51 protein-coding genes and 1 other RNA gene (2 of these 52 cut by a window edge) are annotated in these 57,053 nt (G+C 64.5%); 20 read left to right on the plus strand and 32 right to left on the minus strand.

All coding sequences use genetic code 11. The features are described from left to right. The 3 genes in view from C0Z18_RS13655 to C0Z18_RS13665 are tightly spaced (at most 14 nt apart) and all read left to right on the plus strand, a layout consistent with a single transcriptional unit that may run on beyond the window. Nucleotides 1-63: the end of an acyl-CoA dehydrogenase family protein gene (locus C0Z18_RS13655; protein ID WP_102645958.1), read on the plus strand. The gene continues 1,146 nt to the left of window position 1, outside the view; 63 of the gene's 1,209 nt are visible here — the last part of the coding sequence; the start codon falls outside the window, past its left edge; it ends in the stop codon at nt 61-63. An 11-nt stretch (nt 64-74) separates the two neighbouring features. Then, nucleotides 75-1,244 (plus strand): acyl-CoA dehydrogenase family protein, encoded by a 1,170-nt coding sequence (locus C0Z18_RS13660; protein WP_102645959.1) that lies wholly within the window; start codon nt 75-77, stop codon nt 1,242-1,244. A 14-nt stretch (nt 1,245-1,258) separates the two neighbouring features. Then, nucleotides 1,259-2,479, plus strand: a complete 1,221-nt coding sequence (locus C0Z18_RS13665) for a CaiB/BaiF CoA transferase family protein (protein WP_102645960.1) — start codon at nt 1,259-1,261, stop codon at nt 2,477-2,479. Nucleotides 2,480-2,483: 4 nt separating this feature from the next. On the opposite strand, the gene C0Z18_RS13670 is transcribed toward C0Z18_RS13665, so the two are convergent. Both C0Z18_RS13670 and C0Z18_RS13675 read right to left on the minus strand, forming a co-directional pair. Further along, entirely contained in the window at nt 2,484-3,335 is an 852-nt protein-coding gene (locus tag C0Z18_RS13670) for a helix-turn-helix domain-containing protein (protein ID WP_233217308.1), read from the minus strand. 275 nt (nt 3,336-3,610) lie between these two features. Continuing rightward, nucleotides 3,611-4,099, minus strand: a complete 489-nt coding sequence (locus C0Z18_RS13675) for an Lrp/AsnC ligand binding domain-containing protein (RefSeq protein ID WP_102645962.1) — start codon at nt 4,097-4,099, stop codon at nt 3,611-3,613. Between the two features lie 99 nt (nt 4,100-4,198). On the opposite strand from C0Z18_RS13675, the gene C0Z18_RS13680 reads away from it, so the two are divergent. After that, the gene (locus tag C0Z18_RS13680) at nt 4,199-5,485 is read left to right on the plus strand and encodes a D-amino acid dehydrogenase (RefSeq protein WP_102645963.1); all 1,287 of its coding nucleotides are present in this window, start codon (nt 4,199-4,201) and stop codon (nt 5,483-5,485) included. 195 nt (nt 5,486-5,680) lie between these two features. Here the strand turns inward: C0Z18_RS13680 and C0Z18_RS13685 are convergent, their stop codons facing one another. The 4 genes from C0Z18_RS13685 to C0Z18_RS13700 form a co-directional block, all read right to left on the minus strand. Next, nucleotides 5,681-6,616, minus strand: coding sequence for an electron transfer flavoprotein subunit alpha/FixB family protein (locus C0Z18_RS13685; RefSeq protein WP_102645964.1), 936 nt, complete (start codon nt 6,614-6,616; stop codon nt 5,681-5,683). 14 nt (nt 6,617-6,630) lie between these two features. Next, nucleotides 6,631-7,380, minus strand: coding sequence for an electron transfer flavoprotein subunit beta/FixA family protein (locus C0Z18_RS13690; RefSeq protein WP_102645965.1), 750 nt, complete (start codon nt 7,378-7,380; stop codon nt 6,631-6,633). A 251-nt stretch (nt 7,381-7,631) separates the two neighbouring features. Continuing rightward, entirely contained in the window at nt 7,632-8,285 is a 654-nt protein-coding gene (locus C0Z18_RS13695; protein WP_102645966.1) for a methionine ABC transporter permease, read from the minus strand. Continuing rightward, nucleotides 8,275-9,309, minus strand: a complete 1,035-nt coding sequence (locus tag C0Z18_RS13700) for a methionine ABC transporter ATP-binding protein (protein ID WP_102646080.1) — start codon at nt 9,307-9,309, stop codon at nt 8,275-8,277. The genes C0Z18_RS13695 and C0Z18_RS13700 overlap by 11 nt, the downstream gene beginning before the upstream one ends. Nucleotides 9,310-9,560: 251 nt before the next feature. Between C0Z18_RS13700 and C0Z18_RS13705 the strand changes: the two genes are divergently transcribed. Then, nucleotides 9,561-10,484, plus strand: a complete 924-nt coding sequence (locus C0Z18_RS13705) for an alpha/beta hydrolase (protein WP_102645967.1) — start codon at nt 9,561-9,563, stop codon at nt 10,482-10,484. A 57-nt stretch (nt 10,485-10,541) separates the two neighbouring features. Here C0Z18_RS13705 and C0Z18_RS13710 read toward each other — a convergent pair whose 3' ends face one another. Further along, nucleotides 10,542-11,372 (minus strand): enoyl-CoA hydratase, encoded by an 831-nt coding sequence (locus C0Z18_RS13710; protein WP_102645968.1) that lies wholly within the window; start codon nt 11,370-11,372, stop codon nt 10,542-10,544. Between the two features lie 95 nt (nt 11,373-11,467). Continuing rightward, nucleotides 11,468-12,391: a histone deacetylase family protein gene (locus tag C0Z18_RS13715; RefSeq protein ID WP_102645969.1), complete on the minus strand. Its 924-nt coding sequence runs from the start codon at nt 12,389-12,391 to the stop codon at nt 11,468-11,470. Nucleotides 12,392-12,666: 275 nt separating this feature from the next. On the opposite strand from C0Z18_RS13715, the gene mltB reads away from it, so the two are divergent. Beyond that, nucleotides 12,667-14,010 (plus strand): lytic murein transglycosylase B, encoded by a 1,344-nt coding sequence (gene mltB / locus C0Z18_RS13720; RefSeq protein WP_233217309.1) that lies wholly within the window; start codon nt 12,667-12,669, stop codon nt 14,008-14,010. 90 nt (nt 14,011-14,100) lie between these two features. Here mltB and C0Z18_RS13725 read toward each other — a convergent pair whose 3' ends face one another. The 18 genes from C0Z18_RS13725 to gyrA all read right to left on the minus strand — a co-directional run bounded on the left by C0Z18_RS13725 (nt 14,101) and on the right by gyrA (nt 34,631). Beyond that, on the minus strand, nt 14,101-15,144 hold the full coding sequence (locus C0Z18_RS13725; protein ID WP_102645970.1) for a hypothetical protein: 1,044 nt from the start codon (nt 15,142-15,144) through the stop codon (nt 14,101-14,103). A gap of 200 nt (nt 15,145-15,344) precedes the next feature. Then, complete coding sequence (gene cysM / locus C0Z18_RS13730) at nt 15,345-16,247, minus strand: cysteine synthase CysM (protein ID WP_102645971.1); 903 nt, start codon at nt 16,245-16,247, stop codon at nt 15,345-15,347. Nucleotides 16,248-16,492: 245 nt separating this feature from the next. Beyond that, on the minus strand, nt 16,493-16,837 hold the full coding sequence (locus tag C0Z18_RS13735) for a ComEA family DNA-binding protein (RefSeq protein ID WP_408647000.1): 345 nt from the start codon (nt 16,835-16,837) through the stop codon (nt 16,493-16,495). Nucleotides 16,838-16,922: 85 nt separating this feature from the next. Further along, nucleotides 16,923-17,915: an ADP-glyceromanno-heptose 6-epimerase gene (gene rfaD, locus C0Z18_RS13740; protein ID WP_102645973.1), complete on the minus strand. Its 993-nt coding sequence runs from the start codon at nt 17,913-17,915 to the stop codon at nt 16,923-16,925. Nucleotides 17,916-17,965: 50 nt separating this feature from the next. Further along, nucleotides 17,966-18,919 (minus strand): D-glycero-beta-D-manno-heptose-7-phosphate kinase, encoded by a 954-nt coding sequence (gene rfaE1 / locus C0Z18_RS13745; protein WP_199189452.1) that lies wholly within the window; start codon nt 18,917-18,919, stop codon nt 17,966-17,968. A gap of 46 nt (nt 18,920-18,965) precedes the next feature. After that, nucleotides 18,966-20,372 (minus strand): UDP-glucose dehydrogenase family protein, encoded by a 1,407-nt coding sequence (locus C0Z18_RS13750; RefSeq protein WP_102645975.1) that lies wholly within the window; start codon nt 20,370-20,372, stop codon nt 18,966-18,968. Nucleotides 20,373-20,523: 151 nt separating this feature from the next. Next, nucleotides 20,524-21,702 (minus strand): lipopolysaccharide assembly protein LapB, encoded by a 1,179-nt coding sequence (gene lapB / locus C0Z18_RS13755; protein WP_102645976.1) that lies wholly within the window; start codon nt 21,700-21,702, stop codon nt 20,524-20,526. Nucleotides 21,703-21,747: 45 nt separating this feature from the next. Continuing rightward, nucleotides 21,748-22,041 carry a LapA family protein gene (locus C0Z18_RS13760; protein WP_102645977.1) on the minus strand — a complete coding sequence of 98 codons (294 nt, stop codon included), beginning with the start codon at nt 22,039-22,041 and terminating at the stop codon, nt 21,748-21,750. 302 nt (nt 22,042-22,343) lie between these two features. Then, on the minus strand, nt 22,344-22,667 hold the full coding sequence (locus C0Z18_RS13765) for an integration host factor subunit beta (protein ID WP_102645978.1): 324 nt from the start codon (nt 22,665-22,667) through the stop codon (nt 22,344-22,346). A 23-nt stretch (nt 22,668-22,690) separates the two neighbouring features. Then, complete coding sequence (gene rpsA, locus C0Z18_RS13770; protein WP_102645979.1) at nt 22,691-24,403, minus strand: 30S ribosomal protein S1; 1,713 nt, start codon at nt 24,401-24,403, stop codon at nt 22,691-22,693. A gap of 138 nt (nt 24,404-24,541) precedes the next feature. Beyond that, complete coding sequence (gene cmk, locus C0Z18_RS13775) at nt 24,542-25,216, minus strand: (d)CMP kinase (protein WP_102645980.1); 675 nt, start codon at nt 25,214-25,216, stop codon at nt 24,542-24,544. A gap of 19 nt (nt 25,217-25,235) precedes the next feature. Next, nucleotides 25,236-26,540, minus strand: a complete 1,305-nt coding sequence (aroA, locus tag C0Z18_RS13780) for a 3-phosphoshikimate 1-carboxyvinyltransferase (protein ID WP_102645981.1) — start codon at nt 26,538-26,540, stop codon at nt 25,236-25,238. Between the two features lie 13 nt (nt 26,541-26,553). Further along, on the minus strand, nt 26,554-27,483 hold the full coding sequence (locus C0Z18_RS13785) for a prephenate dehydrogenase (RefSeq protein WP_102646082.1): 930 nt from the start codon (nt 27,481-27,483) through the stop codon (nt 26,554-26,556). 63 nt (nt 27,484-27,546) lie between these two features. Continuing rightward, complete coding sequence (gene hisC, locus C0Z18_RS13790) at nt 27,547-28,659, minus strand: histidinol-phosphate transaminase (RefSeq protein WP_102646083.1); 1,113 nt, start codon at nt 28,657-28,659, stop codon at nt 27,547-27,549. 112 nt (nt 28,660-28,771) lie between these two features. Beyond that, complete coding sequence (gene pheA, locus C0Z18_RS13795; RefSeq protein ID WP_102646084.1) at nt 28,772-29,854, minus strand: prephenate dehydratase; 1,083 nt, start codon at nt 29,852-29,854, stop codon at nt 28,772-28,774. Nucleotides 29,855-29,912: 58 nt separating this feature from the next. Then, entirely contained in the window at nt 29,913-30,995 is a 1,083-nt protein-coding gene (serC, locus tag C0Z18_RS13800; RefSeq protein WP_102645982.1) for a 3-phosphoserine/phosphohydroxythreonine transaminase, read from the minus strand. A gap of 231 nt (nt 30,996-31,226) precedes the next feature. Beyond that, nucleotides 31,227-31,838 (minus strand): DUF2059 domain-containing protein, encoded by a 612-nt coding sequence (locus tag C0Z18_RS13805; RefSeq protein WP_102646085.1) that lies wholly within the window; start codon nt 31,836-31,838, stop codon nt 31,227-31,229. A 165-nt stretch (nt 31,839-32,003) separates the two neighbouring features. Beyond that, nucleotides 32,004-34,631 carry a DNA gyrase subunit A gene (gene gyrA, locus C0Z18_RS13810; protein ID WP_102645983.1) on the minus strand — a complete coding sequence of 876 codons (2,628 nt, stop codon included), beginning with the start codon at nt 34,629-34,631 and terminating at the stop codon, nt 32,004-32,006. Nucleotides 34,632-34,729: 98 nt separating this feature from the next. Here gyrA and C0Z18_RS13815 point away from each other — a divergent pair, with 98 nt between their 5' ends. The 6 genes from C0Z18_RS13815 to C0Z18_RS13840 all read left to right on the plus strand — a co-directional run bounded on the left by C0Z18_RS13815 (nt 34,730) and on the right by C0Z18_RS13840 (nt 38,320). Next, nucleotides 34,730-34,957 carry a hypothetical protein gene (locus C0Z18_RS13815; protein WP_102645984.1) on the plus strand — a complete coding sequence of 76 codons (228 nt, stop codon included), beginning with the start codon at nt 34,730-34,732 and terminating at the stop codon, nt 34,955-34,957. A gap of 175 nt (nt 34,958-35,132) precedes the next feature. Then, nucleotides 35,133-35,786 carry an outer membrane protein OmpA gene (ompA, locus tag C0Z18_RS13820; protein ID WP_102645985.1) on the plus strand — a complete coding sequence of 218 codons (654 nt, stop codon included), beginning with the start codon at nt 35,133-35,135 and terminating at the stop codon, nt 35,784-35,786. 146 nt (nt 35,787-35,932) lie between these two features. Beyond that, entirely contained in the window at nt 35,933-36,631 is a 699-nt protein-coding gene (ubiG, locus tag C0Z18_RS13825) for a bifunctional 2-polyprenyl-6-hydroxyphenol methylase/3-demethylubiquinol 3-O-methyltransferase UbiG (protein WP_102645986.1), read from the plus strand. A 54-nt stretch (nt 36,632-36,685) separates the two neighbouring features. Beyond that, nucleotides 36,686-37,399, plus strand: a complete 714-nt coding sequence (locus C0Z18_RS13830) for an HAD-IA family hydrolase (RefSeq protein WP_102645987.1) — start codon at nt 36,686-36,688, stop codon at nt 37,397-37,399. A gap of 131 nt (nt 37,400-37,530) precedes the next feature. Next, nucleotides 37,531-37,900: a transfer-messenger RNA gene (gene ssrA, locus C0Z18_RS13835) on the plus strand. Between the two features lie 126 nt (nt 37,901-38,026). Next, nucleotides 38,027-38,320, plus strand: a complete 294-nt coding sequence (locus tag C0Z18_RS13840; protein ID WP_102645988.1) for a type II toxin-antitoxin system TacA family antitoxin — start codon at nt 38,027-38,029, stop codon at nt 38,318-38,320. 36 nt (nt 38,321-38,356) lie between these two features. Here the strand turns inward: C0Z18_RS13840 and C0Z18_RS13845 are convergent, their stop codons facing one another. Both C0Z18_RS13845 and C0Z18_RS13850 read right to left on the minus strand, forming a co-directional pair. After that, nucleotides 38,357-38,623: a hypothetical protein gene (locus tag C0Z18_RS13845; RefSeq protein WP_102646086.1), complete on the minus strand. Its 267-nt coding sequence runs from the start codon at nt 38,621-38,623 to the stop codon at nt 38,357-38,359. A gap of 159 nt (nt 38,624-38,782) precedes the next feature. After that, nucleotides 38,783-39,886: a substrate-binding domain-containing protein gene (locus tag C0Z18_RS13850; protein ID WP_102645989.1), complete on the minus strand. Its 1,104-nt coding sequence runs from the start codon at nt 39,884-39,886 to the stop codon at nt 38,783-38,785. Between the two features lie 133 nt (nt 39,887-40,019). Between C0Z18_RS13850 and C0Z18_RS13855 the strand changes: the two genes are divergently transcribed. From C0Z18_RS13855 to C0Z18_RS13870, 4 genes are read left to right on the plus strand one after another with little or no spacing between them, the layout of a single operon-like run. Further along, nucleotides 40,020-40,559: an NAD(P)H-dependent oxidoreductase subunit E gene (locus tag C0Z18_RS13855; protein WP_102645990.1), complete on the plus strand. Its 540-nt coding sequence runs from the start codon at nt 40,020-40,022 to the stop codon at nt 40,557-40,559. Further along, nucleotides 40,556-42,118 (plus strand): formate dehydrogenase beta subunit, encoded by a 1,563-nt coding sequence (locus C0Z18_RS13860; RefSeq protein ID WP_102645991.1) that lies wholly within the window; start codon nt 40,556-40,558, stop codon nt 42,116-42,118. Before C0Z18_RS13855 ends, C0Z18_RS13860 begins: the two co-directional genes overlap by 4 nt. Nucleotides 42,119-42,133: 15 nt before the next feature. Further along, complete coding sequence (fdhF, locus tag C0Z18_RS13865; protein ID WP_233217310.1) at nt 42,134-45,082, plus strand: formate dehydrogenase subunit alpha; 2,949 nt, start codon at nt 42,134-42,136, stop codon at nt 45,080-45,082. A 46-nt stretch (nt 45,083-45,128) separates the two neighbouring features. Beyond that, complete coding sequence (locus C0Z18_RS13870; RefSeq protein WP_102645993.1) at nt 45,129-45,371, plus strand: formate dehydrogenase subunit delta; 243 nt, start codon at nt 45,129-45,131, stop codon at nt 45,369-45,371. 47 nt (nt 45,372-45,418) lie between these two features. Here C0Z18_RS13870 and C0Z18_RS13875 read toward each other — a convergent pair whose 3' ends face one another. After that, nucleotides 45,419-47,107, minus strand: a complete 1,689-nt coding sequence (locus C0Z18_RS13875) for an FAD-dependent monooxygenase (RefSeq protein WP_102645994.1) — start codon at nt 47,105-47,107, stop codon at nt 45,419-45,421. A 165-nt stretch (nt 47,108-47,272) separates the two neighbouring features. Between C0Z18_RS13875 and C0Z18_RS13880 the strand changes: the two genes are divergently transcribed. Next, nucleotides 47,273-49,153, plus strand: a complete 1,881-nt coding sequence (locus C0Z18_RS13880; protein WP_102645995.1) for a tetratricopeptide repeat protein — start codon at nt 47,273-47,275, stop codon at nt 49,151-49,153. 17 nt (nt 49,154-49,170) lie between these two features. Here C0Z18_RS13880 and tcuC read toward each other — a convergent pair whose 3' ends face one another. The 3 genes from tcuC to uvrC all read right to left on the minus strand — a co-directional run bounded on the left by tcuC (nt 49,171) and on the right by uvrC (nt 53,457). Further along, complete coding sequence (gene tcuC, locus C0Z18_RS13885; RefSeq protein WP_102646087.1) at nt 49,171-50,466, minus strand: MFS transporter; 1,296 nt, start codon at nt 50,464-50,466, stop codon at nt 49,171-49,173. Nucleotides 50,467-50,728: 262 nt separating this feature from the next. After that, complete coding sequence (gene pgsA / locus C0Z18_RS13890) at nt 50,729-51,322, minus strand: CDP-diacylglycerol--glycerol-3-phosphate 3-phosphatidyltransferase (protein ID WP_102645996.1); 594 nt, start codon at nt 51,320-51,322, stop codon at nt 50,729-50,731. Between the two features lie 110 nt (nt 51,323-51,432). After that, complete coding sequence (gene uvrC / locus C0Z18_RS13895; protein ID WP_102645997.1) at nt 51,433-53,457, minus strand: excinuclease ABC subunit UvrC; 2,025 nt, start codon at nt 53,455-53,457, stop codon at nt 51,433-51,435. Between the two features lie 213 nt (nt 53,458-53,670). Between uvrC and earP the strand changes: the two genes are divergently transcribed. The 3 genes from earP to C0Z18_RS13910 all read left to right on the plus strand — a co-directional run. Beyond that, nucleotides 53,671-54,861, plus strand: coding sequence for an elongation factor P maturation arginine rhamnosyltransferase EarP (earP, locus tag C0Z18_RS13900; RefSeq protein WP_102645998.1), 1,191 nt, complete (start codon nt 53,671-53,673; stop codon nt 54,859-54,861). Between the two features lie 146 nt (nt 54,862-55,007). After that, nucleotides 55,008-55,565, plus strand: coding sequence for an elongation factor P (gene efp, locus C0Z18_RS13905; RefSeq protein WP_102645999.1), 558 nt, complete (start codon nt 55,008-55,010; stop codon nt 55,563-55,565). Between the two features lie 328 nt (nt 55,566-55,893). Further along, nucleotides 55,894-57,053, plus strand: the 5' portion of a protein-coding gene (locus C0Z18_RS13910; protein WP_102646000.1) for a sigma-54-dependent transcriptional regulator. The gene runs 220 nt beyond the window's last position; only the first 1,160 of its 1,380 coding nucleotides appear in the window; its start codon is at nt 55,894-55,896; its stop codon lies beyond the right edge, outside the window.

The raw sequence follows: 57,053 nt of genomic DNA on the forward strand, positions 1-57,053 counted from the left end.
ATCTTCGGCGGATCGAACGAGATTCAGAAGAACATCATCGCGAAAGCGATTCTTGAACTCTGAGAGGGCCGACGATGAACTTCGAGTTGACCGACGAGCAACGGATGCTCGCAGACACGCTCTCGCGCTTCGTCGCCGAGCAATACCCATTCGCCACGCGCGAGCGGATCGCGTCCTCGCCCGAGGGCTTCGATCGCGCGATGTGGCGGCGCTTCGGCGAACTGGGGGCGATCGGCGCCCTCTTCGCACCGGAGCACGGCGGTTTCGGCGGCAGCGGCGATGACATTGCCGTCGTTTGCGAGCACCTCGGGCGAGGCCTCGTGCTCGAACCGTTCCTCGGCGCGCTCGTTGCCGGACATGCGATCGAGCTTGCGGGCAACGACGCGCAACGCGCATGGCTGCAACGGCTGATCGAGGGCGACGCCGTGGCCGCGTTCGCGCACGGCGAACCCGATTCGCGCTACGAACTCGCCCGCATCACGACGGCGGCCACGCGCACGAACGAGGGCTTCAGGCTCGACGGCACGAAAGCGGTCGTGCAATTGGGCGAAGCAGCCGATTGCGTGCTCGTCTCCGCGCGCACGAGCGGCGCCGTCGATAGCGAGCACGGGATTTCGCTTTTCTGGGTGCCGCGCGAAACGCCCGGCCTCGTATGGCGCGGCTATCCGTTGATCGACGGGGGCCGCGGCGCCGAGTTGTTCCTGCGCGATGCGCTCGTGCCGGCGGATGCGCTCGTCGGTCCGCAAGACGAAGGCTTTTCCACGCTCGAAGCCGCCGTCGGCCGAGGCGTGCTCGCGCTATCGGCGCAGGGCTTGGGCGCGATGGAAACCGCCTTTGCCGCGACGCTCGAGTATCTGCGCACGCGTCGTCAGTTCGGCGTGCCGATCGGCAGCTTCCAAGCGTTGCAACACCGGATGGCCGATCTCGCGATCGACCTCGAACAGTCGCGCTCGGCCGTCATCAACGCGGCCGCCGCGCTCGACGGCCCCCGCGTTGCGCGCGAGCGTGCGCTGTCGGCCGCCAAGTACACGATCGGGCAAATCGGCTCGCGCGTGTCACGCGAGGCCGTGCAATTGCATGGCGGCATCGGCATGACCTGGGAGTTGCCGCTCGCGCACTACGCGAAGCGGCTCGTCATGATCGATCATGAGCTCGGCGACGAGGATCATCATCTCGCGCGCTATATCGCGCTCGGTCGATCGCCGTGCGACGGCGCGCAAGCGGACGCAACCTCGAAACGCTAACCGGCGGACGGGCAATGACCGAATCGATCCAAGGCGAGGCGCGTGCCTTGCCGCTTACCGGCATCCGCGTGCTCGATCTCTCGCGCGTGCTCGCCGGTCCTTCGTGCGCGATGGTGCTGGCCGATCTCGGCGCCGAGGTCATCAAGGTGGAACATCCGCTGCGTGGCGACGATACGCGCGATTGGGGCTCGCGCATCGGACGAACGGAGACGTGCTACTACAACAGCGTGAACCGCAACAAGCGCTCGTTGACGCTCGATCTACAGACCGAACAAGGCGCGCGGCTCGCCCGCGACTTGGCGCTCAAAAGCGATGTGGTCATCGAGAACTTCAAACTCGGCGGCACGCGCAAGTTCGGCCTCGACTACGAGACGCTGAGCCGAGCGCACCCTTCGCTCGTGTACTGCTCGATCTCGGGCTACGGCAGCGGCGGCCCGGAAGCGGCACGGCCCGGCTACGACCTCGTCATCCAGGGCGAATCCGGCTTGATGGCACTAAACGGCGAAGCGACGCAGCCGCCATTGAAATTCGGCGTGGCCGTCGTCGATTTGGTCACCGGCATGTATGCGACGCAAGCGGTGCTCGCGGCGTTGTTCGATCGGCAGCGCAGCGGCCAAGGCCGTCACGTCGAGATGGCGCTATTCGATTGCGGCGTGGCGATTACATCGTATTACGGGCTCGAAGCGTTGCTCGCGGGGGAAGATCCGCCGCGCTACGGCAACGCGCATCCGTCGATCATTCCGTACGGCGTCTTCGATGCACAGGACGGACCGATCGTCGTCACGGTCGGCACGAATGCGCAGTTCGAACGCTTTTGCCGCGACGTCATCGAGCGGCCAGACTTGGCCGGCGACGATCGTTTCCGCACGAACGTCTTGCGCGGCAAGCACCGCGACGTGCTGATCGCGCAACTCACGGGCGAATTGGCGAAGCGCCCGCGCGCGGTGCTGCTGGAACGGCTGGCCGCGGCCGGTATTCCTTGCGGCGAAGTGATGGGACTGCACGAGGCATTGACTTCACCGCGCGCGGTCGCCGCCCAGCTCGTGACCGAGCAACCGCATCCGTTTGCGAAAACGGAGCACGTCCTCGCCCCGCCCTATCGGCTCGACGGCGAGCGCCTACCGGTTCGACGCGCGCCGCCGGTGCTCGGCGAAGGCACCGAAGACGTGCTGCGCTCGGTGCTCGGTCTCGATGGTGACGCGATCGACCGGCTCAAAGCGGACGGCATCGTCTAGCGTGTTACGACGACGCGGCATCGTAAGCGCGCAACGCTTGCGCGGTTGCCGTGTCGGCAGGAAAGAACGCCTCGATCGCGAGCTCCGATAGGGTTACGTCGACCGGCGAGCCGAATACGGTCGTCGTGCTGAAGAACGACAAGACGCCGATATCGGTGCGAAGGCTAAACGGCACGACGACGTCCGCCAACGGCGCCGGCTCACCGCTCGGTTCGAGGTCGGCGCCGGGCGGCGCGCGATAGGCGGCGAGTTCTTCGACGAGGGCCGCGAGCGTCGCATCGCCGCTCGCTTGCGCCTGCCGTTCCACGCGTTGCAGCGCGTGCGCGCGCCAACCGGCCCAATCGACGATATGAGGGGCGAGTCCCTCGGGATGCAACGAAAGCCGCAAGACGTTGACGGGCGCCTCGAGCAAGCGAGGTGCGGCGCGTGCGACGAGCGGTGCGAGCGCCCGGTTGGCGGCCACCATGGTCCAGTGCCGGTCGATCGCGAGCGCCGGGTAAGGCTCGTGCCCGCGCAGGACGAGCTCGACCGCTTCGCGCGCCGCCTCGAGTTGCGGGTCGTTCAAACCGCGTTCGGCGTAAAGCGGCGCGTAACCCGCGGCCATGAAGAGCGCGTTGCGTGCCCTGAGCGGTATGTCCAGTTGCTCCGCTAAGTGCATCAGCATCTCGCGGCTGGGCTGAGCCCGCCCCGACTCGACGAAGCTCAAGTGGCGCGTGGAAATCCGCGCCTCGGTGGCCAGCACGAGTTGGCTCATGCGCCGCCGCTGGCGCCATTCACGCAGCAAATCGCCCACCGGGCGATTCGGACGTTGTGCAACGGGGCGCGAAGCGCGCGTCGGGATAAAGGTCTGGTCCATGACGGCGATCATAGCCAAACGGCGGAGGCGGTTCCATTACCTGGCGGGTAATCATCGTCACATACACCTAGCGGCGCGATGCTTTGCACGATCCTCATCACGCGCAGTGGAATTCAAAGCATAAAGCCTTGGTTTCGCAACGGCAGGGCTGCCGCCGAAGGCATTGCCTCGTTCGCCGAGCGCTTGTTTCCGGCCCCGTACTCGGCTCCACGCTCGCTGCGCGGCGAAGCGGATGCGAGGGTCGCCGCCTGAGCGGCAGCGCTGCCGCCCCGCCATCAATCGCCCACCGCGATCGTGAGCGTCTCCTTGATCTCTTCCATGACGACATAGCTTTTCGACTGCACGGCGCCGGGAAGCTGCAACAAGATATCGCCGAGCAGTTTGCGGTAATCGGCCATCTCGCCGATGCGCGCTTTGATCAGATAGTCGAATTCCCCCGAAACCAGATGACATTCGAGCACCTCGGGGATCTTGTTCACCTCGCGGCGGAACTGATCGAACATGTTGCCGCTCTTGTTGCCGAGCGTGATCTCCACGAACACGAGCAGCGCCGCGCCCAACTGCGCGGGGTCCACGCGTGCGTAGTAACCCGTGATGACGCGGTCGCGCTCCATGCGCTTCACGCGTTCGATGCAGGGCGTAACGGTCAGTCCAACCCGCTCCGCCAGGTCCTTCATGGCGATGCGCCCATCCTCCTGCAGCAACTTCAGAATCTTGCGATCGAGCTTGTCGAGCTTACGGATCGGCTGACGTTCCGTTCTCATGATTTTTCCACCAAAAATTCAAAAACAACAGAAACAAAAACTGCTTTTGTCGCAATAGTATAGCGGCATCAACTGGACTGATCGGTATTTGGAGTAGCCATGCGAGTCGTCATCTTAGGTAGTGGCGTAGTCGGCGTAACGAGCGCCTATTATCTGGCGCGAGCCGGCCACGAAGTCACGGTGGTCGACCGCGAAGCGGGACCGGCGCTCGATACGAGCTTCGCGAACGCAGGGCAGATCTCGCCCGGCTATGCCGCGCCATGGGCCGCGCCCGGCGTACCGCTCAAAGCAGTGAAATGGATGTTCCAGAAGCACGCGCCTCTCGCAATCCGTCTGGACGGCACGCAGTTCCAATTGCGCTGGATGTGGCAGATGCTGCAAAACTGCACCGCCGAGCGCTATGCCGTCAATAAAGGCCGGATGGTGCGCCTCGCCGAATACAGCCGCGACTGTTTGCAGGCGTTGCGCGCCGATACCGGCATCGAATACGAAGGCCGCACGGGCGGCACGCTGCAAGTGTTCCGCACGCAGCAGCAACTCGACGGCGCACAAAAAGACATCGCCGTGCTGAAGGACGCCAACGTGCCGTACGAGCTCTTGAGCCCCACCGAGCTCGCACGCGCCGAACCGGCGCTTGCCGCCGTCTCGCATAAGCTCACAGGCGGCCTGCGGTTGCCTGGCGACGAAACGGGCGACTGCCAACTGTTCACCACGCGTTTGGCCGCACTTGCCGAATCGCTCGGCGTGAAGTTCCGGTTCAACACGCCGATCGATGCGCTGGAAATGGCGGGTGGCCGCATCGCGGGCGTCCGTTGCGGCGGCGAAACGCTGCGCGCCGACGCCTACGTGGTCGCCCTCGGCTCGTACTCCACTCGGTTCCTGTCGGGCATCGTGAAGATCCCGGTTTACCCGCTCAAGGGCTACTCGATCACGGCACCGATCGTCGATGCCGCCAAGGCCCCCGTATCCACGGTGCTCGACGAGACGTACAAGATCGCCATTACCCGCTTCGACGATCGTATTCGCGTCGGCGGGATGGCTGAAATCGTCGGCTTCGACAAGAAGCTGCGTCAAGCGCGCCGCGATACGCTCGAAATGTGCGTGAACGATCTGTTCCCCGGCGGCGGCGATACGGCACAAGCATCGTTCTGGACGGGCCTGCGCCCGATGACGCCGGACGGCACCCCGGTCGTCGGCCGCACGCCGGTATCGAATCTGTTCTTGAACACGGGACATGGCACGCTGGGTTGGACGATGTCGTGCGGTTCGGGCCAGTTGCTCGCCGATCTCATCTCGGGACGCAGGCCGGCCATTCAATCGGACGACCTCTCCGTTCATCGCTATCTCGGCGAGCTCGGAGCCACCCCGCAACCCGCTTACGCGTAACGGCTCGCGCATACCCTCAGTAGCCGGAAGCACCACGAGCGGCGCCCCAACCGGGCGCCGTTTGTTTTTGGTGGCGTTTTCGGCAGCATCGGAACTGCTTCCGATAACGCGAAGAAGCACGAAAAAAGGGGCGCCGCTCACGCGCGCCCCCTTTTGCTTCCATCGTCGGGCGCCTGCTTTCGCGGCGCCGCTCGCTTAGCCCAAGGCGTTCACGAGTTCCGGCACGACCGTGAACAAGTCGCCCACGAGACCGTAATCGGCCACGCTGAAAATCGGCGCTTCCGGATCCTTGTTAATCGCCACGATCACCTTCGAATCCTTCATCCCGGCCAAGTGCTGGATCGCACCCGAGATACCCACGGCCACGTACAGTTGCGGCGCAACGATCTTACCCGTCTGCCCCACCTGATAGTCGTTCGGCACGTAGCCGGCGTCCACCGCTGCGCGCGAGGCGCCCAGCGCCGCGCCGAGCTTGTCCGCCAGCGGCTCGAGCACCTTCGTGTAGTTCTCGCCGCTGCCGAGACCGCGGCCGCCCGAGACGATGATGTTCGCGCTCGTGAGCTCCGGACGATCGAGCTTCGTGACTTCGCGATTCACGAACTGCGAGACGCCGCGATCGGCTGCCGCTTCGATCTTCTGGACCGATGCGCTACCGCCTTCGCTGGCGACGGCGTCGAAGCCCGTTGCACGCACGGTGACCACCTTGATCGGATCGGTCGATTGCACCGTCGCGATCGCGTTGCCCGCGTAGATCGGGCGCTCGAACGTATCGGCCGATACGACCGCCGTGATTTCGCTGATCTGCGCCACGTCTAGCTTGGCCGCCACGCGCGGCGCCACGTTCTTGCCGTAGGCGGTGGCGGGCGCCACGATGTGCGAGTAGTCCTTCGCGATGTTCAGCACGGTGGCTTCGACGTTTTCGGCCAAGCCTTCGGCCAGTTGCGGCGCGTCGGCCAGCAGCACCTTCGCCACGCCGGCGATCTTCGCCGCGGCGTCGGCAGCGGCTTGAGCGTTGTGGCCCGCCACCAGCACGTGCACGTCGCCGCCGATCTTTTGGGCGGCGGCAACGGTGTTCAGCGTCGCACCCTTGATGGACGCGTTGTCGTGTTCAGCAATAACCAGAATCGTCATGTCTCTCGCTCCCCTCACAGCACCTTGGCTTCGGTCTTCAGCTTCTCGACCAGCGTCTGCACGTCCGGCACCATCACACCGGCGCTACGCTTGGGCGGCTCGGTCACCTTCAGCGTCTTCAAGCGAGGCGCGACGTCCACGCCGAGGTCTTCGGGCTTGATCGTTTCCAACGGCTTTTTCTTCGCCTTCATGATGTTGGGCAGCGTCACGTAGCGCGGCTCGTTCAGGCGCAGATCCGTCGTCACGACAGCGGGCAGGCTCAAAGTCAGCGTTTCCGCGCCGCCGTCCACTTCGCGGGCAACCGTTGCACGGCCGTCCGCTACCGTGACCTTCGAGGCGAACGTCGCTTGCGGCAGGCCAGCCAACGCAGCGAGCATCTGACCCGTTTGGTTCGAGTCGTCGTCGATCGCTTGCTTGCCCAAAATCACGAGCTGCGGCTGTTCCTTGTCGACGAGCGCCTTGAGCAGCTTGGCCACCGCCAGCGGCTGCAGGTCTTCGTTCGATTCGATGAGGATCGCCCGATCGGCACCAATCGCCAGCGCCGTGCGCAGCGTCTCTTGCGCTTGCGCCACGCCGGCCGACACCGCCACCACTTCCGTGGCCACGCCCGCTTCCTTCAGACGCACCGCCTCTTCAACGGCGATCTCGTCGAACGGGTTCATCGACATCTTCACATTCGCAATGTCGACCCCCGTGCCGTCCGACTTCACCCGGACCTTGACGTTGTAGTCGACCACGCGCTTGACAGGCACCAAAATTTTCATGCACACGCTCCAAAGTTACGAATACGTCAACCCAGCGGCCATTATAGCGACAGCGCCCGCCGCGACCGCACTAACCGACGGTTCGGCAAAGCCCCAATGGGCAAACCGGCCGGCCCATGTCGGGCCGGCCCGTGGGACTGGCCCACAGCAGGCTGAGCCGCTTCACAATTACGAACGATCGTTTTATTTTAATAAGGAAGCGCCCGAGGCGCCAGGTCCCGTTTCGACCATGGCCTCTAACGCTCCTTGACTCACCGATGACTCAACCGGCGCACCACCCAATCGCCGAACGATTGCACGAGCTGCACGAAAACGATCAGGATCACGACGACCACCACCATCACTTCGGGCAAGAACCGCTGATAACCGTACCGGATGCCCAAATCACCCAACCCGCCGCCGCCGATCGCGCCCGCCATCGCCGAATAGCCGACGAGCGAGACAAAGGTGATCGTGAGCCCGGCGACGATGCCGGGCAACGCTTCGGGCAACAAGACCTTGAAGACGATTTGACGCGTCGTGGCGCCGAGCGCCTCGGCGGTCTCGATCAGGCCGCGATCGACTTCGCGCAGCGCCGTTTCGACGAGCCGCGCGAAGAACGGCGCGCACGCGATCGTGAGCGGCACGACGGCGGCCGCCGTGCCGATCGACGTGCCGACGACGAGCCGCGTGAACGGAATCACCGCAACGAGCAAGATGATGAACGGGGTCGAGCGCACCGCGTTCACGGTCAGGCCCATCACGCGATTGGCCGTCACGCTTTGCAACACGCCGCCGCGATCGGTCAGGAACAACAGCACGCCGAGCGGCAAGCCGACGAGCGCGCCGACGGCGCCGGAGATGCCCACCATGATCAGCGTCTCCCAGAACGACTGGACGAACATCGAAGACATTTCACTGAACATGCGAGAGCTCCTCCACGACGACGCCTTGCTCACGCAAGAAATGAAGCGCCGCGCTCAATTGCTCCGGCTCGCCCCCGGCGAGCACGGCAAGCGAACCGAATGCCCGTCCTTGAATCTCGTCGACCTGCCCGTGCAGGATGTTGAAATCGAGCGAGTAGCGACGGATCGTTTCCGATAGGATCGGCCGATCCACGCCCGCGCCGGCGAATGCCAGGCGCAGCAATCGCCCATCGCCGGCTTGCAGTTGCGACGCGACGCGCGCCTTCACGGCGCTCGGCAGTTCATGCGCGATGACGTCGCCGAGCAACGCCCGCGTGACGGCGTGACGGGGCTTGAGAAATACGTCGATGACGTCGCCCTCTTCCACCACGCGCCCGGCATCGAGCACGGCCACGCGATCGCACACGTCCTTGATCACCTCCATCTGGTGCGTGATGAGCACGATGGTCAGGTTCAACTCGCGGTTGATGCGTCTGAGCAGTTCGAGAATCGAGCGCGTCGTCTCGGGATCGAGTGCCGAGGTGGCCTCGTCCGAGAGCAGCACCTTCGGCCGGCTCGCCAACGCGCGAGCAATGCCGACGCGCTGCTTTTGTCCGCCGCTGATGCGCGCGGGATAGCGATCCTTGAGCGCGGCGAGCCCGACGAGATCGAGCAGCGGCAACACCGCCGCTTCGATCTCGGTGCGCTTCATGCCCGCGAGCTCGAGCGGCAACGCGACGTTCTCGAAGACCGTTCGCGAACTGAGCAAATTGAAGTGCTGAAACACCATGCCGATTTCGCGGCGCGCCTCGCGCAACTGCGGCGCGGTAAGCGTGTTCAACCGCTTTCCGTCGACCACGACGTCGCCGGCACTGGGCCGCGTAAGCAGATTGATCGTGCGCACGAGCGTGCTCTTGCCCGCACCGCTACGGCCGATGATGCCGAAGATCTGTCCCGCCGGAATACTCAAATTGATGTCGTGCAGCGCATCGATCCAACCGTTCGGGCCGGCGAAACGCTGCGAGAGATGGCGTAGTTCGATCATGAAAAAGCAAAACGGCGGGCACCCGTGCCGACCGGAGCTTTTCCGATCGACCCGCTCGGCCGCCGTTTGAACATTGAGAAAAAGGAAGACGACGTGCGATTTTATCGCGCCGCACAAATAGCGTTTAATAATTAATTTCCACGCCTTCATGACTGAACGCTATTAGAGGCGAACGCCGTTGCCTCGAGGGCATGGTGGCCGTGTCGAACGGCTATGATCCAGCGCACAACACACACCAACGGAGACGCGCCATGTCGACGACGGCCTCGCCACACGATCCAACCACGACACCCGCGACATCCGCGACCAAGAGCCGCATAGCCGCCGCGCCGTCGCCGGCCGGCTTCGTTCGCACGGCCGACGGCATCGAACTCGCACTCTATCGGTGGCCCAGTGCCGGGCCGGTGAGAGCGACGGTGGCGTTGTTGCATGGGCTAGCCGAACATGCCGGCCGCTATGCCGCGCTCGCGGAGCGGCTCGGCGCAGCCGGGATCGAACTGGTCGCGATCGACTTGCGCGGCCACGGACGCTCGCCCGGCGAGCGAACCTGGGTCACCCATTTCGATGCCTATCTGGACGACGCCCGGGCACTGCTCGAAGCGGCGGCACGTGCCGGCACGCCGCTCTTTTTGATGGGCCACAGCATGGGAGGCACGATCGCGACGCTGTTCGCGATCGACCGGCTGCGAGCCTTCGCCGACGAGCGGCATCCCGTGGCGGGACTGATTCTCTCGAGCCCCGCGCTCGCGCCCGGCAAGGATGTGCCGCGCTGGATGCTGGCTGCGAGCCGCATCGTCAGCCGCGTGTGGCCTCGCTACAAGGCGATGCGGATCGAGCCCGCGCTGCTCTCGCGCGATCCGCTCATGGTCGAAGCGAACCGCACCGATCCGCTCGTCCATCATGGCGCCGTGCCCGCCCGGACAGGCGAGCAGATCCTCGCTGCGATGGCGCGGATCGAGCAGGGACGCGCTTCCCTGCGGCTACCGGTGTTGGTTTATCACGGGACCGCCGACAAGCTCACCGAGCCCGAAGGCAGCCGCGCGTTCGCCGCGCAGGTGGGCAGCGCGGACCGAACGTTGACGCTTTACGAAGGCGCCTACCACGAGACGATGAACGATCTCGATCGCGACCGGGTGATCGATGCGTTGATCGAGTGGATATCGGCCCATGCCTGAGCGCGGGGAGGCGGGAACGCTAACCTCAGCGCGAACGCCGGCGCATCGAACACCGCGTCATTCCTTCCAGTTCGGACGGCGCTTTTCGACGAAGGCTTGCATACCTTCTTGCGCTGCTGGGTCGATCGCGTTGCAGGCAATCGTCTGCCCCGCCGCCTGGTACGCTGCCTCGATCCCCATTTCCAGTTGCCGATAGAAAAGCGACTTGCCCATGCGCACGGCGGCAGCCGGCTTCTCGCAGATTCGCTTGGCGAGCGCAGCCACGTCGGCATCGAGCGCGTCGAGCGGCGTCATGTGGTTAATGAGACCCAATTCGCGCGCCTTGGCCGCATCGATGAAATCGCCGGTCATGAGCATCTCGAACGCGGCTTTGCGCGGAATATTGCGCGAAAGCGGCACGGCGGGCGTGGCGCAGAACAAGCCGTAGTGAATGCCCGAAGTGGCGAAGCGCGCCGTATCGGCCGCCACGGCCAAGTCGCACATGGCGACGAGCTGGCAGCCTGCCGCCGTCGCCACCCCTTGCACGCGTGCGATGACAGGCTGCGGCATGCGCTGGATCGTCATCATCAGCGAAGAGCAGCGCGCGAACAGCGCCCGATAGAAATCGAGCGATGGGCTTGCCTGCAACTCCTTGAGATCGTGCCCCGCGCAGTACGCCCGCCCTTCGGCCGCCAGGACGACGACACGCGCGTCCGACCGAGCGATATCCGAGAGCGTCGCTTGCAATTCGTCGATCGCTTGCACCGACAGCGCATTGAACGCGTCGGGCCGATCGAGCGTCACGCGCACGACACCGGGCAGCCCGTATGCCGCAGGTTCGACCCGCAGTGTGGAGGAAGACGGAGAAGGAGAATCGGAGGGAGAAGCCGACGACACTGACTGATTCATGATGTTCCACTACCTATAGCGATAAACAACGGCATTCGTCCGAATGCGCGAACCGGCGCGGGGCGGCGTACGAGCGATCAGCTCGCTGCCCCGCGTCAAATTCCGGCCAACGCACGGACGTGCGCCACCACGCTGCGTCCAAGCGCCGATAAGTTATAGCCGCCTTCGAGGCAACTCACGATGCGTCCGCGCGCGTGGCGTTCGGCGATGGCGCGCAGCTGCTGGGTGATCCACGTATAGTCGTTTTCGACGAGGCCCATGTTGCCGAGATCGTCCTCGCGATGCGCGTCGAATCCCGCGGAAACGAAGATCATCTCGGGCTTGAACGCCTCGAGCCGCGGCAGCCAGATCATATCGATCGCTTCGCGCACGGCGCTACCGGGCGAGCGCGCCGGCATCGGCAAATTGACCATGTTCGGCGCTTGATTGTCGGCGCCGCTGAACGGATAGAACGGATGCTGGAAGAAGCTGCACATCAGCACGCGTTCGTCGCCCGCGAATGCGGCCTCCGTCCCGTTACCGTGGTGGACGTCGAAATCGACGATCGCGACGCGCGCGAGACCATGCACTTCGAGCGCATGACGAGCGGCAATCGCCACGTTGTTGAAAAAGCAAAATCCCATGGCGCGCGCCGGCTCGGCGTGATGACCGGGCGGCCGTACGCTGCAAAACGCATTCTCGTAGCGCCCTTCGATGACGGCATCGGTCGCCGCGACCGCAGCTCCGGCCGCGCGCAGCGCCGCCTGCCACGTATGCGGATTCATGGCCGTGTCGGGATCGATCCACGCATACCCTTCGCGCGGCGCGCTGCGCTCGATGAACTCGATGTGCGCGCGCGTATGAACGCGGGCGAGATCGGCAACGTCGGCTAGCGGCGCGCTTTCGCGCTCGATCAGTTCGGCGATGCGACTCGAGATCAATTGATCCTCGATGGCGGTCAGTCGCTCCGGGCATTCCGGATGCCCCGGCCCCATCTCATGCAACAGGCAATCGGGGTGTGAATAGAAGGCGGTCGCCATGATCGTTAGTGTGCCGCGCGGCGCGGCCTGTCTCCTGAGTTGCCTGAGTTGTTCGAGTTGCTCGACCCGCCCTCGATTCGGCCGGTGATCGGGCTACGTTACCACAGCCTGCCCCGCGCATCGTCTTGCGCCGCACTCAACGATCGTTGCGCGGCATCGAAGGTGGGGCCGCGCATGTCCGGCATGTAGGGCGAAAGCCACCGATTCGCCGCGCGGCGGTTCCGCGTGCGGCGACCGTTCGTTATACTGCGCCGAACCCTTGCCCTTGCTCTCCTATGACCGGTCAATACGCTTCACCCGCAGCAAAACGGCGACGCCTCGCCGTATTCGTCGCCCTGGCGCTCGGCGCCGCGATTTCCTGGCAGAGCGCCCTCGCCCAAAGCACGTCGCCCGCCCGAGCCAAGCACGCAGCCGCCGTCGCTCAAAACCAGGCGCCGGAAGGCGCATCGTCCGGCTCGGGCTTCGAGGAGGAAATCGTTCCGCAACGCTACGCCGATAACGCCGACGTCAACGCGTTCATCGACGACATGGTGGCACGCTACGACTTCGACCCTGCCGCGCTCCATGCCCTGTTCGCCGGCGTCAGCTACTCCGCGACGGCCGTCAAGCTCGTGACCCCGTCGCCGAAGCCGTTCCCCAAGAACTGGCGCGTGTACCAGGCTCGCTTTCTCGATCCCGTCCGGATCAACGCCGGCGTGAAATTCTGGCGGCAAAACCGCGCGACGCTGCAACGCGCGTACGAACAATTCGGCGTGCCGCCGGAGATGGTCGTCGGCATCATCGGCGTGGAGACGATGTACGGCCACTACATGGGCAACTTCCGCGTGCTCGACGCATTGACGACGCTCGCGTTCGACTACCCGAACACGCCAAACCGCGCGGAACGCGAGATGACGTTCCGTAAGAACCTCGAGGACTATCTCGTCTGGACTCGCGACGCCCAGCTCGATCCGACCACTGTGCTCGGCTCGTACACCGGCGCGATCGGCATCCCGCAGTTCCTGCCGAGCAGCATCGTCAAGTACGCGGTCGACTACGAGGGCAACCATCACATCGATTTGCGCGCCAGCGAGGCCGATGCAATCGGCAGCGTGGCGAATTACCTCGCGCAAAACGGCTGGGAGAACGGGCGTCCCGTGGTGTGGCGCATTGCATCCGATGCGGGCAGCCTCGGTATCGCGCAGGCGGCCGCCGACGGACAACCCGAGCCGCATTGGCCGCTTGCGCAGATGCTGCGCGCGGGCATGAGGCTGGACGAGCCGACGCTGGACTTCGCATCGGAAGACAGCACGCCCGTGACGGTGATCGACTTGCCGACGCCCGCTCAACCGACCCAGTACATGCTGGGGCTGCAAAACTTTTATGTGCTTACCCGCTACAACCGCAGCTTCTTTTACGCGCTGGCGGTGTACGAACTCGGTGAACGCGTGAAGGCGCGCATCGAGGCCGAAGACGGCGTGACGCAAACCTCGGCGCCGGTCACCACGCCGCCCGGCATGCCCGCTGCCGCTGCGGCGAGGGCGCCATCTCCCGCGGTGCCTGGTCAACCGGCGAGCGAGAACGCCGCGCCGGCACCGCGGCTGCAACAAACCCCGCTCCAGCCGTCACAACCGCAATGAGCATGATGGGCCGGCGCCGCGCCGGCCCGTCCATAACCCGCCGATGAACCCGGGGCGGGCGCGCATGCTTCGCGCGGCGCATCGTTGCGCCTAGAACGTCAAACTGGCGCTCGCCGGGGCGATCGTCACGCCGTAATTGCAAGCCGGCGCGCTGTCTTGCAGCAAGCCGCTCGCTTGCCAACCGGGACGACCGATCCGCTGATCGCGGACGTCCAGCAGCGACACCGCCGTGAAATCGACGAAGCCGTTGCGCGAATACTGATCGCACGCGCTCACGCCATACACTTCGACGACACCCGCGAAAGCCCAATCGAACGTTTGACCGAAACTGCTCGTCTGCTTAAGCGCCGATTGGCGGCCGTTCGTCTTGTCGACGGTCGCGATATTCCAAGTCGAGCACACCGTGCCCGCCGCCCAGGCCCCGCTGACGGTGCCGGCGATCGTGTCGCCTGTCGCCACCGGCTCGGGCGAGCTGTAGTTCGCATTGCCCGACGTGCAGCAATTCCAACTCGAAATCGTCCACGCGCGATCGTTGAACCCGTTCCAGCCCAGCACGGGTTGCAAGATCGTGACGACGTTTTCGTAGTCCTCGAGCCCGGGGAAGTAGTAAAGCACCTGGCCGACATCGGAACTCGGGGCGGAAGGCACGAGCCAATTCGCCGAGATGCCGCCGAACGGCGCCTTCTCATTGAACCAACTGGCCTCGAGCCAGCCGTCGGCCGTGGGCAAGGCGCCGGCCGGCACGGGCACGGACAGCGCCGGCCCTTGCTTCGAGCCGGTCAGCGCGAGACGCGCACCCTTCGCCGCATAGGCGGGATAGGCACACGCGCGTACGGGCAACGCGGTGCCATCGGCACGCTCGATGCGCCCGTCGCTAAGCAGCACCTCGCCGCGGCCGACCGCATGCACGCACGACGGATGAAAAAAGCCAAAGGGCGTGACGACGTACCCTTTGGGGACACCCGCAGGCGCATGGAGCGCGAGTGTCGGCGTGGGACGCGCCGCGAGCGGCGCCGATGGCTCGCCGGCCCATGCACGCGTGAACATCGTGCCGCACAAGCTGGCGACGAGCATAAAAAAAGCGGCGACGGCGCCGATTCGCGCAGTCGCCGCTCCGAGGTAGCGTATTTGCATGTCCTTCTCCTATCGGGCAGCCGAGCGCGCAGGCGCGGACTTCGGCCGGGGGGAACCGAGGGGAACTATACGAGCCACCGTAGGACAAGCCCACCCGTTCAATCGGCTAGGGCTTTCATGCAAGCACGCGCACGCCGCTTGCGCATGCGCGAACCTTCGTCTTTGAAGCGTCGCGGCCCGAACGGCCGCGCACGGTCTCGTTAGGCGGGGAACACACCTGTCGACAAATAGCGATCGCCGCGATCGCAGACGATGAAGACGATCGTCGCGTTCTCGACCTGCCGCGCCACGCGCAGCGCCACTTCGCACGCGCCGCCCGAAGAAATTCCGCAGAAGATGCCTTCGACCGAAGCCATGCGCCGCGCCATGGCCTCGGCCGCGGCTTGCGATACGCTCTCGGTGCGATCGACGCGCGTACGATCGAAGATCTTCGGCAGATAGGCCTCGGGCCATTTACGGATGCCCGGGATGCGCGAGCCCTCCTCGGGTTGCGCGCCGATGATCTCGATCGCCGCGTTTTGCTCCTTCAGATAGCGCGACACGCCCATGATCGTGCCCGTGGTACCCATCGACGAGACGAAGTGCGTCACACGCCCTTCGGTATCGCGCCAGATCTCGGGACCCGTCGCCTCGTAATGCGCGACCGGATTATCCGGGTTCGCGAACTGATCCAAGATGATGCCGCGCCCGTCGCGTTGCATCTGCTCGGCGAGGTCGCGCGCGTACTCCATGCCGCCCTTGACCGGCGTCAATACGATCTCGGCACCGTACGCCGCCATGCTCTGGCGCCGCTCGACCGACAGGTCCTCGGGCATCAGCAACACCATCTTGTAGCCGCGAATCGCCGCCGCCATCGCTAGCGCGATTCCGGTATTGCCGCTCGTGGCTTCGATCAGCGTATCGCCGGGCTTGATGCGCCCGCGCGCCTCGGCTTTCGCGATCATGGACAAGGCCGGCCGATCCTTGACCGAGCCCGCTGGGTTGTTCCCTTCCAGCTTCGCCAACACCACATTGTTTCGACCGCGGATGTCGTCGTCGGCCAAACGGACGAGCTGGACGAGCGGCGTGTTGCCGATCGTGTCTTCGATGGTTTTGTAGGACATGTGCGTATACGCGCCGTGCGCGCCGTTCTCTTGAGCGATGGTGATCCGTCCGATTGTAAAGCACTGCGCAAGGCATCGCCCGATAGGGTCTTTGCGGCACCTATCGCACGCGCTCGCCCAAGCAAAAAACCCGCGACGCGTCGCGGGAAACCGTCGATGAGGCATGACGGCTGAAGGAGCCTGCGAAATCGAGGCGCCCCAGGGCGACCCGGGGCGGATCGTGCGCCGACGCTTAGCGCGCCGACTTACCCGAACGAAAACGGATGGCTCGCATTGGCCGCATCGAACGCGTGGCGGCCGTATCTAAAAGCCCAGGGGACGGGGTGCAACGCGCCGCTCACGGTCAAACCCTCGGCGCGCAGGCGTTCGACGGTCTGACCGCCCAGGCCTTTGACGCGTTGACCGAGATCGTCGGCATCCTGGAAAGGACCGCGCGCGGCCCGCTCCTCGACGATGGCCCGGGCCTTGGCCGGGCCGATGCCTTTGATCCCGCGCAGCGCCGCCTCGTCGGCCGTATTGACGTCGACATCGGCGGCGTGAGTGAGAAGAATCGGACAGGCGGCGGCGAGTGCCACCGCGAAAGAAAGCATGCGCTTGAACATGAAACCTCCGATGCAAAGCCGGCCGGCGAGCGCCGACCGTGAGGTTTCAAGTCTACGAATCGCGCGCCGCGCTTTACAGTTGGCCGGATAGCCAACGCACGTAGCGATCGACGCCTTCTTGGACCGTCAGGAACGGCGCGTCGTACCCTGCCGCGCGCAAACGCGTGGGATCGGCTTGCGTGAAGCATTGGTACTTGCCGCGCAACGCATCGGGGAACGGCACGTATTCGATGAGCCCGCGCTGCACCATCTCGGCAAGCGACAGCGCCGGTTGATTCTCGAGCGCGCGCAGCGTGTTCACGACCGACGTCGCGATGTCGTTGAATGGCTGAGCGCGGCCCGTGCCCAGGTTGAAAATGCCCGACTTTTCCGGATGATCGAAGAAGAACAGATTCACCTTCGCCACGTCTTCGACGGATACGAAGTCGCGCGTCTGCTCACCGGCCGCATAGCCGTTGTACTCGCCGAACAGCTTGACCTTGCCTTCGGCGCGGAATTGATTGAAGTTGTGGAACGCGACCGACGCCATCCGGCCTTTATGCGCCTCGCGCGGCCCGTAGACGTTGAAATACCGGAAGCCGACGATTTGGCTTTTCGCGCTCGGCAAGACGCGGCGAACGATCTGGTCGAAGAGAAACTTCGAATAGCCGTACACGTTCAGCGGCGCCTCGACCTCGCGCTCCTCGACGAAACGCGTCGAGCCGCCGTAGATCGCCGCCGACGACGCATAGAGAAACTGCGCGCCTTGCGCCAAGCAAGCGTCCAACACGGCGCGGCTATAGCGGAAGTTGTTCTCCATCATGTAGCGTCCGTCGGTCTCCATCGTGTCCGAGCAGGCCCCCTCGTGAAACACGGCGCGCACCTTGCCGAATTCGCCGCGAGCGAACCGTTCGACGAATTCCGTCTTATCGAGGTAGTCGTCGATTTCGCAATCGACGAGGTTTTTGAACTTGTCGGCGCGTGTGAGGTTGTCGACGGCGATGATGCGCGTTTCGCCGCGCGCGTTGAGCGCGTTGACGATATTGGCGCCGACGAACCCGGCGGCTCCGGTAACGATGATGGTCATGATCGTATTGGCGATGATTCGATAACGGTAATAGGCAGCCGATGCGAACGCTAGCGCGCGGGCGACGGAAACAGTTCGTCGTAATCGACGGTGGCCGTGCCGAGCTTGCCGACGACGATACCCGCGGCGCGATTGGCAAGCGCGACGGCGTCCATGAGCGGCAGCTTCGCGGCAAGCATCACGGCCAACGTGGCGATGACGGTGTCGCCCGCGCCCGAGACGTCATAGACTTCGCGCGCGACGGCCGGCGCCGTGAGCGTGCCGCCATCGGCCGCGAACAGCGTCATCCCCTCCTCCGAGCGCGTCAGCAGCAGCGCATCGATGTCGAGCGACGCGCGCAGCGCGGCCACGCGCGCATGCAAGTCCTGCTCCGATTTCCACTGCCCCACCACCTCGCGCAACTCCGCGCGATTCGGCGTGATCAGCGTGGCGCCGCGATAGCGCTCCCAGTCGTCCCCCTTCGGATCGACGAGCACCGGCTTGCCCGCCGCACGCGCTTTCGCGATCATCTGCGTCACATGCGTGAGACCGCCCTTGGCGTAATCGGACATCAAGATCACGTCGTGCTCGGCAAGCAATGCGTCGAAGCGCGCCAAGCCGGCGAGCAACGCCTCGTGCGCCGGCGTATTCTCGAAATCGACACGGAGCAATTGCTGCTGACGCGACAGCACGCGCAGCTTGATCGTCGTCGACAATTCGGGATCGCGCTCCAAGTGCGTCGCCACGCCGCTGTCCTTGAGCAACTCGACGATACGCTCGCCGGGCTCGTCGCGCCCCACGACGCAAAGCAATCCCGCCTTCGCACCGAGCGCCGCCGCGTTGCGCGCCACGTTCGCGGCGCCGCCCAAGCGGTCCTCTTGGCGCTGCACATGCACGACCGGCACGGGCGCTTCGGGCGAGATGCGGTTCACGTCGCCGAACCAATAGCGATCGAGCATGACGTCGCCGACGATCAGCACGCGCGCCTGCGCAAGCCGCTCGCGCGGCACGGGCGCCACCTCCATGGGCCGCACGGCACTCGCGCGCGCGAGCTCGCCCGGCTCGCGCGCGTCAGCCGCGCGCATCGCTTCGGGTATCGAGTTGGACATAAGGGCGTCCGATTGCGTAGTAGTCGATGCCCAATTCGGCCATCGCCAAGGGTTCGTAAAGATTACGGCCGTCGAATATCACGGGCGTCTTCAGCACCGACTTCAAGTGCGCGAAATCGGGGCTCTTGAATTCCTTCCATTCGGTGACGATGACGAGCGCGTCGGCCCCGACCAGCGTTTCATCCTGCGTGGTCACGAATGCCAGCCGCGCAAGCGCCTCGGGCGCATCGGCAAAATCGAGCGCGAACACGCGCCGCGCCTCCTCGATGGCGACGGGATCGTACGCCCGTACGTGCGCGCCGCGAGCCAGCAGCGCGGCGATCAGACGCCGGCTCGGCGCCTCGCGCATGTCGTCCGTGTTCGGCTTGAACGCGAGTCCCCAAACCGCGAATGTGCGGCCCGTCAGATCGGCGCCCAGGCGTTTCACGATCTTCTCGACGAGCACTTCCTTCTGATCGTGGTTGACCGCCTCGACGGCTTCGAGAATCCGCAGGTTTTGGCCGTTTTCACCGGCCGTGCGCACGAGGGCCTGCACATCCTTCGGAAAGCACGAACCGCCATAGCCGACGCCCGCATACAGGAAGTGATAGCCGATGCGCGGATCGGAGCCGATCCCGCGCCGCACCTGCTCGATATCGGCACCGACGCGATCGGCCAGATTCGACATCTCGTTCATGAACGAGATCCGCGTGGCCAGCATCGCATTGGCCGCGTACTTCGTGAACTCGGCCGAGCGCACGTCCATATAGAGCGTGCGTTCGTGATTGCGATTGAACGGCGCGTACAAGCGCTTCATCTTTTCGCGAGCGATCTGACCGGCGGCATCGTCGTCGATGCCGATCACGATGCGATCGGGCCGCATGAAGTCGTCCACGGCCGCGCCTTCCTTCAGGAACTCGGGGTTCGATACGACGGAAAACCCGTGCGTCATGCCGACGGCAAGCCCGCGTGCCTCGAGTTCCGAGGCGACGACGGCGCGCACGCGCTCCGCCGTCCCGACCGGCACCGTCGATTTATCGACGATCACCTTGAAGCCGTTCGAATAACGGCCGATGTTGCGGGCGGCCTCGAGCACGTATTGCAGATCGGCCGAGCCGTCCTCGTCGGGCGGCGTGCCCACCGCGATGAACTGCACGTCGCCGTGCTCGACGCTCGCCTTGACGTCCGTCGAGAACGTGATGCGGCCGTGCGCGCGTGTGCGCGCGATCATCTCCTGCAAACCCGGCTCGTGGATCGGCACGCCGCCACTGTTCAAGATATCGATCTTGCGTTGATCGACGTCGAGACAAAAAACGTCGTTGCCGATTTCCGCCAGGCATGCGCCCGTCACGAGGCCCACATAGCCCGTGCCGATGATGGTGATTTTCATACGCGTTCCACAAGTTGGTGCCGGTCCAAGACCGGCGCTCGACCGCCGGCGCATTCACGTGCGCTCGCTCGCACGCATCGCTCGGCCGCCGGAGTATTCATGAAGCCTCTTGCGCGGCGCGTCTCGCTCGAGCACCGCGACGACGCGCGCTTCAAGCCTGCGCCGCCCCGATCGGCTCGACGCGCCGCGGCGCATACGTTTCCCAACCGCTGCAGCCGGGGCATTGCCAATAAAACAGGCGCACCCGGTAACCGCAATTTTGGCATGTATAACGTGGCAAATTTTTGGTGCGCTGCTTGATCAGCGTGCGCATCAACTCGAGCTCGCCACGGCGCGGCTCCTCGGCCGCCTCGATTTGCGCATCGAGCAAACGCGTCATCCCGGCCAAGTTCGGGCTCGCGCGCATCTGCGCGCGCGCCATCGCATGGGCCGTCTCGGGGCCGCACAGTTGCGCCACGTGCGGGTACGCGAGATCGAGCAAATCGCTCGTGCCGTATCGCTCGACGTAGCCCGTGAGCAGCGCGGCGCCTTCCTGCGGGCGAGACACCGCGGCGTAGGCTTTCATCAATTTTTCGGCGACGAGCGGAAGGTACGTGGCGTTTTGCGACTCGACCCGGCGCCACGCTTCGATCGCGGCCGCCTGATCGCCACGCGCGGCGGCCACGTCGCCCGTGAGGATCGTCGCACGCACATTGCCGGGATTGACCTTCAGCGCGAGTTCGAGCTGCGCGGCCGCCTCGGCGGCATCCTTGCGCTGCAACGCCTCTTGCGCAAGTTCGCAATGAAACTGCGAGATCTCCTTGACCATGGGATTAGCCCCCATGGTCTCGAGCCGCTCGGCCGCTTCGATCGCCTTGCCCCATTCCTTTTCGATCTCGTAGATCGACAACAGCGCCCGCTGCGCGTCGCGCGCATACTCGCCTGCGTCGAGGCGGCCCAGCGCCTCCTCCGCTCGGTCGAGCAGGCCCGCCTTGAGGTAATCCTGGCCAAGTTCGAACAGCGCATGATCGCGCTCGCTCACGGGCAGATCGGCGCGGCTCAGCAAGTTTTGATGAATGCGGATGGCGCGATCGGTTTCGCCGCGCCGGCGAAAGAGATTGCCGAGCGCGAAATGCAACTCGATCGTTTCCGGGTCGAGCTTGACGACCTCGATGAACGCATCGATCGCCTGATCCGGCTGCTCATTGAGCAGAAAATTCAAGCCGCGAAAATAAGAGCGCGGCAAGTTGGTGCTTTCGGACAGCAGCGCCTTGAGGTCGTAGCGCGAAGCCATCCAGCCGAGCGCGAACGCAACCGGGACGACGAGGAGCCACCAAAAATCGAGATCCATGCGAAGGTCGGAAAAGCGAGAAGAAGAATGTGCGCGCAGGTGCGCTCAAAGAACGGGCGGCATCGGCGGCTCGACCACGACGGCGGGCGCCTGTTCACGCGCGACGCGCAGCTCGCGCCGCAAGCGCCCGCTCTCGAGCTTCAGGCGCACGAGCGCCGGCAGCGCCGATATGAGCCCTGCGAACAGCCCGACGGCGAAGAACGCCAAACCGATCAAAATCAACGGCGCCTGCCATGAATACCCGGCGAAGTTCACCGTTGCGTTTTGCGTGTTGGCCAGCGCGAGAACGAGCAGCACGACGAACACGAGCACGCGGACCAACCAGACGATAAATTTCATAGAGGCTCTCTCGACGGCAACGGCGATTGTCGTAGGGGCCGAGCGACCCGGGCCCATGGCCCAAACCCGATGGCCCCAACAAAAGTGCCCGTATTGTAAAGGAAAGGATGGCGGGCCGGCCGTGGCGCCGGGACGCCACGCGAACCGAAACCGAATCGCGCGAGCGGCGCCACCAATGAAAAAAGCGCCCGAAGGCGCTCGTTTCAAATCGTTTTTTTGCCGGTTTTCGCTGTCGGCGTTGGCGTCGACGACGAGGCCCAACGGCTTTGCTTCGCGCCGCCCGGGGGGCGGACACCTCGCGTTCAGAGGGCGTCGTCCGTACGGTCGGCCATCAACGGCTCACCGGCCCGGCCGTCCACCCGCTCGCGCAACTCCTTACCGGGCTTGAAGTGAGGCACGTGCTTTTCGGGCACGAGCACCTTCTCCCCCGACTTCGGATTACGCCCGACGCGGGACGGGCGACGGTTCAGACCGAAGCTGCCGAAGCCGCGAATTTCAATACGATGCCCTTTGGCCAAAGCCTCGGACATCGCATCGAGCATCGTCTTGACCGCGAAATCCGCATCCTTGAGGACAAGTTGCGGAAATCGCGCTGCCAACTGGGCGACCAATTCCGATTTGGTCATACTGCGGCAGACCTCTCAAAGGCTTACTGATTCTGGCCGTCGAGCTTGGCCTTGAGCAGCGCGCCAAGGTTCGTCGTACCCGTAGCCGCCGAGTTCGAGTCGGCCGCGAGGCCGCGCATCGCTTCTTGCTGCTCGGCCGAATCCTTGGCCTTGATCGACAGGTTGATGCCACGCGACTTGCGATCGATGTTGATGATCATCGCGTTGACCTTGTCGCCTTCCTTCAGCACGTTGCGTGCATCTTCCACGCGGTCTTGTGCGATTTCGGAAGCGCGCAGGTAGCCTTCGACTTCAGCCGAGAGTGCAACGACCGCACCCTTGGCGTCGACCGCCTTCACCGTACCGTCGACGATCGAACCCTTGTCGTTCATGGCAACGAAGTTGCTGAACGGGTCGCCTTCGAGCTGCTTGATACCGAGCGAAATGCGTTCCTTCTCGACGTCGATGCCGAGCACGACCGCTTCCACTTCGTCGCCCTTCTTGTACTTGCGAACGGCTTCCTCGCCGGCTTCGCTCCACGACAGATCCGAGAGGTGGACCAGGCCGTCGATGCCGCCGGGCAGACCGATGAACACGCCGAAGTCGGTGATCGACTTGATTGCGCCCGTGATCTTGTCGCCCTTCTTGAAGTTGCGGCTGAAGTCATCCCACGGATTCGGCTTGCATTGCTTCATGCCGAGGCTGATACGACGACGGTCTTCGTCGATCTCGAGCACCATGACTTCGACTTCGTCGCCGAGTTGAACGACCTTCGACGGAGCGACGTTCTTGTTCGTCCAGTCCATTTCCGAAACGTGCACCAGGCCTTCGATGCCCGATTCGACTTCGACGAACGCGCCGTAGTCGGTGATGTTCGTGACCTTGCCGAACAGACGCGTGCCCGACGGGTAGCGGCGCGAGATGCCTTCCCACGGATCGTCGCCCAGTTGCTTGATACCGAGCGAAACGCGGTTCTTCTCTTGGTCGAACTTGAGGATCTTGGCCGTGACTTCTTGGCCGACCGACAGCACTTCGCTCGGGTGACGCACGCGGCGCCATGCGATGTCCGTGATGTGCAGCAGACCGTCGATACCGCCGAGGTCGACGAACGCACCGTAATCGGTGATGTTCTTGACGACGCCGTTCACGATCGCGCCTTCCTTCAGCGTTTCGAGCAGCTTCGCGCGCTCTTCGCCTTGCGTCGCTTCGATGACGGCGCGGCGCGACAGCACGACGTTGTTACGCTTGCGGTCGAGCTTGATGACGCGGAATTCGAGCGTCTTGCCTTCGTACGGCGTCGTGTCCTTGACGGGACGCGTGTCGACGAGCGAACCCGGCAGGAACGCGCGGATGCCGTTGACCATGACGGTCATGCCGCCCTTGACCTTGCCCGTGATCGTGCCGGTCACGAGTTCGTTGTTGTCGAGTGCCTTTTCCAGCGACAGCCACGAAGCGAGACGCTTGGCCTTGTCGCGCGAGAGGATCGTGTCGCCATATCCGTTTTCGAGCGCGTCGATCGCGACCGAAACGAAGTCGCCCGCCTGCACTTCTACCTCGCCCGCGTCGTTCAGGAACTCTTCGAGCGGGATATAGGCTTCGGACTTGAGACCTGCATTGACGACCACGAAGTTGTGGTCGACACGCACGACTTCGGCGGAAATCACTTCGCCGGCGCGCATGTCTTGCTTGGTCAGCGACTCTTCGAAAAGGGCCGCGAAAGATTCGGTGTTCGGGTTGGAGGTTTGCAGGTCGGACATAAAAATCGTAGTGGCATGGCTTCGCGGTTGTCAGTGCCGGCGACGGGATGTTGCCGGTCACGCTGCGACGTCGTTGCGAACGCCATACGGGGTTAAGGGTTGATCCCACGCTCGAGGCACCACCGGCGCCTCAAGCACCTACCGCTCCCGGTACCACTTCACTACTTCGTCGACCGCCTGGTCGATCGAGAGTGCCGAGGTATCGAGCAGCTTTGCATCTGCCGCGGGCTTGAGCGGCGCGGCGGCGCGGTTACTGTCGCGTTCGTCGCGCTCACGCAAATCCCGGAGCAAGTTATCCATATTAGCAGAAAACCCTTTTTGGATCAATTGCTTATACCGCCTGGCCGCGCGGGCCTCGACGCTGGCCGTCAAAAACACCTTCAAGACGGCGTCCGGGAAGATCACGGTGCCCATGTCGCGCCCGTCGGCCACGAGCCCGGGCTCCTTGCGAAACGCCCGCTGGCGCGCCACCAGCGCCGCCCGCACGCTTTGATGGACGGCGATCGCGGAGGCCCGGTTGCCGATTTCCTCGGCCCGGATGTCGCTGGAGACGTCCACCCCGTCCAGTTGCGCGCAGCCCTCCCGGAACGTAATGTGCAGATCGCCCACGAGGGCGGCCAGCGCCGCGTCGTCGTCGGCCGCGACACCGTAGCGGACGCTCGCCAGCGCGGCGAGCCGGTACAGCGCGCCGCTATCGAGCAAGTGGAAACCGAGTTGGGCGGCGACGAGGGCCGCGACGGTCCCTTTCCCGGAAGCGGTGGGACCGTCGATGGCGATGACGGGCGTTTGGTGGAACGGGCGAGTCGGTTTCATCTAGGAAAATGGTCGAACATCAAACGCGGGCGAGCGTTTTGAAGCGGTCGAAATAGTCGGGAAAAGTCTTGCCGACGCACTTCGGGTCGTTGATGCGCACCGGCACGCCGCCGAGCGAAACGAGCGAGAAGCACATGGCCATGCGGTGATCGTCATAGGTATCGATCGCGGCGTTCGGGGTAATGGCCGCGGGCGGCGTCACGACTAGGAAGTCCTCGCCCTCCTCGATCGTGGCGCCGACTTTGCGAAGTTCGGTGGCCATCGCGGCAATCCGGTCCGTCTCCTTGACGCGCCAGCTGCCGATGTTGCGCAGCCTCGTCGTGCCGCGCGCGAACAGCGCGCACACGGCTATCGTCATCGCGGCGTCCGGAATCAAGTTGAAGTCCATGTCGACCGCTTCGAGCTGCCCGTGATCGTGGCCGACGCCGCGTACCTCGATCCAATCCTCGGCCATCGTGACGTTCGCGCCCATGGCCGTCAGTGCGTCGGCGAACGCGACGTCGCCCTGGATGCTCGCCCGGCCCACGCCGACGACGCGCACGGGGCCGCCCGCGATCGCACCGGCCGCGAGGAAATACGACGCCGACGACGCATCGCCCTCCACCATGATCGCGCCCGGCGAGCGATAGCGGCCGCCGGCCGGAATCGTGAAACGCTGCCACCCTTCGCGCGCGACGGTGACGCCGAAGCGCTCCATCAGCTTCATCGTGATTTCGATGTAGGGTTTCGAAATCAACTCGCCTTGTACTTCGACGACGATCTGGCCGCTTTTGGCATGCACGAGCGGCAACGTCATCAAGAGTGCCGTCAAAAACTGGCTCGAAACGTCGCCGCGGACGCGGATCGGCTCGTTCACCTCGATGTGCGCGGCGTGAATCGCGAGCGGAGGATAACCCTCGTTCGCTTCGTAATCGATGTGCGCGCCGATTTGACGCAGGCCGTCCACGAGATCGCCGATCGGCCGCTCATGCATGCGCGGCACGCCGTGGACGCGATACTCGCCGCCGTTCACGGCCAACGCCGCCGTCAACGGGCGAATGGCCGTGCCGGCATTGCCGAGAAACAAGTCGGCCGCCTTCGCGGGAAACGCGCCGCCCGCGCCTCGCACGACGCAGACATCGCCGTTGCGCGTGAACTCGACGCCGAGCTTGGTCAGCGCATCGAGCATGACGCGCGTGTCGTCGGAATCGAGCAGGTTCGAGATCGTCGTCTCACCTTCGGCCAGCGAGGCGAGCAAGAGCACGCGATTCGAAATGCTCTTCGAGCCCGGCAGACGGATCGTGCCTTGTGCGCGGGAGTACGGTCCGAGATCGAGGTAATCCATGAGGGGTTTCCTTTTATTTCGGGGCGAGATGGCCGCTCGCGCGGCCGCCGCGTTCCTGCCATTGCGTGCGCGCTTCGCGTGAACGGGCGAAAACTGCTTCGAGCGCGGCGCCGTCTCCGGCGACGATGGCGGCGCGCAGCATGGCGAGAACGGCGGTGTAGCCGTCCAATTCCTCGACCAGCGCATCGCGATTGGCCAAGCAGACGTCACGCCACATTTCGGGGCTCGACGCCGCGATCCGCGTGAAATCGCGGAATCCGCCGGCGGCGAACGAGAATTTGAGCGCCGCATCCGGCGCGCTCAAGATACGCTCGACGAGCGCGAACGACAGCAGATGCGGCAAGTGACTGACCGCGGCGAAAACGCGGTCGTGCTGCTCGTGGCTCATCGTGCTCACGAGCGCACCGCCGGCACGCCAAAGCGCGTCGATGCGAGCGACGTCCTCGGGTCGATTCTCCGGCAGCGGGCACAGAACGACGTTGCGGCCCACGTAGAGATCGGGCAAAGCGGCTTCGACGCCGCTCGATTCGCGTCCGGCAATCGGATGACCCGGCACGAATTGACTCACGCGCTCGCCGAGTGCCGCGCGCGCCGCCGCGACGACGTCCGACTTCGTACTGCCGGCGTCGGTCACGATCGTGCGCGCCTCGAGAAACGGTGCGATGCGCGCGAGCAGCGGCTGCGTCTGAGCGACAGGCGCCGCGACGAGCACGAGATCCGCGCCGGCCAGCGCGGCGGCGAGCTCGGTGTCGTCGTCGAGCGAAGCAATGTCGTCGACGACACCCAGCTCACGGGCCCGCTCGGCGGAAGCACGCGTGCGGCCGACACCGACGATGCGCGAGCCGCGCGCGGCGCCCGAGCGCTCGCGCAACGCGCGCGCCAGCGAGCCGCCGATCAGTCCCACGCCGAAAATCACGAGTTTGTCGAAAGTAAACGTCGTCAAGAATGGCTCGCAAACAAAAAAAAGCGCATGCGCGTGGCGCACACGAAATACGCGGCGCGCGGCTTACGCCTGCGCGAGTGCTTGTTCAAGCGCGGTGACGAACGCCTCGTTTTCCTCGGGCAGACCGATCGTGACGCGCAGCCACTGCGGCAGCCCGTAGTTGCCGACCGGACGCACGATCACGCCCTGCCTGAGCAGCGCGAGATTGACGCGCTCACCCGCCCCGTCGTCGTTCCCGACACGCACGAGCACGAAGTTGCCGAACGAGGGCACGTACTCGAGCCCGAGCTTATCGAACGCTTGTGTCAACCGGCGGTAGCCTTGCGTATTGAGCGCGGCCGTTTTTTCGAGGAACGCGGTGTCGCCGAGCGCCGCGATCGCCGCGGCCTGCGCCATCGTGTTGACGTTGAACGGCTGGCGCAGCCGATTGAGCAGATCGGTCAGTTCGGGCTGAGCGATCGCGAAGCCCACGCGCAGCCCCGCGAGACCGAACGCCTTCGAGAACGTGCGCGAGACGACGAGATTCGGATAGCGGCGCACCCACGCGATCGAATCGTAGCGCAGCTCGGCCGGGAGGTATTCCGTATAGGCTTCGTCGAGCACCACCACGACGCGCCGGGGCACCTTCTCGAGAAATGCCTCGAGCGCGGGCCCTTCGATGAACGTCCCCGTCGGATTGTTCGGATTGGCGATGAATAGGAGGCGCGTATCGTCTTCGATCGCCGCGAGCATCGCGTCGAGATCGTGCCCGTGGCGCACGGCCGGAACGACGATCGCGCGTGCGCCGAGCCCTTGCGTCGCGAGGGCGTAGACGGCGAACGAGTACTGCGAATAAACGACCGACTGCGCCTTTTCGACAAACGCGTGCGCGGCGATCTCGAGAATATCGTTGCTGCCGTTGCCGAGCGTGATCCATTCGGCCGGCACGCCGTAGCGCACGGCGAGCGCCGCTTTCAATTCGAACGCGTTCGCGTCGGGATAGCGGCCGAGTTCAGCCGCGGCACGCGCCATCGCGGCCTTGGCCGACTCGGGCATGCCGAGCGGATTTTCGTTCGACGCGAGCTTCACGATGCGCGCCTCGTCGAGCCCGAATTCGCGCGCGACTTCCGAGATCGGCTTGCCGGCAACGTAGGGGGCGATTTGACGCACGTAGGAAGGGCCGTATTGCATCGTCATGAGTCTCTCCAAAGCGGACAGCGCGAATTCGTTGGACCGACGGATGCCGATGCGCGAGCACATCCATCGTCGTGAATCGACCGGCCCCGGCCGGTCGAGAGCATGCGCGGCATCAGCGCGAGCGCGGATAGGAGCCGAGGATCTTCAGGAACGCAGCCTTCTTCCCGAGTTCGGCGAGCGCGAGCGCAACGTGCGCATCGTCGCGATGGCCTTCGACGTCGATATAGAAGTAGTACTCCCAGGTGCCGACGCGCGCCGGCCGCGACTCGAATCGCGTCATCGACACGCCGTGCCGCGCCAACGGCTCGAGCAACTTGAACACGGCGCCGGGCTCGTTCTTCACCGACACGATGAGCGACGTTTGGTCGTGCCCGCTGCGGCCCGCCGGCGCATGACCGATCATCACGAAACGGGTCCGGTTATGCGGATCGTCTTGGATCATCGGACTCGCGACCTGCAAGCCGTAGAACGCCGCGGCGCGATCGCCCGCGATCGCCGCGATGCTCGGATCGAGGGACGCCATGCGTGCCGCTTCGGCGTTGCTCGACACGGCTTGCCGCTCGATATGCGGCAAGTTCGCGGCGAGCCAGCGCTGACATTGCGCGAGCGCTTGCGCATGGGCGCAAATGCGCGAGATGCCCGTGAGCGCCCCGCTTTGCGTAAGCAGGTTGTGCCGGATCGGCAATGCCAGTTCGCCGCCGATCAATACCTGCGACTCCAGCAACAAGTCGAGCGTGCGAGATACCGCACCCTCGCTCGAATTCTCGACCGGCACGACGCCGAATTGCGCGGCACCGGCTTCGACGCTTCGGAACACCTCGTCGATGGATGGGCACGGCAGTCCGTCGATCGAATGGCCGAAGTACTCGACCATCGCCTCTTCGCTATAGGTTCCCGCCGGACCGAGATAAGCCGCCCTGACCGGCTGCTCGAGCGAACGGCTTGCCGCCATGATCTCGCGCCAAATCGCGCTGATGTGCTCACTCTCGAGCGGACCTTCGCTCAGCGCCTGCAAACGCGAAATCACCTGCTGTTCGCGTTCGGGACGGAACACCGGTGCGTTGTAGTGCTTTTTGACCTCGCCCACTTCGAGGGCGATCGCCGCGCGTTGATTGAGCAGCGCGATGACCTGCGCGTCGATCGCATCGATCGCGTCGCGCAGCGGCTTCAACTTTGAATTGAGTTCGTCGTCCATGCGTAAAACGGCCGTATCGAAAACGGGCGGCGTGGCACGCGCGCCCTGCCCCACGCGGTTAAGCGCGGGTGCGTTCGAAATCCTTCATATACTCGACGAGCGCTTTAACGCCTTCGAGCGGCACCGCGTTGTAGATCGACGCCCGCATGCCGCCGACGGACTTGTGGCCCTTGAGCTGCATCAGCCCGCGCTCTTTTGCGCCGGCAAGGAAATCATCATTGCGCGACTCGTCCGCGAGGAAGAACGGTACGTTCATTCGCGAACGCGATTCGCGCTCCACTTTGTTGCTGAAGAAGCTGCTCGCATCGATGGTCTCATACAGCAGCTTCGACTTTTCGAGATTGCGTGCCTCGATTTCCTTCAACCCACCCTGACGCTTCAGCCATTTGAACACGAGGCCGGCGATGTAGATCGCGTACGTGGGCGGCGTGTTGTACATCGAATTGTTCTCGGCGACGATGCGCCACTCGAATGCCGACGGGCAGATCGAGAGCGCGCGGTCGAGCAAATCCTCTCGCACGACGACGATCGTCAAACCCGCCATGCCGATGTTCTTCTGCGCCCCGCCGTACATGACGCCGTACTTGGCGACGTCGAGCGGCCGGGACAACACATGCGAAGAAACGTCGGCCACGAGCGGCACGTCGCCCAGTTCGGGAATATCGAACGTCTCGACGCCGTGAATCGTCTCGTTCGTGCACAGGTGCACGTAAGCCGGATCGTCGGACAATTGCCATTCCGAGCGCTTCGGTGCGCGCGTGAAACCGTTCGCCGTCTCGCCGCTCGCGGCCAAATGCGGCTTGCAGTACTTGGCGGCTTCCTTGAACGACTTTTGCGACCATGAGCCCGTGACGACGAAATCGGCGACATCGCGCTTGCCGAGCATGTTCATCGGCACGATCGCGTTTTCGCCGAGCCCGCCGCCTTGCAGGAACAAGACACGATGGCTCGCGGGCGCTTGGAGCAAATCGCGCACGTCGGTCAGCGCTTCTTCATGGATCGACATGAACTCGCGGCCGCGATGACTCATTTCCATCACGCTCATGCCGCTGCCATGCCAATCGAGCATTTCGTCGGCTGCTTGACGCAACACCTCTTCAGGCAATGCAGCCGGGCCGGCCGAGAAATTGAAGACGCGCATCGAGAGACCCCCGGAGGAAGATTGAACGGACGAGCGCAAACGAGCGGCGGCGCAATACCACCTTCGAATTCGCCGGACTCAAGTCAGATCAAGTCAGATCGAGTCGGAAATAGATAATGGCCGTTCGCGCAATTCGCGCAAACGGCCATTATCGCACCGCCGATCGAAAACCGCTCGTGCAAACCCGGCAACCGGGCCTGCACGCGAAGCCCATTCGGGCTCCGGCGCGATTTACTTGCCGGGCTTGACCGCGGCAACTTCCTTATCGGCTTGCGCGCGCGTAGCCTGAATCGACTGCGGCATGTACTTCTGCATCAGGCTGCCGACGACGTCGCGGCCAACCTGGTCTTGCACCTGGATGAACTTGCGGCCCGTCGAGCTCTTGTAGAACTTCGTCAGGTCTTTGAGTTCGTCCGTCGAGTAATACTTCGCGTAGGCGTCGTATTGCGCTTGCATCGCGTCTTGACGGAAGCCGTCGGACGCGAACACTTGACCCGCCGAATCCACGAGCTTGGGCACGGCGTTCTTTTGCAGCGCCGGCACGGCGGCTTGCTTTTGCTTGTCGTTCAGCGTCTTGTTCTCCGAGAGCGCTTCCGACAGGATTTCCGGCACGTATTGCTTCGCTTGCATCTGCGCGCTGTTACCGATCGCACCGACGAGCTTTTGCGCGTCGATCGCTTCCAGCAGCTCCTTGATCGCAGCTTGCTTGGCCGGATCGACCGGTGCGGGCGCGGCGGCCGTGGCAGTCGAAGCCGCGGGCGCTTGGCTCTGGAGGGCTTGCGCCATCGCGAAAGTCGGCACGAAAGCAGCCAGCAGCATCAATTGCTTGAATCGTCGTTGCATCATTACTCCCTCAAAAAAATGAATCGAACGCACACAGCATTGCGACAGTCTCGTCGCACCCGCCGCTCCAGCGTGACGGGCGCACTTACCTATAGCGCAATCGCTCGCGCGCTTCGTTGTCTTTCGTCAAACCGCGGTGGCAGCGTCACACCGATTTCATACCGATTACTGCGCGGCGTCCTCGCCCGCTTCGTCGTCGGATGCGGCGCCTTCCGAGTCGATATCGACATCGGAATCGGCTTCCGCGATCTGCTGCAGGCCGGACAGTTTGGTACCCTCGTCGAGGCTGATGAGTGTAACACCCTGCGTGGCCCGGCCCATCTCGCGAATCTCCGAAACACGTGTGCGAATCAACACACCCGTGTTCGTGATCAGCATGATCTGGTCTTCGGCATCGACGAGCGTGGCGGCGACGACCTTGCCGTTACGCTCCGACGTCTGGATCGCGATCATACCCTTCGTGCCGCGCCCGTGCCGCGTGTACTCCGTGATCGGCGTGCGTTTGCCGTAGCCGTTCTCGGTTGCCGTCAGCACGGACTGCGTCTCGCTGCCGGCCACGAGCATCGCGATGACCTGCTGTCCGTCTTCCAACTGCATGCCGCGCACGCCGCGCGCCTCGCGGCCCATCGGACGCACGTCGTTTTCGTCGAAGCGCACCGCCTTGCCGGAATCGGAGAACAGCATGACGTCGTGCTGACCGTCCGTGATGGCGGCGCCGATGAGGTAATCGCCCTCGTCCAAACCGACGGCAATGATACCTTTGCGCATTGGTCTGCTGAAAGCTTCCAGCGGCGTCTTCTTGACCGTGCCGAGGGCCGTGCCCATGAAAACGAACTTATCCGCCGAAAATTCCTTGACCGGCAGCACGACGTTGATCTTCTCGCCTTCTTGCAGCGGGAACATGTTGACGATCGGCCGGCCGCGCGAGTTGCGCGAGCCTTGCGGCACCTCGTACACCTTCACCCAGTAGACGCGGCCGCGGTTCGAGAAGCACAGCATGTGATCGTGCGTGTTCGCGATGAACAGCGTATCGATCCAGTCGTCTTCCTTCATCTGCGTCGCCTGCTTACCGCGCCCGCCGCGCTTTTGCGCGCGGTATTCGGACAGCGGCTGCGACTTGACGTAGCCCGTGTGCGACATCGTCACGACCATGTCCTGCGGCGTGATCAAATCTTCGGTGTTCAGCTCCGTGGCGTTCAGCTCGATCTTCGAGCGGCGCGCGTCGCCGAATTCGGCCTTCACGGCCGTCAACTCGTCGGTGATGATTGCCGTGATGCGTTCCGGCCGCGCGAGGATATCGAGCAGATCGGCGATCTGAGCCATGACTTCCCGGTATTCGCCGATGATCTTGTCTTGCTCGAGGCCCGTCAGGCGTTGCAGACGCATCTGCAAGATTTCCTGGGCCTGCGTATCGGACAACTTGTACAGACCGTCGCCCTGCATACCGAAAGCCGGGTTCAGGCCTTCCGGACGGTAGGCCTCGCGCCCGCCGGCCGCGGCATTCTCGGACTCGGCGCGCGACAGCATCTCGCGCACGAGCGAGGAATCCCAGGGGCGCGCCATCAACTCTTGCTTGGCGATCGGCGGCGTGGGGGCGGCCTTGATGATCGCGATGAATTCGTCGATGTTCGCGAGCGCCACCGCGAGACCCTCGAGCACATGGCCTCGTTCGCGCGCTTTACGCAGCTCGTATACAGTGCGCCGCGTCAACACCTCGCGCCGGTGCGAGAGGAATGCGTCGAGCATTTCCCGCAGATTCAGCAGCTTGGGCTGGCCGTCCACGAGCGCGACCATGTTCATACCGAACGTGTCTTGCAGCTGGGTCGCTTTGTACAGATTATTGAGCACGACCTCGGGCACTTCACCGCGCTTGAGCTCGATGACGACGCGCATGCCGCTCTTGTCCGATTCGTCGCGGATATCGGAGATACCCTCGAGCTTCTTCTCGTTGACGAGCTCCGCAATGCGCTCGAGCAGCGAACGCTTGTTCACCTGATAAGGGAGCTCGTCGACGATGATCGCCATGCGCTGGCCGCGGTCGATCTCCTCGAAGTGGGTAGCCGCGCGCATGACGACGCGGCCGCGGCCCGTGCGATAACCGTCGCGCACGCCCGCCACGCCGTAGATGATGCCGGCCGTGGGGAAATCGGGCGCCGGGATGATCTCGATGAGCTCATCGATGCTCGCCTGCGGGTTTTTCAGCAGATGATGGCAGGCGTCGACGACTTCGCTCAGGTTGTGCGGCGGAATGTTCGTCGCCATCCCGACGGCGATACCCGACGAGCCGTTGATCAGCAAATTGGGGATACGCGCCGGCAGGATCAGCGGTTCGTTCTCGCTGCCGTCGTAGTTCGGACCGAAATCGACCGTTTCCTTGTCGATATCGGCCAGCAACTCGTGGCCGATCTTGGCCATGCGGATTTCGGTGTACCGCATCGCGGCGGCATTGTCGCCGTCGATCGAACCGAAGTTGCCCTGGCCGTCGACGAGCATGTAGCGCAGCGAAAAACTCTGCGCCATGCGCACGATCGTGTCGTACACCGCCGTATCGCCGTGCGGATGGTATTTACCGATGACGTCGCCGACGATACGCGCCGACTTCTTGTAGGCGCGATTCCAATCGTTGTTCAACTCGTGCATCGCGTACAGTACGCGGCGATGCACCGGCTTCAGGCCATCCCGGACATCGGGGAGCGCCCGCCCCACGATCACGCTCATCGCGTAATCGAGATACGAACGGCGCATTTCCTCCTCGAGGGAGATCGGCAGAGTCTCTTTGGCGAATTGATCCATTATCCGTATCGTTTTCGGTCGCGAGCGGCGCCCAACAACACGACGCGCCCGCTTCCCGGGGGCCCGGCAGGAGGCGCCGGGCATCACGCGATTCTAACATGGCCGCCATCGGCGCCCGCGATCTGCGGCATGTACTCCCCCACGGCCGCGCGAACCGGCGGCCCAAACGCCGTCGATTCTCGCCATCGGGGGATGCGATCGTTTCGCGCGTGCTGGCACGGCTCGTGCAACCGCCGACCGCCCGCAAAACCGCGCCCGGCTTTCCTGTTGCTCAAGCACCACAATCGAAAGAGGTGGCCGGAGACGGCGGGATTTTTTTTTCGTAAGAAGGGAACGATATGGCAAAATGCCAACGCACTTGGTTAGACGCTGCTCGAAGTGTCCACAGGGTCCCGCGTTTTTTGTGCCGCACCAATGTTATACTTCGAGCAATGTATGACTTGTTTTCGTCATCCAGGCTCGCAGTAAACCTGCGGTAATCTCAATTTCGAGAGGAGAAATATGAATAAATTTTCAAAGCTCGCGTTCATTGCAGCTACCGCAGTTGTGGCTGCATCCGCGTCGGCACAGTCGGTGCCGGCGTCGCGACAAGCTACGAACGACAACTGGGTGAACGGCACCGGCGAATACGTGTGGATGAACGGCACGAACGAGCTTTGCTGGCGCGATGCGTTCTGGACGCCGGCCACGGCCAACGCCAAGTGTGACGGCGCGCTCGTCGCGCAAGCCCCGACGCCCCCGGCACCGGTTGCTCCGGTCGCTCCGGCTATCACGAGCCAAAAGGTTACGTACCAAGCCGATACCCTGTTCGACTTCGACAAGGCTATCCTGAAGCCGGCCGGCAAGGAAAAGCTGAACGAACTGGCTTCGAAGCTCGAAGGCATGAATCTGGAAGTCGTCGTTGCAACGGGCTACACGGACAAGATCGGTTCGGACAAGTACAACGACCGTCTGTCGCTGCGCCGCGCGCAAGCTGTCAAGGCTTACTTGGTCAGCAAGGGCGTGCCCGCCAGCAAGATCTACACGGAAGGCAAGGGCAAGCGCAACCCGGTCAAGACGGACTGCGCGCAGAAGAACCGCAAGGCGCTCATCGCCTGCCTGGCACCGAACCGTCGCGTGGAAGTCGAAGTCGTCGGTACGCAGTCGAAGCAATAAGCTGCTTACCCTTCGGCATCACGAAAAACCCCGCCTCGGCGGGGTTTTTTTCTGGTGTCGCCCGATGCCGTCCGCCCGTTTTTGCCGCGGCGCGCAACCCTCGATATACTCAGCCTAATCCCGGCCCTCTCCCCTCTCGCAACGTTATGACGAATGCCGATCCCCACGAGCTACGGAAATTTAGCGACCTTGCACACCGTTGGTGGGATCCGAATGCCGAATTCAAACCGCTCCACGAACTGAATCCCGTCCGGCTCGGCTGGATCGACGCTCACGCGCATCTGCCGGGCAAACGCGTGCTCGACATCGGGTGCGGCGGCGGCATTTTGTCCGAATCGATGGCAACCCTCGGTGCCCAGGTCAAGGGTATCGATCTATCGAATCAAGCACTGGGCGTGGCCGACCTGCATAGTCTCGAGAGCGGCGTGACGGTGGAGTACGAGGAAATCGCGGCGGAGGCGCTCGCCGCGCGCGAGCCCGGCAGCTACGATGTGGTCACCTGCATGGAAATGCTCGAGCACGTGCCCGATCCGGCGGCGATCGTCAAAGCCTGCGCGACGCTCGTCAAACCCGACGGCTGGGTGTTCTTTTCCACGCTGAACCGGAACGTGAAGTCCTACTTGTTGGCCGTCATCGGCGCCGAATACATCGCCCAGATGCTCCCCAAGGGTACGCACGACTACGCGCGTTTCATTCGCCCTTCGGAGCTTGCGGGATTCGCGCGCGCCGCTCGCTTGCGCGCGGTAGAAGTCAAGGGCATCACGTACCGTCCGCTCGGCAAGCACTTCACGCTATCCGACGATACGAGCGTCAACTATCTATTTGCCTGCCGCCGCGACGCCTGAGCGGCCGCGCCTGCCGCACCCGACCCACTTCGCCCGCCCTTCGATCCGCGATCTATGAGCCATACGACCTCGCCGAGCGTGCAACAGGCCGACACGCCGAGCCTTGCGCACTGCCGCGCCGCCTTGTTCGACCTCGACGGCACGTTGGCCGATACCGCGCCCGATCTCGCCGCCGCCGTCAACAAAATGCGGCGCGACCGCGGCCTCGAACTGGTGCCCGTGGAGCAGCTGCGGCCGTTGGCGTCGGCCGGCGCGCGCGGTTTGATCGGCGGCGCCTTTGGCATCGGACCGGAGCACCGCGAATTCGCGCCGATGCGCGAGGAGTTTCTCGCCAATTACGAAGCCGACCTGTGCATCGAAACCACCTTGTTTCCGGGCATCGCCGAACTGCTCGAGGCGCTCGATGCGCGGGGCATCCCATGGGGCATCGTCACGAACAAGGTAGGACGGCTCACGATGCCGCTCGTCGAGCAACTCGGGCTTTTAGAGCGCGCGGGCTGTGTAGTCAGCGGCGACACGACGCCGCACTCGAAACCGCATCCCGCCCCGTTACTACACGCCGCCGAAGCGCTCGCGCTGCCGCCGGGGCAAATCGTCTACATCGGAGACGACTTGCGCGATGTTCAAGCCGGCTTCGCCGCCGGGATGGCGACCGTCGCAGCGGCCTACGGGTATTGCGGCGACGATTTGCCGCCCGCCATGTGGCACGCCCAGCATATCGTCGATTCGCCGGAGCACCTGGCGCGTCTGCTCGGCGTGCTCAGCTGAAATCGGCGTACCGGGCACGCGAATCTAGCCTTGCGGACAATTCCGCCGCCTTTCGTTCGCCTTGCCCCCTTGATTTCCCGCCGAGGCGCACCACCTGGTGTTCTGTGAGATAATCACCGTTCGCACTTGTAGGGGCCGACCTGGTTTCGACAAGGGTTATGAAGCAGTCAGGGCATGCCGAGGACCCGTCACCTCGTTAATCAATGGGAAAAACGTAACTGCAAACGACGAAACGTTCGCACTGGCAGCCTAAGGGCCGCCGTCCTCTGCCTAGCTCACTGACGGGCTAGCGTCGCAAGACCGGTAGCAATACCGCCAGAGGTCATATACGTCAGTTAAGCCTGGGTGGCGTCACGACGCCAAGGTCGAAAATCTAGTGAATCGCCGTTGCGAAGCGTGTTCGTCCGCGTCGCCACGGTTAAATCAAAAGATAGAACTACGCATGTAGAACTGATTGTGGACTGCTCTTGGACGCGGGTTCGATTCCCGCCGGCTCCACCAAAATACTGAAACCCCAACCGTTCCCGGCTGGGGTTTTTTCTTGACCGGTCGCGCCGGTTCCCGCGCGTCCTCGCCCCAACCTCGTTCCCTGACTAAGAGCACCCACGATCTGTCCGGAGGGGCACCATGACCACCCCGAATCTTCCCAAGATCGAGCACATTGACGTTCGTGCAAGCACGCCGGTCAAGCAGCTTCTGCAGGAGGCAGTGCGCGCCTGCCACAAAAACGTGAGCGAGTTCCTGCTCGACGCAGGCGTGACGGCGGCCACGCAGACCTACGTCTGCTGCCGGGGCCGGCGAATCGGCTGGCCCTCCGTGTATGGACAACCTAGGTGGCAGTCGAGCACCCGTACGCCTCGATGCGATCGAGGACACAACGGCACCCCGACGAGTTCAGCGCTCGCGGGGTGTTTTCTTTAGCACACCGAGTCTGCCGCGATCGAGTGCCGCCAACCCTCACTCGGCGTCTTCCGGACACTGCAAATTGCAGCCGTTCGGATCGCCGTTGTCCCCCTTCTTGCGCATCTTCGACGTACGGGATTGGTACTTCTTCGACGGGGCCGATGCCGCGAACTCCAATTGCGGATGCGCCTGGAGCTTGAATTCGTCCTGCAGGATTCCCCCCGGCACGCCGGGCGTGTTCTGCGCGAACGCGAGCGATGCGACTGTCAACAACATGCCGGCCATTGCGGTACCGGCGCATAGATTAACAAGCGATTTCATAACGATTTCGACGCCGCGCAAGGCGGTCTGGACTCAATGAATACGAAAGCCGTAAGCGTAACGCAGAACCCACCCAGCTTGCAGCCGACACTGTTACGGCAGTAAACGGAACGCGGCCGATAAGCGAAACGCAGCGGTTCGCTCTTCGGCCGGATCGGATCAGACGACATCGCCCGCACCGGGCGGCAGCGGCGCCCCGCGCAAGCCCGCCGCGACATCGATCAGTTCGCCGCAATGCGTCGGGTCGTAGCCTTCGAGCGTGGCCACACCCGCACGGAAGTCCTCGCTGCGCAATACGGCCAGCGCCGCCGCCAACGGCCCGGCCGTGAGCCGCGCGCGATCGCAAGCGAAGTAGTAGTCCTCGTCGACGATGGGTAGGAAATCGAGCCCGAAATGGTGCGCCGCCGGAGCCACGCCGAAACCGGCGTCGGCCATACCGCTCGCGACGAAGGCCGCGATTGCCGTGTGTGTCAGCTCGGTGGAGGCATAACCGTTGATCCGTTCGGGATCGATCCCAACGCTGTTCAACGCCAGATCGAGCAGCAGGCGCGTGCCGGAACCAGGCTGGCGGTTGACGAAACGCACGTCCGGACGCGCGAGGTCGTCCAAACCGCGTACTTCCTTGGGATTGCCTTTCGTGAGAAAGAGCCCTTGCTTGCGCCCGGTCAAATAAACGAGCACGTGCCGCCGGGGGTCGAGCCAGCGCCGGTAGATATCGGCGCATAGCTCGCGAAACGCGCCGCGCGGCAGATGAAAGCCGGCGAAGTCGCACTCGCCGCGCGCCAACGCCGCCACGGCCTCCGCGCTTTCCCGATATTTGATGTCGACCGCGCTAGGCGCCTGGGCGCCGAGCCGCGCCACGAGCGCGGCCACCGCGTAACCATGCGAAGCGTGAATGCGCGTCGTGCCGCCCGCGCCCAGTTGCCGGTTCAACTCCGCCGCCACTTCGCTCGCAAACAGCGTCAACGGCCCATCCAGCCGCTCCGCACAAGCTCGCTGCGCTTGGACAACCGCCCTTCCCAGGGCCGACAGCACCGAGCCCTTGCCGCGCTCTTTCGCGATCAGCTCGCCGCCGAGCCGCTCCTCCAGCGCGCGCAGCAAGCCCCAAGCGTGCCGGTACGAAAGCTGCCGTTCGCCGGCAGCTTGCGCGATGCTGCCCGTTTGATCGATAAGGGCAAGCAGTGGAACGATGTCCGTGAGGCTCACGTCGCGTCCCGCGTTGTCGCGTACGAGCAATTGCGCGACGCATTTGATCTCAATCATTTATGCTGTCCGACTTCCTATTGCACAACCCTGTCCCCACGCCTATTGTTCCAGTACAACGGCTAGAGCCGAGCATATATGCACGCTATATGACGAGCAAGTGCATATTGATGAGTCAAAGAGGAGCCCCACCTTGGAACACGCCAGCGCCGCGGCGCCGGACGATCTCGTCCGCCGGCACGTCTCGCCGGGCGCATCGCTGATCGCGGTGCTGCACGCCATTCAAGACGAGGTGGGCTTTGTCCCGCCCGACGTGGTCGCGCCGCTGGCGCGCGCCTTCAATCTTTCGCGCGCCGAAGTTCACGGCGTCATTACGTATTACCACCACTTCCGCACCCGGCCGCCGGCACACGTCACCGTCGCCCTGTGCCGCGCGGAAGCCTGCCGCAGCATGGGCACCGAAGCGCTGGCCCGCCACATCGAAGGCCGCACGCGCTGCCGCTTCGATGCGGCCCATGGCGCGGGCAACGCGGGGGAGCATGCGGGCCGCGATGGCCACGCCGAGGTGGAGCTCGAATCGGTTTACTGTCTTGGGCAATGCGCCCTTTCCCCGTCGATGACGATCAACGGCGCGCTGCACGTCAAAGTCACGCCCGAGAAATTCGATACGTTGTTCGACACGGCCCGCGCCGAGGCGACGAGCTCGGTATCCAATCCGGCGGAGGGTGCATGACAACGCGCGTCTACGTTCCTTGCGATTCGTCGGCACTCGCACTCGGTGCCGATGCGATCGCGCACGCCATCGTGCAAGAAGCCAAGCGCCGCTCGATCGACATCGAGCTCGTGCGCAACGGCTCGCGCGGCCTGCTCTGGCTCGAACCGCTCGTCGAGGTGCAAACACCGGCGGGACGCGTCGGCTACGGCAATGTCGAGGCGTCCGACGTCGCATCGCTGTTCGACGCCGGCTGGATGACGGGCGGCGCGCATGAACGCTGCGTCGGCATCGTCGACGAGATCCCTTATTTGAAGCGGCAGCAACGCTTGACGTTCGCCCGCTTGGGGTTGACCGATCCGCTTTCGATCGACGATTACGTGGCTCACGGCGGGCTCGCAGGGTTGAAGGCCGCGCTCGCAATGAGCCCGGACGCGGCCTGCGAAACGGTGCTCGAATCGGGACTGCGCGGCCGCGGCGGCGCGGCGTTCCCGGCCGGCATCAAATGGCGCACCGTGCGCGAGGCGAAAGCCGCGCAAAAGTACATCGTCTGCAACGCCGACGAAGGCGACTCGGGCACGTTCTCCGATCGCCTCGCGATGGAAGGCGATCCGTTCGCGCTGATCGAAGGCATGATCATCGCCGGCGTCGCAACGGGCGCAACGCGCGGCTATATCTACGTGCGCAGCGAATACCCGCACGCGATCGCCGCCCTGAACGCCGCGATCGGCCGCGCGCGCGCGGCCGGCTGGCTCGGCGAGCGCGTGCTCGAGTCCAACCACGGCTTCGAACTCGAAGTGGCCAAGGGCGCCGGCTCGTACGTCTGCGGCGAGGAAACGGCGCTGCTCGAATCGCTCGAGGGCAAGCGCGGCGTCGTACGCGCCAAGCCGCCCGTGCCCGCGCTGTCCGGGCTCTTCGGCCAGCCGACCGTGGTCAACAACGTGATTACGCTCGCGACGGTACCGCTCATCTTCGCGCGCGGCGCGGCGTTCTATCGCGACTTCGGCATGGGCCGGTCGCGCGGTACATTGCCGTTCCAGTTGGCCGGCAACATCAAATACGGCGGGCTCGTCGAACTCGCATTCGGCGTGACGCTGCGCGAGCTCGTCGAGACCTTCGGCGGCGGCACCGCGAGCGGCCGTCCGGTGCGCGCCGTTCAGGTCGGCGGCCCGCTCGGGACCTATCTTCCCGAAAGCCAGTGGGACATTCCGATGGATTACGAGGCCTATGCGCAAGTGGGCGCCGTCATCGGACACGGCGGGCTCGTCGTGCACGACGACACCTCGAATCTGGCCGAACTCGCGCAATACGCGATGCACTTTTGCGCCGTCGAATCGTGCGGCAAATGCACGCCGTGCCGTATCGGATCGACGCGCGGTGTCGAGGTCATCGCCCGCATCCGCGAAGGCGATACGTCGGAGAAGCAAATCCACCTGCTGCGCGATCTATGCGACACGATGGTGGCTGGATCGCTGTGCGCCATGGGCGGTATGACGCCCTATCCCGTGCTCTCCGCGTTAGACCATTTCCCTGAAGACTTCGGTCTTCGCCCCGCTGCGCCCAAAGCGGCCGCGGCCTGAATGACGGAGCTTCACATGCCCCAGGCGCCTGCCCACGCTCAATCCGCCGCGACGAGTTCCGGCGGCTGCGGTTCAGCCCACTGCGCGTGCCGTTCGAATGCGGCCGCCCCGCTCGACGAAACCGACTTCGGCACGCCTCGCCGGCATGCCGACACGGACGTCACGCTCGAAATCGACGGCTGCGACGTCACCGTGCCCGCCGGCACCTCGGTCATGCGCGCTGCCATCGAAGCCGGCGTGAACGTCCCGAAGCTCTGCGCGACCGACTCGTTGGAACCGTTCGGCTCATGCCGCCTTTGCCTCGTCGAAATCGAAGGCAAGCGCGGCTATCCCGCTTCGTGCACGACGCCCGTCGAGGCGGGCATGCGCGTACGCACGCAGAGCGACCGGCTGCAAGCGCTGCGGCGCAACGTGATGGAGCTCTACATCTCCGATCACCCGCTCGATTGCCTGACCTGCCCCGCCAACGGCGACTGCGAGTTGCAGGACATGGCGGGCGTCGTCGGGCTGCGCGAGGTGCGCTACGGGTTCGAGGGCGCCAACCACCTGCAGGATGCGAAGGACGAATCGAATCCTTACTTCACCTACGATCCGTCCAAGTGCATCGTCTGCAATCGCTGCGTTCGCGCGTGCGAGGAAACGCAGGGCACGTTCGCGCTGACGATCGCCGGGCGCGGTTTCGAATCGCGCGTCGCGGCGAGTGAAAGCCAGCCGTTCATGGAGTCGGAGTGCGTTTCGTGCGGCGCCTGCGTCGCGGCCTGCCCCACCGCCACGCTCGTCGAGAAAAGCATCACGTTCTCGGGCCAAGCCGAACATTCGGTCGTCACCACGTGTGCGTACTGCGGCGTCGGCTGTTCGTTCAAGGCCGAGATGAAGGGCTCGCAAGTCGTGCGCATGACGCCGCACAAGAACGGTCAAGCCAACGAAGGCCACGCCTGCGTGAAAGGCCGCTTCGCGTGGGGCTATGCCACGCACAAGGATCGCATCACGAAGCCGATGATCCGCGCCAAGATCACCGATCCGTGGCGCGAAGTGACGTGGGAAGAAGCGATTGCGTACGCGGCATCCGAATTTCGCCGCGTGCAGGCGAAGTACGGGCGCGATTCGGTCGGCGGCATCACGTCCTCGCGCTGCACGAACGAGGAAACTTATCTCGTGCAAAAGCTCGTGCGCGCCGCGTTCGGCAACAACAACGTGGACACCTGCGCGCGCGTGTGTCATTCGCCGACGGGCTATGGCTTGAAGACGACGATCGGCGAATCGGCCGGCACGCAAACTTTTGCGTCGGTCGAGCACGCCGATGTGATCATGGTCATCGGCGCCAATCCGACCGACGGCCACCCGGTCTTCGGCTCGCGCCTGAAACGGCGCCTGCGCGAAGGCGCGAAACTCATCGTTGCCGATCCGCGCCGCATCGATCTGGTCGACGGCCCGCACGTGAAGGCCGCCTTCCATCTGCAACTGCGCCCCGGCACGAACGTCGCGCTCGTGAACGCGCTCGCTCATACGATCGTGACCGAAGGGCTGTTGAACGAAGCGTTCATCGCCGAGCGTTGCGAGCCGCTCGCGTTCGAGCAATGGCGCGCGTTCGTTTCGCAGCCGGAGAACTCGCCCGAGGCAACGGCCGAGATCACCGGCGTTCCTGCGGAGCAGGTACGCGAAGCGGCCCGCTTGTATGCGACGGGCGGCAACGCCGCGATCTACTACGGCCTCGGCGTGACCGAACACGCGCAAGGCTCGACGATGGTCATGGGCATCGCCAACTTGGCGATGGCGACGGGCAACATCGGCCGCGAAGGCGTCGGCGTGAACCCGTTGCGCGGCCAGAACAACGTGCAAGGCTCGTGCGACATGGGTTCGTTCCCGCACGAGTTGCCGGGTTATCGCCATATCGGCGGCGACGAAGTGCGTCATCAATTCGAAGCCGCTTGGGGCGTGACGCTGCAACCCGAGCCGGGACTGCGCATCCCGAACATGTTCGACGCCGCGCTCGACGGCAGCTTCAAAGGCTTGTATTGCCAGGGCGAGGATATCGTCCAATCGGATCCCGATACACAGCACGTCGCGGCCGCTCTGACGTCGATGGAATGCATCGTCGTGCAGGACATTTTCCTGAACGAAACCGCGAAGTACGCACACGTGTTTCTGCCCGGTTCGTCGTTCCTCGAAAAGGACGGTACGTTCACGAACGCCGAGCGCCGCATTTCGCGCGTGCGGCGCGTCATGCCGCCGCTCCCGGGCTACGCCGATTGGGAAGTGACGTCGATGCTCGCGCGCGCGCTCGGCTACGAGATGGACTACGCTCACCCGTCGGAGATCATGGACGAGATCGCGCGGCTCACGCCGACGTTCCACGGCGTGTCCTATGCGTTGCTCGACCGGCTCGGCAGCGTTCAATGGCCTTGCAACGAAGAGGCGCCCGAAGGGACGCCGACGATGCACGTGGACGAATTCGTGCGCGGCAAAGGCAAATTCGTCATCACGCAATTCGTCGCATCGCGCGAGAAGGTCACGCGCCGCTACCCGCTCTTGCTGACGACGGGGCGCATTTTGTCGCAATACAACGTCGGCGCCCAAACGCGACGCACGGAGAACTCGCGCTGGCACGAAGAGGACCAGCTCGAAATCCATCCCCACGACGCGCAAGATCGCGGCATCAAGACCGGCGATTGGGTCGGCATCGAATCGCGCGCCGGGCAAACCGTGCTGCGGGCGCTCGTCAGCGAACGGATGCAGCCCGGGGTCGTCTATACGACGTTCCACTTCCCCGAATCGGGCGCGAACGTCATCACCACGGACAGCTCCGATTGGGCCACGAATTGCCCCGAGTACAAAGTCACGGCCGTGCAGGTGCAGCCGGTGCAACAGCCGTCGCAATGGCAGCAGCAGTACGAGCGTTTCAACGAAACGCAGCTCGAATTGCTGCGCGAGCGGTCGCTAGCCGCTACGACGACCGGGAAATGAACGCGATGGGCGCCAACAGAAACCCGACGAACGACAGCGAGCGGCAATGAAGATCGAGCATTTGATCGAAATGGCGAATCAGATCGGCGAATTTTTTGCGTCGATGCCCGATCGCGACGAAGCGCTGACCGGTATCGCCGATCACATCCGGCGCTTCTGGGAGCCGCGCATGCGGCGCGCGATCCTTGCATCGCTCGACGATCCCGCGGCGAGCGCGACGATGTCGCCGATCGTGCGCGAGGCCCTGGTGCGTGCCCGCGACGCGTTGACGCCGCACGCGGTGGCGTGAAAAGGTAACGTAGGGCGGCGCTCGCCGCCCTACGCGCTCCGTTCGGATCAACCCGTCTGGTGCGCGTGCAAGAACCACGTCTCGCAGTGACGCGCGAGCGCGCTCGCATCGGAAGCGGGCCGTCCGCGCGCGCCGATATAGCCGTCCGGCCGCACCAGATAGAACGCCGGACGCGTTCGCCCATACGTCAATGTGAGCGACGACGCATCGTCGTCTCCCGCGTCCGTCACGCGCCAGATCCGCACCACGCCCGGAAGCGCCGCCTCGATACCCTCGCTCAAGCGTTCGAGTTCCGGATCGCGCTTGATCTCGGGCGCGGCGAGCGATGCCGCCGCATCGAGTGCCGCCTCCTCGCCTCTCGGCAACTCGACGAGAACGAATAACGAGAAGTACGCCGGGTCGTGCAAATCGTATAGACGCGCCGTGCCCGGCGCCCGCCCAAGCGGCCCATCGACGACATGAACGAGCGCATCGGGCGCGCGCTCGCCGGCCCGCGGCCCGCCGTCGAGCACGCGCTCCAGCGTGAGCGGGCTACGCCGGTATTGAATCGCCAATTCGCTGACCATCAGTCTAGCCGCGTCCCGCAGGGGGCCGAACGCGGCTAGGACCGGCATCACGCGTTCGCGCAAGAGCTTGAGCGGTCCGCGCTCGGCCTCGGCCAGTTGGGTGACGAACGCCGTTTGACGCAACACGTCTCGCTCGATCGGATGGCGCTCGACCTGGTAGGTATCGAGCAGTGCATCGCCGCCCCGCCCGGTCAATGCGCACGCAAGCTTCCAACCGAGGTTCAACGCCTCCTGGATACCCGTATTCATCCCCTGCGCGCCGGCGGGGCTGTGAATGTGTGCCGCGTCGCCCGCGAGAAAGACGCGCTGCGCCCGCAGCCGCTCGACCATCCGGCTATTGATGTGAAAATAACTCGACCAGCTAAGCTCCGATAGCATCATCGGATGATGCGCGCGCCCCTCAGCGATGGTGCGGCACAAATCGAGCGACGGTTGCGCCGTATCGTCGGCCCCATCCTGCGGCGCCGCGCCGTCCGTCACATGGTCGGCGATGAAACGGTGGCGCCCCGCCCCCATCGGAATGATTCCGGCCAAGCCGTCGGCAGAGGCGAACATATGGAATTCGTCGTCCGACAAATCGGACACGATTTGAAGATCGGCAAGCACGAACGTCTGCTCGAAGGTTTGGCCCGCGAAGCTCAAACCGAGCAGATGACGCACGGCGCTGTGCGCTCCGTCGGCGCCGACGACGTAGGCCGCGCGGCAGATTTCTTGCCGGCCGTCGGCGTGCGTCAGTTGCGCCTCCACCTGCGCGGCGTCTTGCCGTAGCCCCACGAGTTCGACGCCGCGCTCGATCTGCACGCCCAACGCCGCGAGGTGTTCGGTCATCACCCGCTCGGTCGCCGGTTGCTCCAGGCACAGCAAATACGGATAGCGCGTATGGAGCGGATCGAAATCGAGCCGGGCAAGGCGAGTGCCATGCGAGTAAAGGTTCGCGGCGCGCAAACGGTGGCCGATCTCGAGGATCGGCTCGACGAGCCGGTGCTGCTCGAACAGCTCCAGCGTACGCGCCTGAATTCCGATCGCGCGCGAATGTGCCGCCGGCCGCGGTGAGCGATCGATCAAACGCACGGGTGCGCGTGCGCGCGCCAAACTCATCGCGCAAGCGAGCCCGGTCGGCCCAGCCCCCACGATCAGCACCGGCAGCGCATTGACGTTGACGGCGGCCATGCTTGTCCTCCGGCAAACCAAGAGATCTCGCCAAGTGTACGCCGCCCGCTTCGGATCGGGGCTCGAACTCAGCCGGCAGACCTCCCGGGCGTTCGGTCATGTGCACCGCGCCGGTCAATCCGGCGAGTGTGGGACAATGCCGCGTTTGCGCCATTGCCTGCCGTCATGGATCCCTTTTTCGCGCGCGCCTACGCGGCGCATCGTGACGGACGACTCGCCGACGCCGAGCGCGATTACCGCGCCGCGATCGACGCCGATCCCGTCCATACCGACGCCCTCCACCTGCTGGGCGTGCTCCGTCATCAGCAAGGCCGGCACGAAGAAGCGGCGGACCTCGTTGGCCGGGCCGTCGCGCTGCGCCCCAACGATGCGGGTCTGCAACTGAATCTCGGCAATGCGTTGAAGGCGATGGGCAAGCTCGATGGCGCCATCGAGCGTTTTCGCAACGCGCTCTCGCTCGCACCGGACTTCGGTCTGGCGCATTACAACCTCGGCAACGCCTACGCGCTCGCGGGCCGGCACGAAGACGCCGTACTCGCGTTCGAGCGATCGTTGCGCCTGCAACCGAACGACGCTTCGATCTACAACAATCTCGGCAACGCGCTGCACGCGCTCGGCCGCAGCGAGGAAGCGATCGCCGCGTTTTCGCAGGCGCTGGCCCTGCGGCCGGGGCACGCGGGCGCCCATAACAACCTAGGCATGGCGTTGGCGGCGCTCGGGCGCGCCGACGAGGCTATCGAACAATTTCGCGCGGCGCTGACGGCGCAGCCCGGCTATGTCGCGGCGCACTTCAATCTCGGCAACACGCTCGACGCCGTGGGCCGCCACGCCGAAGCGGGCGCCGCGTTCGAAGCTGCGCTGGCGCTGCAAAGCCAATTCCCGCCCGCGTTGCTCGGGCTCGGCAATGCGCTGGCCGCTCAGGGCCGCCATGCCGACGCGATTTCCCGCTACGAGCGCGCGGTCGGCCTCGATCCGCAACTCGCGCTCGCGTGGCTCGGTTTAGGCAATGCGCACCATGCGCTCGGCGCGCACGATGCAGCCCTGCGCGCCTTCGATCAGGCGCTGCGGCTGCGCCCCGAACTCGCATCGGCGCAACTGAATCGCGCCCTGACGCTGCTTACGCTCGGCGATTTCGCGCGCGGTTTGCCCGCCTACGAATCGCGGCTCGCGATCGCCGCGGCAGCGGCCGGCGGTCCGATCGGCACCGTCGCGCCGGCGCCGATGCGCTGGCGCGGCGAACCGGCGCCGGAACGCACGCTGCTCATCGACGCCGAGCAGGGTTTCGGCGACACGTTGCAATTCCTTCGATTCGTGCCGCTGGCCCGTGAGCGTGTAGGCCGCGTGGTCCTGACCGTGCAGCGCGAGCTCGAGCCGCTCGTCGCGCCGCTGGCCAAGACATGGCGAATCGCGGTGGCCGTCGCGGGGCAAACGCCGCCGCAAGCCGACCTGTGCTGCCCACTGCTGAGCCTGCCGCTTGCGCTCGGCGCGACGCTCGATACGTTGCCTGGCCCGAGCCGTTACCTCGAGGTGCCGGCGGCCTACCGGCGCCGCTGGCGCGGCTCCTTGGGCGGCCATGCGAAGGTCAAGGTCGGGCTCGCGTGGTCGGGCCGCATCCAGGCGCAGGAAAACCGCGCCATACCCGCCTCGATGCTCGCCCCGCTATTCGCATTGGCAGGTATCGACTGGCTCGTACTTCAGCCGAACCTTACCGACGACGACCGGCGCGTGCTCGACACGTTCGCGCGCACGGCCTCGATTCACCGGCTCGATTCGCGCATCGGCGACTTCGCCGATACGGCCGCCGTGGTCGACCGGCTCGACGCGATCGTTTCGATCGACACGTCGATCGCCCACCTGGCCGGCGCACTCGGCAAACCGCTTTGGCTCATGCTGCCGTTCGCGGCCGACTGGCGCTGGTTCACGAATACCGATCGCAGCCCGTGGTATCCGAGTGCGCGGCTCGTGCGTCAGCCCTCGCCGGGCCAATGGGAACACGTCGTCGACACGGTTGCGCAGGCGCTTGCGCGAGAACTGCCGGACCGATAAAGCTCGACTATCCGGCTTCAGACCGCCTTGTATTGCTCGCGCGCTTGGGGCGTGCGATACAAGAACAAGGTCGCCGCGAGGCCGCAGAGTGCGGCAACGCCCATCCAAAGGCCGGGCGCGGCCTTGTTGCCCGTTTCATGAATCAGCAGGGTCGAGATCGCCGGCGTGAAGCCGCCGATCGTGGTGGCGAGACTGTATGCAAGCGAGAACCCGGCCGTGCGCACGGCGCGCGGCATGACCTCAGTCAGCGCGACGACCATCGCGCCGTTATAGCTGCCGTACAGGAACGAGAGCCAAAGTTCGACCGCGAGCAAACGCCCGAACGAAGGGTTCGCCACGAGCCACTGCACCGCCGGGTAAGCCGTCAAAATCGTCAGCACCGTGAAGACGATCAGTACGGGGCGGCGGCCGATGCGATCCGATAGCGCGCCCATCGTGGGCAGCCACACGAGGTTCGACAAGCCGATGCAGACCGTCACGATCAGCGTATCGATGGAAGACAACTTGAGCACTTCCCTGCCGAACGTCGGCGTATAGGCCGTGATCAGGTAGAACGAAACCGTCGTCATCAGCACCATGCCCATGCCGCCCAGCACGACGCCCCAGTTCTGCGCCAGCGAGGCGAACACTTCGCCGATCGAGGGACGATGCCGCATCTCGAGAAACTCGTCGGTTTCCTTCAACGAGCGGCGAATGAGGAACAGGAACGGCACGATGAGACAGCCGATCAGGAACGGCACGCGCCAGCCCCAAGCGCCCATCTGCTCGGCGGGTAAAGCGCGGTTCAGGATGACGCCGAGCAGCGCCGCGAACACGACGGCAACCTGCTGGCTGCCCGACTGCCACGAGCAGTAAAAGCCCTTGTGGCCCTTCGTCGCGATCTCCGACAGATAGACGGAGACACCGCCCAATTCGACACCGGCCGAGAAACCTTGCAATAGCCGCCCCAGCAGAACGAGCGCGGGCGCGAGCATGCCGATGGTCGCGTAGCCCGGCACGGCCGCCACCGCGAGCGTACCGAGCGCCATCAGCCCCAGCGTGAGGATGAGGCCTTTGCGCCGGCCGTGGCGGTCGATATAGGCGCCAAGCACGAGCGCGCCGAGCGGCCGCATCATGAAACCCGCGCCGAACACGGACAGCGAGAGCATCAGCGAGATGAAATCGTTGCCGCTCGGGAAGTAGGTCTTGGCGATCGCATGCGCGTAATAGCCATAGACCATGAAGTCGTACATCTCGAGGAAGTTGCCGCTCACGACACGAAAGACGGTGCGGACCTTCGATTCGGCGGGCGATGCGGGGGAAACGCTGGACATGAATCTCTCTACGAAGCCGTTATCGAAGCCGTTATGCGCGCGCGCCGGCAAGCCGGGCGAGCAAACGGCGAAAAAACGAAAAGGAAGACGGGCTCGAAGCCGACCTTGCGGCACGGCTCGCACGGCAGCGCGCGAGCCCCTGCGAATAGCGCCGTCATCATACTGCGATAGACAGGTCGGTGCAGTATTCGTATGACGAGACGCGAGGGCCTCGGGGAGTGCCGCGATGAGCAGCCGCAATCAGCAGCCGCAGTGAGGACCCTTAGTGAGCGCCGCCCCGTTCGCGGATTTGCGGCCACGCGAGCTTCATGTAATAGAGCATCGACCAGATGGTGAGGACCGCCGCGAGGTAAATGAGCCACTGCCCCCAGACGCGCGTATCGATCGAGAACGTACCACCGAGCGGGACCTCGCCGTAGTAAAGCAGCATGGGAATAGCCACCATTTGGCACGCCGTCTTGAACTTGCCGAGTTGGTTGACCGCTACGCTCTTCGACGCGCCGATCTGCGCCATCCATTCGCGCAGCGCGGAGATGGCGATTTCGCGGCCGACGATCACCAGTGCGATCGCCGACTGAATGCGCGTCAGTTGCACGAGCACGAGCAAGGCCGCGGTCACCATGAGCTTGTCGGCGACCGGATCCAAGAACGCACCGAAGGCCGAAGTCTGGTTCCACTTACGCGCGAGAAAGCCGTCGAACCAATCGGTCAAGGCGGCCAACACGAAGATCGCCGCCGCCGCGATGTTGCGCTCGGCGCCGCTCATCATCGTGTCGGGCATGTAGAACACGCCGACGACGAGCGGAATCAGCACGATCCGCAGCCATGTCAGAAAGATCGGAAAGTTGAATGGCATGGACGAAGGGCGGGCCTAGAAAGTGAGAGAGCGGATATCGAGGAGACGCCATTGTGCCGCGTCGCCGAACCCGCTACAAGCGTGAAGCGGCGCAGCACGGCGGCCCCGCCTCAATGCAGTTGCCGGTAGATCTGTTCGGCCAGCGAGCGCGAGATACCTTCGACGCTCGCCAGATCCTCGACGCTCGCCGCCACGACGCCGCGCAAACCGCCGAAGCGCGCCAGCAGGCGCTGGCGCCGCTTGGCCCCGACGCCTTCGAGCTCCTCCAGCCGCGAGGTTTGACGCGCCTTCGCGCGTTTGGCTCGCATACCCGTGATCGCGAAACGGTGCGCCTCGTCGCGGATCTGCGCGACCAGCATCAGCGCGGCGCTTTCCTTGCCGAGTTCCAGGGCCGGACGGCCATCGGCGAAGACGAGCGTTTCCAGGCCGACCTTGCGGCCCTCGCCCTTGGCGACGCCGACGAGCATCGAACGATCGAGCCCGAGTTCGGTAAACACTTGGCGCGCCACCTCCACTTGGCCCTTGCCGCCGTCGATCAGCACGATGTTCGGCAAAACGGCGCCGCTTGCACTTGCAACGGCATCGGCCGGCTCCGCGGCCAACTCCGGGGCGGCCGCGGCCTCGGGCTGCGGCGCCTGCGCCCGGTCGTCCGCGTTGCGCGCGGCCATGAGCGCGAGTTTCTCGTAGCGGCGCGTGAGCACCTGACGCATGGCGGCATAGTCGTCGCCCGGGGTGATGCCCGTGATGTTGTAGCGGCGGTATTCGCCCGACTGCATCTTGTGATCCCGGTAGACGACGCACGACGCTTGCGTCGCCTCGCCCATCGTATGGCTGATGTCGAAGCACTCGATCCGCAGGTGCGCGAGGTCGTCGCACTCCATGCCGAGCACCTCCGCCAATGCTCGCGTGCGCGCTTGTTGCGAGCCGCGCTCCGACAACAGCCGCGCCAAGGCGAGCCGCGCGTTTTGCTCGGCCATCCCGAGCCAAACCCGGCGCTGCCCTTGGGGTTGACGCACGAGTACGACTTTGTGCCCGGCCTGTTCGGTCAGCAAATCGAGCAGGTCCCCGTTGGCCGGGGCGTGACTGACGACGAGCACCGGCGGGATACGGTTGCCGAGATAGTGCTGCGCGATGAACGCTTCGAGTACCTCCGTTTCGATGCCCGGTTCGAGGCGATCGGCGGGTTCAGCGGGCTCAGTCGGCTCAGACGGCTCGGAAAGCTCGGTCTGTTCGTCATCGGCCCCGAAAGCACTCTCGACGTGCGAGGGAAAATAGGCCTTGTCGCCGAGATGGCGTCCGCCTCGAACCATGGCGAGGTTGACGCACACGCGCCCGCCGAGCGCGACCACGGCCAGGATATCGACGTCGCTGTCGCCGCCCACTTCGATCGCCTGCTGGTGCAGCACCGTGGAGAGCGAGCTCATCTGATTGCGCACGGCCGCCGCCTGCTCGAACTTCAACTCGGCGGCGAACGCGTGCATCTTGGCTTCGAGTTCCTTCATGACCTCGCTTTGCCGGCCGAGCAGAAAACGCGACGCGTTCGAGACGTCGCGCGCATAATCCTCTTCGCTGATCGCACCGACGCACGGCGCCGTGCAACGGCCGATCTGATGCAATAGGCAAGGCCGCGTCCGATTGTTGAAGACGGAATCCTCGCACGTGCGCAACTGAAACACGCGCTGCAAGATCTGAATGCTTTCGCGCACGGCCCAGGCGCTCGGGAACGGCCCGAAATACTGGTTCTTCTTGTCTACCGCGCCGCGGTAGTACGCCATGCGCGGGAACGCATGTCCCGTGAGCTTCAGATAGGGATACGACTTGTCGTCGCGAAACAAGATGTTGTAACGCGGCGCCAGCGCCTTGATGAGATTGTTTTCGAGCAGCAACGCCTCGGCTTCCGAACGGGTCACCGTCGTTTCGATTCGCGCGATGCGCGTGATCATCATCGCGATGCGCGGCGAAACCTGCGTTTTCGTGAAGTAGCTCGATACGCGCTTTTTCAGATCGCGCGCCTTGCCGACGTAAAGCACGTTCTCGTGCGCGTCGTAATAACGGTACACGCCCGGCAGGTGCGGCAATTGGGCTAGGAACTTCTTCGGTTCGAAAGGTGTAGGTTGAGCGTCGGATTCGGTCATGCGCGTCGGATGCGAGGCGCCGCGCCGAGCGGATGGGCGCGGGCGGCGGCGTGCTTTAGAATCGCCAGTTTAGACCATTTGCCTTCGCGGCCGCGCCCTCGCCTGCGCGCCGGCAGCGCCGGATCGCCGCGCGGGGCCGGCCATGCCCTCGGGCGCCGCATCCTGCCGCCCGGTCGCTCCCTCATCGCAGCCTCACCGCCTTCCGATCCCGCCATGCCCTCGAACTCCATCGTCAGTCCCGCACCGCCCGCCGCCGATACGCTCTCGTGCGACCTGTTTTGCGCGGTCATCGACAACTTCGGCGACGTGGGGGTCTGCTGGCGCTTGGCTCGGCAGCTCGCCTCGGAATACGGCTGGCAGGTGCGGTTGCTCGTCGACGATCTGCATACGTTCGCCCGCCTTTGCCCGGCGCTCGACGTGGCCCTCACGCGCCAGCGCATCGACGGCATCGTCGTCGAGCACTGGCACGAGCCCGCGCACGCGGGCGATGCGCTCGCGGTGGCCGACATCGTGATCGAAGCGTTTGCCTGCGAGCTGCCGCCGGCCTATGTCGCCGCGATGGCGCGCCGCCAGCGCAGTCCCGTTTGGCTCAATCTCGAGTACTTGAGCGCGGAGGACTGGGTGGCCGAGTGCCATCTGAGGCCCTCGCCGCATACGCGCTATCCGCTGACCAAGACGTTCTTTTTTCCGGGCCTCGGCGCTGGAACGGGCGGTGTCATCAAGGAAAAATCGCTCGATGACGCACGGCGGGCGTTCGAGTCCCAACCGGTGGCACGCGACGCGTGGTGGCAAGCGATGACCGGGGCCCCGGAGCCGGCGCCCGAGGCGACCATCATCTCGCTCTTCTGCTATGAAAATCCGGCCGTCGACAGCTTGCTCGAGCAATGGCGCGAGGCGGCCGAGCCGATCGTGCTGCTCGTGCCCGAAGGCCGTGTCTCGGGCGCGCTCGCTCGCTTCTTCGGCCTGCCTTCGTTCGGCGCCGGCACGCGGTCCGAGCGCGGCGCCTTGCGCGCGCATTCGCTCGCCTTTCGCCCGCAGCCCGAATTCGATGCCTTGCTGTGGGCAAGCCATCTGAACTTCGTACGCGGGGAAGACTCGTTCGTGCGCGCCCAATGGGCCTGCCGCCCTTTCGTGTGGCACATCTACCCTCAGGCCGACGCGGCGCATCTGCCCAAGCTCGACGCCGCCCTCGCCCACTACGCCCGCACGCTTGCGCCGGCGCCGCGCGCCGCGCTCGACCGCTTCTGGCACGCCTGGAACGGAGCCGGCACGCCCGATTGGGCCGACTTTTGGCGCCATCGCCGCGCCTACGAAGCGCGGGCAGCCTCTTGGGCGGACGAGCTCGCGAGCGTCGGCGACCTCGCCGCGAACCTAGCCGAATTCGCAAAATCTCAGTTAAAATAAGCGGTTATCCAACGGCGTAGCGCGCCTAGCTCAATGGGTCCGAATCGGGAAGTCGAATCGGTCCGGATCGCCGAGCGCTACTTGAACGATCGATGTCGATGCCGTTGAGCAACAGATCAGCCACTTTATTCGCACAGGATCGTTTTATGAAGATTGCACAGGAACTGCGCACCGGCAACGTCGTCATGATTGGCAGCGACGCCATGGTCGTGCAAAAGACCGAATACAACAAATCGGGCCGCAACGCCGCCGTCGTCAAAATGAAGTTGAAGAATTTGCTGACGGGCGCCGGTATGGAATCCGTCTATAAGGCGGACGACAAGTTCGACGTGGTCGTGCTCGATCGCAAGGAAGTGACGTACTCGTACTTCGCCGATCCGATGTATGTCTTCATGGACGCCGATTACAACCAGTTCGAAGTCGAAGCCGAGATGATGGGCAATGCCCTGAACTATCTCGAAGACGGCATGCCTTGCGAAGTCGTCTTCTACAACGAGAAAGCGATCTCGGTCGAGCTGCCGACCACGCTCGTGCGCGAAATCACGTACACGGAGCCGGCGGTCAAGGGCGACACGTCGTCGGGCAAGGTGCTCAAGACGGCCAAGATCAACACGGGCTTCGAATTGCAAGTTCCGCTATTCTGCAATATCGGCGACAAAATCGAAATCGATACGCGCACCGACGAATACCGCAGCCGCGCATAAGCGTTTTCCGGTGATCGGGCGCCTTTCGCGCGCCCTATACGGAACGTTATGCCGACTGAAGGCGCCCCACGGGGCGCTTTTTTTTTCGTATGAGTGGTGTATGGTTAAGCAATCTTTACCGGTCGTTTTTTCACTATAGCGTGGCCGGAACCGCCTCTCTTTCCGAGTCGCCGTTGCAAGTGCTTGTTCTATAAAGGAGAACGATCTGGCACGCCAAATGCTTTGTCCAATCGGTAGCCCGCGCGCCGTCGAAATGCGTTTTTGTGGGATGGCGTCATTCTTCCTTGGCGCCGACGGGCTCTCGACTTCCTAATTGACTACGCCAGCCATGCCACACGCTCTGATTGTCGAAGACGATCCCAATAGCCTGTCCGGTCTCAATGCGATCGTCGCCGCGGACGGTTTTTCCGTCGACACCGCCGCCTCGCTAGCCGAGGCACGCGCCGCGCTGACCCGCTTCATCCCCGACGTCGTCCTGATCGACCTGAATCTGCCCGACGGCAGCGGGCTCGACTTGCTCCACAATCTGCCGGCGCAGCCGGACGGCGTCGTGCCGGTGATCGTCATGACCGGCAACGCGACCGTGGAAAGCGCCATCGAAGGGCTGCGCCACGGCATTTGGGACTACCTGCTCAAGCCCGTCAATATCCCGCGGCTGCGCTCGCTGCTCGCGCGCATTCCGCGCCCGTACGAGTTGACCGAGGAAGTTCAATCGCTACGCTCGACGCTGCGCCGGCTCGGCCGCTTCGGCCCGATGATCGGGCGCAGCGACGCGATCGCCCACGTCTACGATGCGATCGAGCGGCTCGCGCCGACCGAATCGGCCATCCTTATTTGCGGCGAAGCGGGGACGGGCAAGGAAATCGCGGCGCGCACGCTGCACGATATGAGCCGGCGCCGCAAAGGTCCGTTCGTGGTGTTCGACTGCCGCGCATTCGCGCGAGACGGCGGCGTCGAACGCGGCCTCGATAGCATGCTGTTCGGCCAGGAAAGCGCCGTGCCGTCGATCGAACGTCGCGAGCCCGGTTTATTCGAGCAGGCCGCGGGCGGCACGCTGTTCCTCGATGAAATCGCCGAATTACCGTTGCCGCAACAAGAAGCGCTGCTCCGTGCGCTCGATTCGCAGACGTACATGCGCGTGGGCGGCAGCAATCAGGTCAGCGTGGATTGCCGCATCATCGCGGCCACGCGCAAGCCGGCCCGCGACGCCGTCGCGCAAGGCGTGCTGCGAGAGGATCTGTGGCTGCGTCTGGATGCGGCTTCGCTCGCCCTGCCCCCGCTGCGCGAACGCGCCGACGACGCCGTGCTGCTCGCCGAGGCGCTCGTCGACGAACTGAATCGCGAGATCAATGCAAGCGGTCTCGCCACGGTCAACAAACGCATCGGCCCGAACCTCGTACGCGAGTGCCTGACCTACGATTGGCCGGGCAACGTGCGCGAGCTCCATGAACGGGTACGCCGGGCTTATAACGCGTCGGGCGAAATTGT

This window comes from Trinickia dabaoshanensis (assembly GCF_002879885.1).
GTDB classification, from domain to species: Bacteria; Pseudomonadota; Gammaproteobacteria; order Burkholderiales; family Burkholderiaceae; genus Trinickia; species Trinickia dabaoshanensis.

Coding starts and splice junctions, on each gene's coding strand:
- C0Z18_RS13830 (WP_102645987.1), top strand. CDS start 36,686: ATGAGCCATACGACCTCGCCGAGCGTGCAACAGGCCGACACGCCGAGC.
- C0Z18_RS13725 (WP_102645970.1), bottom strand. CDS start 15,144: ATGCAAATACGCTACCTCGGAGCGGCGACTGCGCGAATCGGCGCCGTC.
- cmk (WP_102645980.1), bottom strand. CDS start 25,216: ATGAAACCGACTCGCCCGTTCCACCAAACGCCCGTCATCGCCATCGAC.
- tcuC (WP_102646087.1), bottom strand. CDS start 50,466: ATGTCCAGCGTTTCCCCCGCATCGCCCGCCGAATCGAAGGTCCGCACC.
- C0Z18_RS13880 (WP_102645995.1), top strand. CDS start 47,273: ATGGATCCCTTTTTCGCGCGCGCCTACGCGGCGCATCGTGACGGACGA.
- C0Z18_RS13735 (WP_408647000.1), bottom strand. CDS start 16,837: ATGCTTTCTTTCGCGGTGGCACTCGCCGCCGCCTGTCCGATTCTTCTC.
- aroA (WP_102645981.1), bottom strand. CDS start 26,540: ATGGATTACCTCGATCTCGGACCGTACTCCCGCGCACAAGGCACGATC.
- pgsA (WP_102645996.1), bottom strand. CDS start 51,322: ATGCCATTCAACTTTCCGATCTTTCTGACATGGCTGCGGATCGTGCTG.
- C0Z18_RS13875 (WP_102645994.1), bottom strand. CDS start 47,107: ATGGCCGCCGTCAACGTCAATGCGCTGCCGGTGCTGATCGTGGGGGCT.
- rfaD (WP_102645973.1), bottom strand. CDS start 17,915: ATGACCATCATCGTTACCGGAGCCGCCGGGTTCGTCGGCGCCAATATC.
- C0Z18_RS13670 (WP_233217308.1), bottom strand. CDS start 3,335: ATGGACCAGACCTTTATCCCGACGCGCGCTTCGCGCCCCGTTGCACAA.
- uvrC (WP_102645997.1), bottom strand. CDS start 53,457: ATGACCGAATCCGACGCTCAACCTACACCTTTCGAACCGAAGAAGTTC.
- C0Z18_RS13815 (WP_102645984.1), top strand. CDS start 34,730: ATGGCCGCCATCGGCGCCCGCGATCTGCGGCATGTACTCCCCCACGGC.
- cysM (WP_102645971.1), bottom strand. CDS start 16,247: ATGTCCTACAAAACCATCGAAGACACGATCGGCAACACGCCGCTCGTC.
- ompA (WP_102645985.1), top strand. CDS start 35,133: ATGAATAAATTTTCAAAGCTCGCGTTCATTGCAGCTACCGCAGTTGTG.
- C0Z18_RS13690 (WP_102645965.1), bottom strand. CDS start 7,380: ATGAAAATTTTGGTGCCTGTCAAGCGCGTGGTCGACTACAACGTCAAG.
- serC (WP_102645982.1), bottom strand. CDS start 30,995: ATGCGCGTCTTCAATTTCTCGGCCGGCCCGGCTGCATTGCCTGAAGAG.
- C0Z18_RS13860 (WP_102645991.1), top strand. CDS start 40,556: ATGACAACGCGCGTCTACGTTCCTTGCGATTCGTCGGCACTCGCACTC.
- hisC (WP_102646083.1), bottom strand. CDS start 28,659: ATGACGATGCAATACGGCCCTTCCTACGTGCGTCAAATCGCCCCCTAC.
- C0Z18_RS13685 (WP_102645964.1), bottom strand. CDS start 6,616: ATGACGATTCTGGTTATTGCTGAACACGACAACGCGTCCATCAAGGGT.
- rpsA (WP_102645979.1), bottom strand. CDS start 24,403: ATGTCCGACCTGCAAACCTCCAACCCGAACACCGAATCTTTCGCGGCC.
- C0Z18_RS13760 (WP_102645977.1), bottom strand. CDS start 22,041: ATGAAATTTATCGTCTGGTTGGTCCGCGTGCTCGTGTTCGTCGTGCTG.
- efp (WP_102645999.1), top strand. CDS start 55,008: ATGAAGATTGCACAGGAACTGCGCACCGGCAACGTCGTCATGATTGGC.
- rfaE1 (WP_199189452.1), bottom strand. CDS start 18,919: ATGGAGGTGGCGCCCGTGCCGCGCGAGCGGCTTGCGCAGGCGCGCGTG.
- C0Z18_RS13765 (WP_102645978.1), bottom strand. CDS start 22,667: ATGACCAAATCGGAATTGGTCGCCCAGTTGGCAGCGCGATTTCCGCAA.
- gyrA (WP_102645983.1), bottom strand. CDS start 34,631: ATGGATCAATTCGCCAAAGAGACTCTGCCGATCTCCCTCGAGGAGGAA.
- C0Z18_RS13705 (WP_102645967.1), top strand. CDS start 9,561: ATGTCGACGACGGCCTCGCCACACGATCCAACCACGACACCCGCGACA.
- C0Z18_RS13680 (WP_102645963.1), top strand. CDS start 4,199: ATGCGAGTCGTCATCTTAGGTAGTGGCGTAGTCGGCGTAACGAGCGCC.
- C0Z18_RS13750 (WP_102645975.1), bottom strand. CDS start 20,372: ATGAAAATCACCATCATCGGCACGGGCTATGTGGGCCTCGTGACGGGC.
- C0Z18_RS13700 (WP_102646080.1), bottom strand. CDS start 9,309: ATGATCGAACTACGCCATCTCTCGCAGCGTTTCGCCGGCCCGAACGGT.
- C0Z18_RS13710 (WP_102645968.1), bottom strand. CDS start 11,372: ATGAATCAGTCAGTGTCGTCGGCTTCTCCCTCCGATTCTCCTTCTCCG.
- ubiG (WP_102645986.1), top strand. CDS start 35,933: ATGACGAATGCCGATCCCCACGAGCTACGGAAATTTAGCGACCTTGCA.
- C0Z18_RS13840 (WP_102645988.1), top strand. CDS start 38,027: ATGACCACCCCGAATCTTCCCAAGATCGAGCACATTGACGTTCGTGCA.
- C0Z18_RS13805 (WP_102646085.1), bottom strand. CDS start 31,838: ATGCAACGACGATTCAAGCAATTGATGCTGCTGGCTGCTTTCGTGCCG.
- lapB (WP_102645976.1), bottom strand. CDS start 21,702: ATGGATCTCGATTTTTGGTGGCTCCTCGTCGTCCCGGTTGCGTTCGCG.
- C0Z18_RS13695 (WP_102645966.1), bottom strand. CDS start 8,285: ATGTTCAGTGAAATGTCTTCGATGTTCGTCCAGTCGTTCTGGGAGACG.
- C0Z18_RS13850 (WP_102645989.1), bottom strand. CDS start 39,886: ATGATTGAGATCAAATGCGTCGCGCAATTGCTCGTACGCGACAACGCG.
- C0Z18_RS13660 (WP_102645959.1), top strand. CDS start 75: ATGAACTTCGAGTTGACCGACGAGCAACGGATGCTCGCAGACACGCTC.
- earP (WP_102645998.1), top strand. CDS start 53,671: ATGCCCTCGAACTCCATCGTCAGTCCCGCACCGCCCGCCGCCGATACG.
- fdhF (WP_233217310.1), top strand. CDS start 42,134: ATGCCCCAGGCGCCTGCCCACGCTCAATCCGCCGCGACGAGTTCCGGC.
- C0Z18_RS13665 (WP_102645960.1), top strand. CDS start 1,259: ATGACCGAATCGATCCAAGGCGAGGCGCGTGCCTTGCCGCTTACCGGC.
- C0Z18_RS13715 (WP_102645969.1), bottom strand. CDS start 12,391: ATGGCGACCGCCTTCTATTCACACCCCGATTGCCTGTTGCATGAGATG.
- C0Z18_RS13870 (WP_102645993.1), top strand. CDS start 45,129: ATGAAGATCGAGCATTTGATCGAAATGGCGAATCAGATCGGCGAATTT.
- mltB (WP_233217309.1), top strand. CDS start 12,667: ATGACCGGTCAATACGCTTCACCCGCAGCAAAACGGCGACGCCTCGCC.
- C0Z18_RS13675 (WP_102645962.1), bottom strand. CDS start 4,099: ATGAGAACGGAACGTCAGCCGATCCGTAAGCTCGACAAGCTCGATCGC.
- pheA (WP_102646084.1), bottom strand. CDS start 29,854: ATGGACGACGAACTCAATTCAAAGTTGAAGCCGCTGCGCGACGCGATC.
- C0Z18_RS13845 (WP_102646086.1), bottom strand. CDS start 38,623: ATGAAATCGCTTGTTAATCTATGCGCCGGTACCGCAATGGCCGGCATG.